This window comes from Mycobacterium sp. 360MFTsu5.1, assembly GCF_000383495.1.
Classification (GTDB): Bacteria; Actinomycetota; Actinomycetes; order Mycobacteriales; family Mycobacteriaceae; genus Mycobacterium; species Mycobacterium mucogenicum_B.
Genome location: NZ_KB911474.1, coordinates 1 through 55770 on the forward strand (window position 1 = coordinate 1; position 55770 = coordinate 55770).

57 protein-coding genes and 2 pseudogenes (1 of these 59 only partly in view) are annotated in these 55770 nt (G+C 66.9%); 21 read left to right on the forward strand and 38 right to left on the reverse strand.

The features are described 5' to 3' along the window. Positions 1 to 403, forward strand: a 403-nt coding sequence (locus H289_RS0125665) for a zinc-binding dehydrogenase (protein WP_020103719.1), incomplete at its 5' end; no start/stop codon positions are given. 24 nt (positions 404 to 427) lie between these two features. Here the strand turns inward: H289_RS0125665 and H289_RS31385 are convergent. From H289_RS31385 to H289_RS0125685, 5 genes and pseudogenes are all read right to left on the reverse strand, one after another. Beyond that, positions 428 to 1141, reverse strand: a pseudogene (locus H289_RS31385) (DNA-processing protein DprA); the annotation flags it as partial. A 314-nt stretch (positions 1142 to 1455) separates the two neighbouring features. After that, a complete protein-coding gene (locus H289_RS33190) occupies positions 1456 to 1710 on the reverse strand; it encodes a hypothetical protein (protein ID WP_155944266.1) in 255 nt (84 codons plus the stop codon). Beyond that, positions 1707 to 4784, reverse strand: coding sequence for an MMPL/RND family transporter (locus H289_RS0125675; RefSeq protein ID WP_020103721.1), 3078 nt, complete (start codon positions 4782 to 4784; stop codon positions 1707 to 1709). Before H289_RS0125675 ends, H289_RS33190 begins: the two co-directional genes overlap by 4 nt. Further along, the gene (locus H289_RS0125680; protein WP_020103722.1) at positions 4781 to 5218 is read right to left on the reverse strand and encodes a DUF6188 family protein; all 438 of its coding nucleotides are present in this window, start codon (positions 5216 to 5218) and stop codon (positions 4781 to 4783) included. Before H289_RS0125680 ends, H289_RS0125675 begins: the two co-directional genes overlap by 4 nt. Positions 5219 to 5272: 54 nt before the next feature. Continuing rightward, positions 5273 to 5881 carry a TetR/AcrR family transcriptional regulator gene (locus H289_RS0125685; RefSeq protein WP_020103723.1) on the reverse strand — a complete coding sequence of 203 codons (609 nt, stop codon included), beginning with the start codon at positions 5879 to 5881 and terminating at the stop codon, positions 5273 to 5275. A gap of 216 nt (positions 5882 to 6097) precedes the next feature. Between H289_RS0125685 and H289_RS31390 the strand changes: the two genes are divergently transcribed. Further along, positions 6098 to 6775: a TetR/AcrR family transcriptional regulator gene (locus tag H289_RS31390; protein ID WP_020103724.1), complete on the forward strand. Its 678-nt coding sequence runs from the start codon at positions 6098 to 6100 to the stop codon at positions 6773 to 6775. A gap of 34 nt (positions 6776 to 6809) precedes the next feature. Here H289_RS31390 and H289_RS33945 read toward each other — a convergent pair whose 3' ends face one another. Then, positions 6810 to 6932, reverse strand: coding sequence for a hypothetical protein (locus tag H289_RS33945; RefSeq protein WP_020103725.1), 123 nt, complete (start codon positions 6930 to 6932; stop codon positions 6810 to 6812). A 49-nt stretch (positions 6933 to 6981) separates the two neighbouring features. Here H289_RS33945 and H289_RS33820 point away from each other — a divergent pair, with 49 nt between their 5' ends. Next, a complete protein-coding gene (locus H289_RS33820; RefSeq protein ID WP_020103726.1) occupies positions 6982 to 7260 on the forward strand; it encodes a hypothetical protein in 279 nt (92 codons plus the stop codon). 67 nt (positions 7261 to 7327) lie between these two features. Here the strand turns inward: H289_RS33820 and H289_RS0125705 are convergent, their stop codons facing one another. From H289_RS0125705 to H289_RS0125735, 7 genes and pseudogenes are all read right to left on the reverse strand, one after another. Beyond that, complete coding sequence (locus H289_RS0125705) at positions 7328 to 7792, reverse strand: hypothetical protein (RefSeq protein WP_020103727.1); 465 nt, start codon at positions 7790 to 7792, stop codon at positions 7328 to 7330. After that, positions 7779 to 9917: a hypothetical protein gene (locus tag H289_RS0125710; RefSeq protein WP_020103728.1), complete on the reverse strand. Its 2139-nt coding sequence runs from the start codon at positions 9915 to 9917 to the stop codon at positions 7779 to 7781. Before H289_RS0125710 ends, H289_RS0125705 begins: the two co-directional genes overlap by 14 nt. Continuing rightward, the gene (locus H289_RS0125715; protein WP_155944267.1) at positions 9914 to 11788 is read right to left on the reverse strand and encodes a hypothetical protein; all 1875 of its coding nucleotides are present in this window, start codon (positions 11786 to 11788) and stop codon (positions 9914 to 9916) included. Before H289_RS0125715 ends, H289_RS0125710 begins: the two co-directional genes overlap by 4 nt. Continuing rightward, positions 11785 to 13227, reverse strand: coding sequence for a site-specific integrase (locus tag H289_RS33200; RefSeq protein ID WP_110789130.1), 1443 nt, complete (start codon positions 13225 to 13227; stop codon positions 11785 to 11787). Before H289_RS33200 ends, H289_RS0125715 begins: the two co-directional genes overlap by 4 nt. A 60-nt stretch (positions 13228 to 13287) precedes the next feature. Then, positions 13288 to 13773, reverse strand: a pseudogene (locus tag H289_RS31395) (DNA-processing protein DprA); the annotation flags it as partial. Beyond that, on the reverse strand, positions 13770 to 15278 hold the full coding sequence (locus H289_RS0125730; protein WP_020103732.1) for a YifB family Mg chelatase-like AAA ATPase: 1509 nt from the start codon (positions 15276 to 15278) through the stop codon (positions 13770 to 13772). The gene H289_RS0125730 and the pseudogene H289_RS31395, both read right to left, overlap by 4 nt. Continuing rightward, complete coding sequence (locus H289_RS0125735) at positions 15278 to 15634, reverse strand: YraN family protein (RefSeq protein WP_020103733.1); 357 nt, start codon at positions 15632 to 15634, stop codon at positions 15278 to 15280. The genes H289_RS0125730 and H289_RS0125735 overlap by 1 nt, the downstream gene beginning before the upstream one ends. Positions 15635 to 15879: 245 nt before the next feature. Between H289_RS0125735 and H289_RS33510 the strand changes: the two genes are divergently transcribed. Continuing rightward, positions 15880 to 16047, forward strand: coding sequence for a hypothetical protein (locus H289_RS33510; RefSeq protein WP_020103734.1), 168 nt, complete (start codon positions 15880 to 15882; stop codon positions 16045 to 16047). A gap of 57 nt (positions 16048 to 16104) precedes the next feature. On the opposite strand, the gene H289_RS0125745 is transcribed toward H289_RS33510, so the two are convergent. Genes H289_RS0125745 through H289_RS0125755 form a run of 3 tightly spaced genes read right to left on the reverse strand, consistent with a single transcriptional unit; the run spans position 16105 to position 19707 of the window. Continuing rightward, positions 16105 to 17667 (reverse strand): acetolactate synthase large subunit, encoded by a 1563-nt coding sequence (locus tag H289_RS0125745; protein ID WP_020103735.1) that lies wholly within the window; start codon positions 17665 to 17667, stop codon positions 16105 to 16107. A 40-nt stretch (positions 17668 to 17707) separates the two neighbouring features. Further along, positions 17708 to 18508, reverse strand: a complete 801-nt coding sequence (locus H289_RS0125750; RefSeq protein WP_020103736.1) for an acyl-CoA thioesterase — start codon at positions 18506 to 18508, stop codon at positions 17708 to 17710. After that, positions 18505 to 19707: a CoA transferase gene (locus tag H289_RS0125755; protein WP_020103737.1), complete on the reverse strand. Its 1203-nt coding sequence runs from the start codon at positions 19705 to 19707 to the stop codon at positions 18505 to 18507. Before H289_RS0125755 ends, H289_RS0125750 begins: the two co-directional genes overlap by 4 nt. Before the next feature lie 113 nt (positions 19708 to 19820). On the opposite strand from H289_RS0125755, the gene H289_RS0125760 reads away from it, so the two are divergent. Both H289_RS0125760 and H289_RS0125765 read left to right on the forward strand, forming a co-directional pair. Continuing rightward, positions 19821 to 20660, forward strand: a complete 840-nt coding sequence (locus H289_RS0125760; protein ID WP_020103738.1) for an alpha/beta fold hydrolase — start codon at positions 19821 to 19823, stop codon at positions 20658 to 20660. Between the two features lie 270 nt (positions 20661 to 20930). Then, positions 20931 to 22325 (forward strand): WS/DGAT/MGAT family O-acyltransferase, encoded by a 1395-nt coding sequence (locus H289_RS0125765; protein ID WP_020103739.1) that lies wholly within the window; start codon positions 20931 to 20933, stop codon positions 22323 to 22325. Between the two features lie 96 nt (positions 22326 to 22421). Here H289_RS0125765 and H289_RS0125770 read toward each other — a convergent pair whose 3' ends face one another. Further along, entirely contained in the window at positions 22422 to 23027 is a 606-nt protein-coding gene (locus tag H289_RS0125770; RefSeq protein ID WP_036421529.1) for a TetR/AcrR family transcriptional regulator, read from the reverse strand. A gap of 94 nt (positions 23028 to 23121) precedes the next feature. Here H289_RS0125770 and H289_RS0125775 point away from each other — a divergent pair, with 94 nt between their 5' ends. Continuing rightward, positions 23122 to 24279, forward strand: a complete 1158-nt coding sequence (locus H289_RS0125775; RefSeq protein ID WP_020103741.1) for a serine hydrolase domain-containing protein — start codon at positions 23122 to 23124, stop codon at positions 24277 to 24279. Positions 24280 to 24359: 80 nt separating this feature from the next. On the opposite strand, the gene H289_RS0125780 is transcribed toward H289_RS0125775, so the two are convergent. Together H289_RS0125780 and H289_RS0125785 are read right to left on the reverse strand one after the other, a co-directional pair. Beyond that, positions 24360 to 25160, reverse strand: a complete 801-nt coding sequence (locus tag H289_RS0125780) for a mycofactocin-coupled SDR family oxidoreductase (RefSeq protein WP_020103742.1) — start codon at positions 25158 to 25160, stop codon at positions 24360 to 24362. Beyond that, entirely contained in the window at positions 25160 to 26767 is a 1608-nt protein-coding gene (locus H289_RS0125785; protein WP_020103743.1) for a flavin-containing monooxygenase, read from the reverse strand. The genes H289_RS0125780 and H289_RS0125785 overlap by 1 nt, the downstream gene beginning before the upstream one ends. A 682-nt stretch (positions 26768 to 27449) precedes the next feature. Between H289_RS0125785 and H289_RS0125795 the strand changes: the two genes are divergently transcribed. From H289_RS0125795 to H289_RS0125820, 6 genes are all read left to right on the forward strand, one after another. Further along, on the forward strand, positions 27450 to 28631 hold the full coding sequence (locus tag H289_RS0125795; protein WP_020103745.1) for an acyl-CoA dehydrogenase family protein: 1182 nt from the start codon (positions 27450 to 27452) through the stop codon (positions 28629 to 28631). 1 nt (position 28632) lies between these two features. Beyond that, positions 28633 to 29541 (forward strand): biphenyl-2,3-diol 1,2-dioxygenase, encoded by a 909-nt coding sequence (bphC, locus tag H289_RS0125800; RefSeq protein WP_020103746.1) that lies wholly within the window; start codon positions 28633 to 28635, stop codon positions 29539 to 29541. Then, complete coding sequence (locus H289_RS0125805) at positions 29538 to 31001, forward strand: FAD-dependent oxidoreductase (RefSeq protein WP_036421551.1); 1464 nt, start codon at positions 29538 to 29540, stop codon at positions 30999 to 31001. The genes bphC and H289_RS0125805 overlap by 4 nt, the downstream gene beginning before the upstream one ends. A gap of 254 nt (positions 31002 to 31255) precedes the next feature. After that, positions 31256 to 32056, forward strand: a complete 801-nt coding sequence (locus tag H289_RS0125810) for an IclR family transcriptional regulator (protein WP_020103748.1) — start codon at positions 31256 to 31258, stop codon at positions 32054 to 32056. Positions 32057 to 32087: 31 nt separating this feature from the next. Further along, positions 32088 to 32996 carry a LipP1 family hormone-sensitive lipase gene (gene lipP1 / locus H289_RS0125815; RefSeq protein WP_020103749.1) on the forward strand — a complete coding sequence of 303 codons (909 nt, stop codon included), beginning with the start codon at positions 32088 to 32090 and terminating at the stop codon, positions 32994 to 32996. A 33-nt stretch (positions 32997 to 33029) separates the two neighbouring features. Continuing rightward, positions 33030 to 33884: an SDR family oxidoreductase gene (locus tag H289_RS0125820; RefSeq protein ID WP_155944268.1), complete on the forward strand. Its 855-nt coding sequence runs from the start codon at positions 33030 to 33032 to the stop codon at positions 33882 to 33884. Positions 33885 to 33896: 12 nt separating this feature from the next. Here the strand turns inward: H289_RS0125820 and H289_RS0125825 are convergent, their stop codons facing one another. Then, on the reverse strand, positions 33897 to 34823 hold the full coding sequence (locus tag H289_RS0125825; RefSeq protein ID WP_029105750.1) for an AraC family transcriptional regulator: 927 nt from the start codon (positions 34821 to 34823) through the stop codon (positions 33897 to 33899). A 96-nt stretch (positions 34824 to 34919) separates the two neighbouring features. On the opposite strand from H289_RS0125825, the gene H289_RS0125830 reads away from it, so the two are divergent. Then, positions 34920 to 35432: an anthrone oxygenase family protein gene (locus H289_RS0125830; protein ID WP_196810090.1), complete on the forward strand. Its 513-nt coding sequence runs from the start codon at positions 34920 to 34922 to the stop codon at positions 35430 to 35432. A gap of 6 nt (positions 35433 to 35438) precedes the next feature. Here the strand turns inward: H289_RS0125830 and H289_RS0125835 are convergent, their stop codons facing one another. Continuing rightward, positions 35439 to 36053, reverse strand: coding sequence for a TetR/AcrR family transcriptional regulator (locus H289_RS0125835; protein ID WP_020103753.1), 615 nt, complete (start codon positions 36051 to 36053; stop codon positions 35439 to 35441). 101 nt (positions 36054 to 36154) lie between these two features. Between H289_RS0125835 and H289_RS0125840 the strand changes: the two genes are divergently transcribed. Continuing rightward, positions 36155 to 37099 (forward strand): SMP-30/gluconolactonase/LRE family protein, encoded by a 945-nt coding sequence (locus tag H289_RS0125840; RefSeq protein WP_020103754.1) that lies wholly within the window; start codon positions 36155 to 36157, stop codon positions 37097 to 37099. Between the two features lie 84 nt (positions 37100 to 37183). Further along, positions 37184 to 37966 (forward strand): SDR family NAD(P)-dependent oxidoreductase, encoded by a 783-nt coding sequence (locus tag H289_RS0125845; protein ID WP_020103755.1) that lies wholly within the window; start codon positions 37184 to 37186, stop codon positions 37964 to 37966. Positions 37967 to 37990: 24 nt separating this feature from the next. Here H289_RS0125845 and H289_RS0125850 read toward each other — a convergent pair whose 3' ends face one another. From H289_RS0125850 to H289_RS0125860, 3 genes are read right to left on the reverse strand one after another with little or no spacing between them, the layout of a single operon-like run. After that, positions 37991 to 38791, reverse strand: a complete 801-nt coding sequence (locus H289_RS0125850; RefSeq protein WP_020103756.1) for an SDR family NAD(P)-dependent oxidoreductase — start codon at positions 38789 to 38791, stop codon at positions 37991 to 37993. 4 nt (positions 38792 to 38795) lie between these two features. Further along, the gene (locus tag H289_RS0125855; RefSeq protein WP_020103757.1) at positions 38796 to 39074 is read right to left on the reverse strand and encodes a hypothetical protein; all 279 of its coding nucleotides are present in this window, start codon (positions 39072 to 39074) and stop codon (positions 38796 to 38798) included. Continuing rightward, complete coding sequence (locus H289_RS0125860) at positions 39074 to 40207, reverse strand: 3-ketosteroid-9-alpha-monooxygenase, oxygenase component (RefSeq protein ID WP_020103758.1); 1134 nt, start codon at positions 40205 to 40207, stop codon at positions 39074 to 39076. The genes H289_RS0125855 and H289_RS0125860 overlap by 1 nt, the downstream gene beginning before the upstream one ends. A gap of 143 nt (positions 40208 to 40350) precedes the next feature. Between H289_RS0125860 and H289_RS0125865 the strand changes: the two genes are divergently transcribed. Continuing rightward, positions 40351 to 42057: a 3-ketosteroid-delta-1-dehydrogenase gene (locus H289_RS0125865; protein ID WP_020103759.1), complete on the forward strand. Its 1707-nt coding sequence runs from the start codon at positions 40351 to 40353 to the stop codon at positions 42055 to 42057. A gap of 3 nt (positions 42058 to 42060) precedes the next feature. Here the strand turns inward: H289_RS0125865 and H289_RS0125870 are convergent, their stop codons facing one another. Together H289_RS0125870 and H289_RS0125875 are read right to left on the reverse strand one after the other, a co-directional pair. After that, positions 42061 to 42447: a DUF2237 family protein gene (locus H289_RS0125870; protein ID WP_020103760.1), complete on the reverse strand. Its 387-nt coding sequence runs from the start codon at positions 42445 to 42447 to the stop codon at positions 42061 to 42063. A 3-nt stretch (positions 42448 to 42450) separates the two neighbouring features. Next, entirely contained in the window at positions 42451 to 42933 is a 483-nt protein-coding gene (locus H289_RS0125875; RefSeq protein WP_020103761.1) for a PTS sugar transporter subunit IIA, read from the reverse strand. 137 nt (positions 42934 to 43070) lie between these two features. On the opposite strand from H289_RS0125875, the gene H289_RS0125880 reads away from it, so the two are divergent. Then, complete coding sequence (locus H289_RS0125880; RefSeq protein ID WP_020103762.1) at positions 43071 to 44621, forward strand: PTS transporter subunit EIIC; 1551 nt, start codon at positions 43071 to 43073, stop codon at positions 44619 to 44621. Here H289_RS0125880 and H289_RS0125885 read toward each other — a convergent pair. Together H289_RS0125885 and H289_RS0125890 are read right to left on the reverse strand one after the other, a co-directional pair. Beyond that, positions 44618 to 45286, reverse strand: coding sequence for a PadR family transcriptional regulator (locus H289_RS0125885; RefSeq protein WP_020103763.1), 669 nt, complete (start codon positions 45284 to 45286; stop codon positions 44618 to 44620). The two genes, H289_RS0125880 and H289_RS0125885, sit on opposite strands and share 4 nt — an antisense overlap. A 60-nt stretch (positions 45287 to 45346) precedes the next feature. After that, positions 45347 to 45880 (reverse strand): TetR/AcrR family transcriptional regulator, encoded by a 534-nt coding sequence (locus H289_RS0125890; RefSeq protein ID WP_020103764.1) that lies wholly within the window; start codon positions 45878 to 45880, stop codon positions 45347 to 45349. 142 nt (positions 45881 to 46022) lie between these two features. Between H289_RS0125890 and H289_RS0125895 the strand changes: the two genes are divergently transcribed. After that, positions 46023 to 47237, forward strand: coding sequence for a cytochrome P450 (locus tag H289_RS0125895; protein WP_020103765.1), 1215 nt, complete (start codon positions 46023 to 46025; stop codon positions 47235 to 47237). 50 nt (positions 47238 to 47287) lie between these two features. Here H289_RS0125895 and H289_RS0125900 read toward each other — a convergent pair whose 3' ends face one another. The 4 genes from H289_RS0125900 to rplS form a co-directional block, all read right to left on the reverse strand. Next, entirely contained in the window at positions 47288 to 47593 is a 306-nt protein-coding gene (locus H289_RS0125900; RefSeq protein WP_003893809.1) for a DUF2469 domain-containing protein, read from the reverse strand. 92 nt (positions 47594 to 47685) lie between these two features. Further along, a complete protein-coding gene (locus H289_RS0125905) occupies positions 47686 to 48369 on the reverse strand; it encodes a ribonuclease HII (protein ID WP_051128607.1) in 684 nt (227 codons plus the stop codon). Between the two features lie 9 nt (positions 48370 to 48378). Then, a complete protein-coding gene (gene lepB, locus H289_RS0125910) occupies positions 48379 to 49248 on the reverse strand; it encodes a signal peptidase I (protein ID WP_020103767.1) in 870 nt (289 codons plus the stop codon). Between the two features lie 43 nt (positions 49249 to 49291). Continuing rightward, positions 49292 to 49633 carry a 50S ribosomal protein L19 gene (gene rplS / locus H289_RS0125915; protein ID WP_020103768.1) on the reverse strand — a complete coding sequence of 114 codons (342 nt, stop codon included), beginning with the start codon at positions 49631 to 49633 and terminating at the stop codon, positions 49292 to 49294. A gap of 316 nt (positions 49634 to 49949) precedes the next feature. Between rplS and H289_RS0125920 the strand changes: the two genes are divergently transcribed. Beyond that, positions 49950 to 50870 carry a serine hydrolase gene (locus H289_RS0125920; RefSeq protein WP_020103769.1) on the forward strand — a complete coding sequence of 307 codons (921 nt, stop codon included), beginning with the start codon at positions 49950 to 49952 and terminating at the stop codon, positions 50868 to 50870. A 19-nt stretch (positions 50871 to 50889) separates the two neighbouring features. Here H289_RS0125920 and trmD read toward each other — a convergent pair whose 3' ends face one another. The 6 genes from trmD to H289_RS0125950 all read right to left on the reverse strand — a co-directional run bounded on the left by trmD (position 50890) and on the right by H289_RS0125950 (position 55041). After that, on the reverse strand, positions 50890 to 51576 hold the full coding sequence (gene trmD, locus H289_RS0125925; protein WP_020103770.1) for a tRNA (guanosine(37)-N1)-methyltransferase TrmD: 687 nt from the start codon (positions 51574 to 51576) through the stop codon (positions 50890 to 50892). A 5-nt stretch (positions 51577 to 51581) separates the two neighbouring features. After that, positions 51582 to 52109 (reverse strand): ribosome maturation factor RimM, encoded by a 528-nt coding sequence (gene rimM, locus H289_RS0125930; RefSeq protein ID WP_020103771.1) that lies wholly within the window; start codon positions 52107 to 52109, stop codon positions 51582 to 51584. 2 nt (positions 52110 to 52111) lie between these two features. Then, positions 52112 to 52354: an RNA-binding protein gene (locus H289_RS0125935; RefSeq protein ID WP_003881089.1), complete on the reverse strand. Its 243-nt coding sequence runs from the start codon at positions 52352 to 52354 to the stop codon at positions 52112 to 52114. Continuing rightward, complete coding sequence (rpsP, locus tag H289_RS0125940; RefSeq protein WP_029105754.1) at positions 52351 to 52821, reverse strand: 30S ribosomal protein S16; 471 nt, start codon at positions 52819 to 52821, stop codon at positions 52351 to 52353. The genes H289_RS0125935 and rpsP overlap by 4 nt, the downstream gene beginning before the upstream one ends. A gap of 199 nt (positions 52822 to 53020) precedes the next feature. Continuing rightward, positions 53021 to 53452: a nuclear transport factor 2 family protein gene (locus H289_RS0125945; protein ID WP_029105755.1), complete on the reverse strand. Its 432-nt coding sequence runs from the start codon at positions 53450 to 53452 to the stop codon at positions 53021 to 53023. A gap of 182 nt (positions 53453 to 53634) precedes the next feature. Beyond that, positions 53635 to 55041, reverse strand: coding sequence for an HNH endonuclease signature motif containing protein (locus H289_RS0125950; RefSeq protein WP_020103774.1), 1407 nt, complete (start codon positions 55039 to 55041; stop codon positions 53635 to 53637). A gap of 186 nt (positions 55042 to 55227) precedes the next feature. On the opposite strand from H289_RS0125950, the gene H289_RS0125955 reads away from it, so the two are divergent. Further along, on the forward strand, positions 55228 to 55770 hold the 5' portion of the coding sequence (locus H289_RS0125955; RefSeq protein ID WP_020103775.1) for a D-alanyl-D-alanine carboxypeptidase family protein. It continues 336 nt past the right edge of the window; the window shows 543 of its 879 coding nt (coding positions 1–543); it begins with the start codon at positions 55228 to 55230; the stop codon falls past the right edge of the window.

The following is a 55770-nucleotide window of genomic DNA, read 5'->3' on the forward strand; positions in this document are numbered from 1 at the left end:
CAACGCCCGCGACCTCGACGCCGTCGAGACCATCCAGGACCTGACCGACGGCTTCGGCGCCGACGTCGTGATCGACGCGGTCGGCCGGCCCGAGACCTGGAAGCAGGCGTTCTACGCCCGCGATCTGGCCGGAACCGTTGTCCTGGTGGGTGTTCCGACACCCGACATGACCCTCGAGATGCCGCTGATCGACTTCTTCTCCCACGGCGGGTCGCTGAAGTCGTCGTGGTACGGCGACTGCCTGCCCGAGCGCGACTTCCCCACCCTCATCAGCCTGTACCTGCAGGGCCGGCTCCCGCTGGAGAAGTTCGTCACCGAACGCATCGGACTCGACCAGATCGAGGACGCCTTCCACAAGATGCACAGCGGCGAGGTGCTGCGCTCGGTGGTGGTCCTCAAGTGAGTGGTCACGGCCCAGGAGCACACCTCATCCCGCCCTCCTGATCCGCCACTGCCCGTCCTGTTTCTCCACCAGACCGCTGATCTCCAGCAGCGCCAGCGGCCCGAGCACACGTTCGGGTGGCAGGGCCGCACCGACCGAGATCTGCTCGAGGCTGCGGAAGCCCCGTGCCGGCAGCGCCTCGTACACCTGAAGCTGGTCCGGGGTCAGGTCATCGAGCGGTGTCTCTGGATGCTCGGGTTCATCGGCCAGTTCGCCTATCCGCCCGATCAATTCGACGACCTGCTCGGCCCGGTCGACCAGGGCCGCACCGTTGCGGATGAGGACGTGGCATCCCGCCGAAGCGGCCGACGTCACCGGGCCGGGCACCGCACACACCTTGCGGCCCATCGCGGTCGCCCACGCCGCGGTGTTGGCCGCCCCGCTGCGCAGCCCAGCTTCAACCACCACGGTGGCCCCGGATAGCGCCGCCGCCAATCGGTTTCGGGTCAGGAACCGGTATCTGGTCGGCCGCTCCCCCGGCGGATACTCGCTGAGCAGCAGCCCCGAGGTGGCCACCCGGTGCAGCAGCGCCGAATGCCCCGACGGGTACGGCACGTCGATACCCCCGGCAAGCACTGCCATGGTGACGCCGTCCGACGCCAACACCGCGCGGTGCGCCGCTCCGTCGATGCCATAAGTTCTATCGCTAGTAATAATTGTTGCACTGGAATCCCGTCGCTGTAAGCGAACTACCAGTTCGTAGACGTGGCTGCGTTGACTCGACCATACAACAGTTGTTCGGGTCCACCAGGGCATCAATGTAGACATCGCTGCAGCTGCGATGTGCCTAGTCGACATCGGTGAGGGTAGGCCGTGGGCAACTACGTTATCTGGGGTTGAATTCGGCCGTGTATTGCTGTTCCCGCTGAGGTGATGGTGGTGGGTTTGAGGTAGGCGGGAACAGCTGTGGTTGCGGGTGTTCCCGCTTTCGTTTGTCGATGTTGTGGTCGCTGGTGGGCGCAGGTTGTGTCGGCGTTGTCAGGTGGCGGATGGCGTGCCGGGGGTTGTGATGTTTAAAGCCGGTACATTTCGCGTTCCATGAGCGCTTCTCGGAAGAGTTTTTCGTGCTCGCCGTGGAAGTAGGGGTACTTGCCTTGTAGGAGGCGGGGCCAGTGGATCGGGCAGGGGCGGCGGCGCTTGGTGTTGTCCGGTGTGGTGGTGTTGGCGCCGGCTGGTGCGCGGGTGGGCTGGTCGGCGGCGACGCTGTCGATGGTTGGTTGGGTTTGGGTCGTGGCGGCTCGATGCCGGTGTGGGAGTAGCGTTTTCATGGCCGGGTCCGTGTGGGTTGTTTTTGGGGCCACCAGCTGGCTTCGCGCAGGAGGGTGGCGATGGCCGGAACGGTGAGTGTGCGCACGAGGAAGGTGTCCAGCAGTAGTCCGCAGCCGACGATGAGGCCGACTTGGATCATGATGGCGATGGAGCCGGCCATCAGTCCGAACATGCTGGCAGCGAAGATGAGTCCGGCGGAGGTGATGACCGAGCCGGTTTTGGCGACGGTGCGTAGGACTCCGACGCGGATGTTGTGTTCGGATTCTTCGCGTAGTCGTGATACCAGCAGCATGTTGTAGTCGGCGCCGACCGCGACGAGGATGATGAACGCCAATAGTGGTACGGGCCATGCGATTTGGTAACCGAGTATCCATTGGAAAACGACGACGCCGAAACCGATGGAGGCCAGGTAGTTCAGCACGACGGTGCCCAGGAGGTAGAGCGGGGCCAGCGCAGCGCGCAACAGCAGGACCAGGATGAGTCCGACGACGACGAGGGTGGCGACGGCCAGTTGGGTGAAGTCGGCTTGTAGTAGGTGCTGGATGTCGGCGTTGACGGCCGGGAATCCGGCCACGGAGATGGTGGCGTTGGTCAGGGAGGTGTTGGGGCGGGCGGCTTCGGCGACGGTGACCATGTGGTGGGCCAGTGCCATGGCGGCGCTGCTGTAGGGGTCGAGTGTGGATTCGATAATGAAGCGGGCGGTTTTTCCGTCGGGGGTGATGAATTGTTTGGCGACGTCAGCGAATTGGCGGTTGTCGAAGGCGGTTGGGGGTAGGTAGAAGCCGCTGGCGGTGTCAGAGTTGGCGCTGGCGCGTGCGGAGTTTTGTAGTTGTGCAGCGATCTGGCTCATCCCGGCGAGCAGTTGAATGTTGCTGTCGGCCAGGGCGTGCACGCCGGTTGCCAATGCTTGTGCTCCAGAGGCGAGTTGGCTGATGCCGTGTTGCAGGCGTGCGATGTTGGTCGCCACGTCGGCGGGGTCACCCAGAGTGCCCAGGGCATGTTGCAGGGTGGTGATTGAGGTTTGGACGTCGGCGAGGGTGGCGGTGACGGTGGCGTTGGTGGCGGGGTTGTAGTGGTCGCCCAGCTCAGCGATGCGGTCGAAGAATCCGTTGGTGCGCAGGGCGTCCAGGACGCGCATCTGGTCGCGGAGTTCGGTGCATTTTGGTGTGGTGACGCACCAGGGTGCGGTGTCGAGGATGTCGCGCAGTGGCGAAACGGCGGCGATGGCGTTGCGAGCCTGTTCGGCCTCGGGGCGTAGTCCGGGTCCGGCTTGGATGGCGTGATCGATGTCGGGGGCGGTGGCCGACAGTTGGTGCAGCAGCGGGGTGAATCGCTGGATTTGGCTGCTGGCGGTGTGCGCTTGGTTGAGCAGGCCGCTCAAGGGTGTCAGCGCGGTGCGCAGGGTGCGGTCGAGTTGTGCCAGGCCGTTGGCGAGTTGGTCAGCGCCGCCGGTGAGTTGGGCCAGGTCGTTCTTGCGGGCGTTGCCGTCGGCGGCGGCGGTGGCCATCTTGTCGCCGATTTGTTGGTTCTGCCAGGACAATTGGGCTTGTTCGAGTCGGGTGCCGCCGGGGCGGGTGACGCCAGATACTTTGCTCACGCCGGGCAGTTGGGCGATGCGGGAGGCGAGTTCGTCGAGGTCGGCGAGGCCTTTGCCGGTGCGCATGTCGGCGGGGTTTTCCACGACGAGGAATTGTGTGAAGACCATGTCGGTGGGGAAATGCCGGTTGAGCAGCTGGTAGCCCAGGTTGCTTGCGGTGTCGGCGGGTTGGCCTTTGCGGTCGTCGTAGCTGATCTTGATGGTGGTGGCTGCCGCGGCCAGGGCCAGCAGGATGATGAGGCTGACGGTGAGCAGCGGCACGGGTTTGCGCACGACGGCGACCGCGATGCGGTTCCAGTAGCGGCGGGTGCGGTCGGGCTGGGGGTCGCCGATGCCGCGGCGGGCGGCCAGCGCCAGTACCGGTGGCAGCAGGGTGACGGTGGCCAGAAATCCGACCATCACGGCCACGGCGCAGGCGGGGCCGAGCGCGGCGAACACGCTGAGTTTGGCGAAGGTCATGGCCAGGAAGGCCAGTGCGACGGTGGCCGCTGAGGCCAGGATGACTCGTCCGATGCTGGCGGTGGCGTCGATCGCGGCCTGCGGCGGGGCGATGTCGGCGCGTCGCTGTTCGTGATAGCGGCTGATCAGGAACACGGTGTAGTCGGTGCCGGCGCCGAGCAAGATCGCGGTCATGAACGCCACGGTGAATTCCGATACCGGTAAGCCGCATTCGCCGAGGGCGGAGAGCACCCCCCGCCCGACAGCCAAACTCAGCGCGATGACCAGCAGTGGCAGTAGCGCGGTGAATGCCGACCGGTAGACCAGCAGCAGGATCAGGGCGATGAGGCCGGCGGTGGCCATGGAGATGAACAGCAGATCGTGTTCGGCGCTGGCGATCTGATCGCTGAACGTGGCGGCGGGCCCGGTGACGTGCACGGTGGTGGTGCTGGCGGCGAAGACGCGGTGGGCGATGGCGCGCACGGCGCTGACCGATTCGGCGGCGGTCGGATCGCCGAGGGTGCCGGCGATGCCGACCGGCAGGTACCACGCGTGTCGGTCGGCGCTGATGGCGTGCGGTGCGGTGACCGGGTCGGCCAGCAGGTCCTGCACGAGCAGGACATGGCTGGGGTCGGCGCGCAGCTGCGAGACCAGCTGCGCGTATTTCTGGCGGGTTGGCGGGGTCAGGCCGGCGGGGTCCTCGAACGCGACGAACAGCACGGTCTTGGACCCCTGTTCGCCGAATGCTGCACTCATCCGGTCAACGGTCAGAAACGACGGCGCGTCGTGGGGCACCAAGTCCACCGACTGTTGGCGCACCACGGTTTCCAGTTGCGGAAAAAGCACCGCCAACAACACCGCGGCCCCGATCCACAGTCCGATCACCAGCGCCTTGTGGCGCAGGGTGAACGCCCCCAGGCGGGCCAGCGCGGGGCTGTATTCACTCGACGGCGCGGTCTCGGCGCGTGTGCGCCGGCGGCGCGGCGGTAGCCCGGGTGCGGCGGTGAGGGTCGGTCCCCCGCGCAGCGGATCGCTCACTGGCTGGCAGGGGCCGTGTCGTAGTCGGCGCTGTCCGCGGCGGGCACATCATGTCGGACCATCTGCACCCGGCCTCCGGGCATGCAGGCCATGTATCCGTGGCGCTTTCCGTACAGTTCCCATGCCGCCACGTGGGCGTCGGGCTCCACGTCGATCGAGTGACCGTCCGAGAACTGCAGGTGCAGGGCCCCATCGTCATCGCTGTGTGCTCGCACGCACACCGACCCGGCCAGGTCCAAAAGAGCGCGGTGCGCCGGCGCCACGTTCAGCGGGTCCAGCTCCACCACCTCGGCCGGGTACGGGCCCACCGGCGGCAACCCCAGACGGAGCCGCCGGGAGATGACCACCTCGTTGTAGTCCTCGAAGCTGAGCACCAGACCTTCATGCAGCGACACCCGCTGCAGGGTGCACCGTTCAATCCACTGATCGACCATGATCGCGTCCCCTGTCTCCGCACCAGCAAAACGATACTAAGCAGTATCGAAACGCTACACCGTGTAGCGATGTGGGGCAATGGTGGCGGGTTGGGCGCGCAGGATGAGAGCCATCGCCCGGTCGATGTTGTCCCGGGCGGCGGCGGCGGGCACCCGGCCGCTGATGAAGGCGGCCAGATTGGCCAACCACACGTCGCCGAGTAGGCAGGCCAGTTGCTGGTTGCGCGGCGACGGGGACGGGCCGCCCAGCGCGGCCGCTAGCAGCCTGTTGAGCACCGCCATTGTCCGCTCGACCTCGGCGGCCGCGGTGCTGTCGGCAACGACGAGCGCCCGGGTCAGCGCCTCGGTCAGCGGCAGATCACGCTGCCACTGCTCGTGCAGGCAGTTGCTGAGCGCGACAAGTCGCTGCTGGGGGCCGCCGGGCACCGCCGACCAGTCGCGCAGGGCCTGCACCTGCTCGACCTCGCGGGTTAGTGCGCAGACCAGCAAATAGGTCTTGGAGGGAAAGCGGCGGTAGATGGAGCTGACGGCGATGCCCGTGCGCTCGGCGACCGTGCGCATGTGTACTGCGTCGTAGCCGCCCATCGAGGCCACCGAGACGGCGGCATCGAGGATCGCGATGTCCCGGCCATCGCGAGCCGACAGGCCTGCCGCGCCTCTCATCGCTGCGTCCCGAGCCGGCGCCGATGCGGTGACAGCCATCCCCGGCAGATCGGGGTGCGCGGCGCCAAAAACGCTGATAGCCAGGTGTGATCAGGCAATCCCACATCTCCTGGTATAGGCGGTTTCGCTGCGCTACACGCGGTAGCATAGCTGTCCTGGGGTGTGGGCATCGACGATTCGCCACACCGGAGGCTGCGGACAATAAAGTGAGTGACTGTGAGTGAGTGGCCCGACTTCAGCGCCGACGGCTCTGATGATGACGATGATGTGGACCCGCGGCGTATCCGGTCACGCAACCGGCTCCTGGAGGCGGCCGCGGCCCTGCTGAATGCCGGCGGCGTTGAAGCGGTCACCGTCGACTCGGTCACCAAAGCCTCCAAGGTGGCCCGCACCACGCTGTATCGCCACTTCAAAACCTCCTCGCACCTGCTGGCCGCGACCTTCGAGCGGCTGCTGCCGCAGGTGACCCCTCCGGCACCACGCAGCGGACCGCTGCGCGAACAGCTCATCGAATTGCTCTCCCGGCAGGCAACGCTGTTCAACGACGCCCCGCTGCACATCACGACCCTGGCCTGGCTGGCACTGGGCCCGACCACCACCAAACCCGCCACCGAGGACCAATACCCGGCCGGCGCCGTCCGGGCCCTGGTCATCGACCAGTACCGCCAACCGTTCGACGCCCTGCTGCGCAGCGAGCAGGCCCGCGCCGAACTGGGCGACTTCGACCTGGAACGGGTGCTGTGCCAACTGGTCGGCCCCTTGGCCTTCGCCCGCATGACCGGCTTTCGCGTCATGGGTCACGACGACTGTGTCGCCATCGTCGATGACTTCCTGAGCGCCCACCGCCGCATCTCGCCAGCACCCACCGAAAGCGCCGACGCCACAGGTGCATGAGCCGCGCTGCGCGCGGTCACGCTCAGGTGGTGCCCTAGTGGCGGTCTTCGAGTTGCCCGTAGAGCAGTTCAATCATGGCTTGTTGTTGTGCCACGGTGGTTTTGAGTGTTCTGATCTCGTCTGATTGGGCGGTGATCTTGCGGCGCAGTGCGGCCACGATGCTGCTGTCGCGGCCAGGTTGCCGGCGTCACGGTGGTGGCGCTGGTGTGGGTGCGATGCGCGTCGATAACGGCCATCAGGTCGTCGTGCTTGTAGAAGACTGTGCCGCTGGCGATTTCAGGTACTCGCCGAATTCGGTGAACAGCAGTCGCACCGCGGCGGACCTGGTTGTCGTCGTCGGCACCCAAGCCCACGTCGACCCGGTCGGCGGCACCCCATCGAAGTCTGGGACACCGACGAACCATCCCTACGCGGCGTCGAAGGCATCGAACGAACGCGTCACCGACCTGCACGCACGCCTGACCGGATCACCTCAGTCACGCTGATCCAGCGCCGACCGCGGAGCGCCGCCGGGCGACCAAGCCCAACTTGTCGCCCAACGGTGATCCGGTGCTATTGCTTGCGTTCGCGCGACGAGGTTACGTTGCGCTTGGGGCGCCTCGCGGCCGATTGGAGCGGCGGTGTTCGACGTGACGCAATATCGGTCACCGGCCGGCTTTGCGTGCTCGTCGCTCGTTCCGTGGCCAGCAGCTGGATCACGTTGGCGTACAGCTTGATCTTCTGCTCCAGTTCGGCGCAGTGCGCTAGCAGCGCTCGATGTGCATCTTGCAGATCATCGAATGCGGCGGCGGTGCCCTGGAACGGAGCCGGCGTCCTACCCTCGTTGCGGACGCGCGCTTGAAACATCTCTTTGAGATCGACGTGCTGATGGGTGAGGTGCCACCGCGCCACACCGGCCTCGATGGCCAGCTGGGAGACGTTGAGCCGTCCGGTGGAGCGTAGCGGTTTGCCCGCCATCAAGCGGTCCATGGCGGCGAGGATCTTCTTGCGAACAGGGTCGGTTTCAGTGGCCTTCATCGTGCTCCCTGATGATCATGTCGATGCGAGCGAGTTCTCGTTGTTCTCGCTGATGCCGCAGTGGTGGGGCGGCACGATCGGCCACCGTTTCGGCAAGCCGATCTCGGTGTCGGCGGACTGTCTCCAGGTCACGATCGGTCCGGGCGATATTGCGGCAGCCGGGCCGGCAGTCGTCGACGTCGGGTGTCACCAGCGGATCGTCGCGAGCCCCCCGCAGCTGGCACGCGGCCTTCGTCGCGTCGAACACGCAGGTCATTCCCTCCCCGTGATAGATCTGCAGTAGAGGGTTGGCCAGCAGATCGCGAGCCTGCTTTTTGCTGGTCAGGGCATATCCGGCGAATCGACCGTTGGCGGCGCTCAGACGCTGGCGGTAAGTCTGTGAGGCCGGTCCGGATACGCGTTCCCCGTCGCTCAGGGCCTGTTCATCATCAGCGAATTGTTCCAACCGGGCAAGGTAGTCCTCGAATGCCAGCTCGTCGGGGAAGCCCGAGTCGTAGGCACCGGCGTAACCCTGAATCATGCGGGTATGCACGTGACCGTATTGGATCGATGCGGCGACCAGCCCGCGAGGCCGGCGGCGGATGAACCACGCGAGCGTTCGACGAAACCGGCTGATGGTCAGCTGGCCGTGTGGGTCCGACGGAATGGGGTCGATGCGGTGGTGAGCACACAGCTGGTCCACGAAATCGATGAACCGGTGCACGCTGTCGGTGGCGACCTGGGTGTTGAAGGCTAATCCCCCGGTACGGCGCTGCACGTAATTGCGGCTCAGGTCAATGCGGTTGGTGAACAGCAGGTCTTCGTCATGGAGCCGTTCAAGTACCTCGATCGCTCGCGCGACAGGCGCCACCACCACCCAAGGATCAGCCCGCGGCAGACCGGCGGGCACCTTGTTGCCGTGCTCGTCGACGGCATTTTTGAAGTACACGCCCGACATCAGGTACATATCGTTGGCATCGTCACGGTCGACGCAGCCACGACGCAGGTTCAACACCTCCGCGGGCCGAGCACCTGAGAGGTAGGCGACCACGATCAGGCCGGCGGTGTGCAAATGCCGCACGAGGTAGCGAGTCTGGTTGTAGGAAAAACGTCCGGGATGCCACGGCCGTCCCGCCACGGTGGCGGTGACCAGAGTGGACAGGTATGCGTCGTCATCGATCGGCAGACCGGAGGAGGCCAGCGCGGACTGGGCGGTCGCGTAGGACGCCCGTGGTAGCCGTGGGACCCCGATCAGCCTGCCGATAAACGGATAGTTGATTTCCCGCTCGCCGGCGTCGTTGATCCTGCCCGGCAACAAGCCTTGCTGTTGCCGAACCGATTCGGCGTAGTCGGTGACCAGTTTGATGGCCCCGCCTTGTGGCAATCGTGGCCGATCCGGTTCGTGCCCGGCCGTCACGTCCGGCCCGCGTGCATGCAGGAACACGAACTCCTCGCGGGCGGCGATGATGTCGTCGGCAAAATCTTCGACGAATCGCAGCGCCCACAGCAGCAGTGCTCCCATGGTGTCCTCATTGATACGTGGGGTGAGGTTCTCCATGTACGAGCGGACGTTGCCGAACAGCGCTCCGGCCGAATCACCGCCCCAGGGCGGCGTTTCGGGCAGCCGCATTGATTCCGGTAGCACCGAGCGGTACCCCCAGAGGCGGCGGACCTCGACGACGCATCGGTGCATCTGTCCCACGCTGTCCTGGTAGCGGCTCAGATATACCAAGTATTCGTCCAGCATCTCGGCTGTGACATCGCAGAACTGCCCAACACGGCGTTTGTGAAGCCAATTGAGGAAGATCCGCAGCGGATACCAGCACATCCTGACGGTGTACAACGACGGGCGAGTGGCCGTTGTGCGCCGCAATTGCATTGGCGGGTCGGTGTTGACCAGGACCCACACGTAGTGCTTTACCGCTTCTCGCAACGGTTTTGGTGCCAGTTTGAAGTTGATACTGATGATCTTCGAGCTCTCCTCGAAGATTCCTTGATCGAAGTGCCACACGTCGTCTGCGTACCGAGACAGCCCGGCCGGATCAGCATCTGGACGCAGCACCCGCCGCAAGAGCACGGTCGTGGATGGGTCAGGCCATTCCACGTGGTCGTCGTGCAACGCTGCGTGCCGCCGCTGCGTCGTCATCGCATGTCCAGTTCTCGGTTGAGGAAGCGGCCCACCATCTCTCGATGGGCATCGGTGGTTGCTGCTCGCACTGCACTGAGCTGCTCGTCGTCGAAGCCAGCGAGCAGATCGGATAACTGGGCATGCGGGAGTGCGAACCGGGTCGTCCAGGCCAACGGAGTCATGTGGTGGCGACGCTCAGCGAGACGGTCGAGCACCAACGTCTGCACCGGTAGGTGTCGAGGCAACCCGCGAGCGCACGGACAACTCAGGCACAGCATGAATGAGGCTCTACAGGGTTGGCCCGTGTCACCGTATGGCCCGTGCTGATTGTCAATGCACGCATTCATCACGGTGTCTAACTTGCCCTTCAGCATCCGGCGAACATCGGTGTGGGACAACGATAATTCCGACGCCAAAGTCGTCGGGTCGGCGTGCGCCTGAGCAACTTCGGCCGCCGAAAGCGCGGACATGAGGGGCAGTGCACGAGCCTTGGCCACCTGGTCCTGCAAGGCATCAGCGACAACGCGGCGGTACTCAACCAGGCTGCCGCGGTTTCGCCCCAGATAGTCATCGACGAGGGTCTGTTCGGTGTGTGCCACCGGTTTCTGGTGCAGCTCAAGGTATGTCATCCGCAATCGAACCAGCGACACTTCCAATGGTTTGGCAGGTGCGCCCTGGACCGCGTCACACAGCAGGCCCTGTTGGCGCGACCACGGCCTAACCCATCCCTCGGCCGAGCCGTGCGCACGAATACCGCGACCGTTGTGCCCATTTGCGCAGTAGGCAACCATCAGTCGGCCGCTGCCCTCGATCCGCCGGCTCGACGCGGTCAGCTCACACAGCAACATGTAGACGCCGAAGGCGGTGTGCAGTTCATCGCGGCGCGACATCGCGGTAGGGTCGTCAGGGATGCTGATCCAATCTGGAACGGCGGCAAGGGCCACATCCATGTCGGCGCGGCTGCCGCGGCGGGGCTTACGCATCTCGACAATCGCGGTCTTGGGTCCGCCTGCGTTGCCGTCGGCACGATGATGCCGTGCCGGACATTTCATGATGACGTACGGATTTTGGCCGGTCAGCACAGCCAGCAGCACTGCACCGGCGCTCACTTCCAGCGGACTCAGATGTGCCCAGCGAATGATGTCCCGGGTCCCGCCGAAACCACGCACCCACTTGGCCGTCAGCTGCGATTTGCTTGGGAAGTCGCCGCCACGGCGCGGCACGTCGGCATGACGTTCCACGTAGTCGAGCAACTCAAACCGGCGCGTTGGATCGTCGAGGTGACCCGACCGGTACTGCTCCAGCAGCACGCGGTTGCCTCGGATGCGTTGCGCGGCCCGCCGCAGGTCCGCGCGTGCAGCAGACGCTATCCGCAGGAACTCGGCACGGCTGTAGCTCTCGTGGCGCTTACCTGAACGCCGCGGCCGCGGGTGGGGCTCGGCGAGTTTGGCCACCATGGCCGGTTCCCACGAATCAAGCTGGCGTAGAATCATTTTCACTCCGCGCAGCTCCTCGGTGAGCTTCGCTGGCGCACCCGCGGCGCGACGCGCGGCCAAGAAGCCATCGATGTGGCGCGGAAGTAGGTCCGCCTTGCGGGCGGGTGGACGCGGCAAACCCGCGAGGTACCGCGTGAACAGACGCATCGATCGGAACGCGTCCCCGATCGACGACATTGACCGTAGACCGCTGCCAGGTCCGGTGCGTTTGGCGAACGCCTCGGCAAACATGCGCTGCAGCTCTGGGCTCACCGTCAACAGCGAACAGTCGAAGTCTTTCGGCTGGCTATTACCGTCCTCAAAGCAACGTACCGTGGTTCCGTCGGTGAGAACACCGCGCAGTGTCGCAGAGCCAGATTCAGGAAGCCGCGCGGCACGACCACGACGATTCATCGGCGCGCCACCGGATCTCCGAGAACCATCGAGTGATTGTCGAAAAGCTCGGCCAGCAATCCCGACACCGGCAATCCCTGTGTCTGGGCCAGCAACACCTCCACGTCGAGCGCTCGGAACGGTTCCAGGTATACGTCCCTGGTGGTTTCGACTCGACGGTGTCCCAACATCGTCTGCACCAGATGCCAGGTGTCACCGAATTGGACTCGGAAGTCGCGTGCCTCCACGTCCGAAAGGTGGCCCAGTCGCGACGAATAGACCAATTTGCCTACCGAGAACCACCGCAGGGCGAAAGAGTGTCGCAGCATGTGCGGTGTGCAGGTGAAGTTCTCCACACCCTGCGCTGCGATACGGTCGTTGGCCTCAGCGAAGGTGTGGTGCCATCCGTGTGGGTCGCGCGGGAGGCCATTTTCGTTCAGCCACAACCACAGTGGCTCAAGACCAGCTGGAGTGCGGCGAAATAGTCTGCGGCGCAACGCCAGACTAGTGATATTCCAGGCGCGATCGATGAATCCGCCGTTGCCGTCGGGCAGTCGCACCGATCCGGGACGCTTCGCGTCACCCACCTCGATCGTATCGCTCAGTTCCGCATAGCGGCCGCTGTCTTGGGCGCCGCGGATAGCTCGGGCACGGGCACCCTCCGCGTACGCATACATCCCGGCAAGCACGTGCCGCGGCATCCAATACGGGTGCCCATAGCCACCTTTGGCGCATTTGTCGGCCAGGTGACACTTGTAGAAAGGCCGGTCCGCACCGAGCGTTGGAAGTTCATCGATCGTGACCGAGGCCCATTCCGACAGCCGCAACCCTGTTCCATAAAGTCCGTCAAAAAATGCGACATCGCGCTGCTCATTTCGAGTACGGCACGAGCGGTCCCTGCGCCCGTGGAGATCGCGGCCACGCAACCCAACGTCGCGCCATCGATCTACCGCGGCAGGATCGAGCCATCGAACTCTGGCCGACCGCTTGGACGGCGGCGAAGCGACGTATAGGAAGACGTCGACGACATCTGCAAACCTCTCCGCTGTCCACGAATAGAACTTTTTGCACGCTGCAATATCCTTCGAAAAAGCAGAAGCACCAACGAGACTCGGGTTGTTCGGGTCGGTGCGCCTCCAGAACTCGAAATCCTCTGCGTCTTCCTCGGTCGCTTCAGACCACACGCGTCCGCTGGTCTGCAAGAAGTTCAGCCACAAACACAGCGACTGTGCGTAGTCACGGTTTGTGTTACTCGCTAGCGTTCGCATGCGAGCTGAAGACAGGAAGGCATTGACTCGTACGTCGACAAACCCATCGTTGCGTATGAGGAAGCGCTGTCCGTCAACGGCCCGCCAACGCGCCAACACGTCTCCGATATCAGGAATCGGACCCGTGACCTCCGTCGGCCAATCTGCGGCGAGCACATCAATGTCGTAGCGCACAACCGACCATGTCTGCATGTTGGCTCCCAGCCCGAGGGTGGCAGGAGCATAACAACAACAAGCCAATGGCTATAGAACGAAGACGCCACCAGAGACCACCGCGGCGTCACGTTCGACGAGGCCCGCTGCAATCTCGGCAGCGACATGTTCGCCGTACGCCGTGCACGCCCTGGTGCCGACGATCGCGGCAGCGCGTTCGGCGATCTCATCGAGGCGGGCCGGGCCGAGCGCCCACAACACCATGGGCGGGTAACCCGATGGCCGCTCCCACACCGCCTTGTTCGCGAACGCGACGAACGACAGGTACGGCCACTCATCGTCGTCGGGCGTGATCAACCGCCCACCGCGGCGATCGAGAATCTCCAAATCCCGCGCCGCGCAATCAACCTCACGGCGCGCGGCGACGCTGCCGGTGAGGTCCGAATCCTCGCGGCCGCGCCGGATCATGTCTGCCACCTCGACCGGCCCGTGATCGGCCACCAATACCGTCAACCTCGGGCACGGCGGTTCAGCCACCCGCGACAGATACGCCCACGCCCGCAGTTCCTGCTCGTCGGCACTCATCGGACATCTCCCTCGCGGAAACCCAATGCCGTGCTGACGTCCTCGAGGTTGGGCGCATCGCGGCCCGCCAGATCGGCCAGGGACCACGCGACGCGCAACGTGCGGTCAACGCCGCGGATACTCAACCGGCCGGAATCGAGGGATTTGCGCAGCGGCTCCATGGCGTCCCGGCTCAGCCGGAATCTGCGGCGCAGCAGGGGCCCTGGTACCTCGGCGTTGGTCCGGACTCCGACGTCCTGCCATCGCTCGGCGGCGGCCGCACGGGCGGCGGCGACGCGGGCACGGACAGCACTGGTGGATTCGGCGGCGTGGTCACCGAAGGCGCCGGCGAGTACAGGGTGCATATCGACACGCAGATCGACGCGGTCCATCAGCGGCCCGGAGAGCTTGCCCAGATACCGACGCCGGTCGGCTGACGGGCACACACAGTCCCGCGGGTTCGGCGGAGCGCACGGGCACGGATTCGCCGCGAGGACCAACTGGAAGCGAGCGGGATAGCACGCCACGCCGTCACGACGTGCCAGCCGAATCTTGCCTTCCTCCAACGGGGTCCGCAGGGCTTCGAGCACGCTGGTCCCGATCTCGGCGCACTCGTCGAGGAACAGGACGCCGCGATGCGACCGGCTGATGGCGCCGGGGCGTGCCATCCCGGAGCCACCGCCGACGAGTGCCGAGACACTGGACGTGTGATGCGGCGCCACGAACGGCGGGCGGGTGATCAGCGGCGTATCACCGGTGAGCAGCCCGACCACCGAATGGATGGCGGTGACCTCCAGCGCTTCCTCCTCGGTCAGGTCGGGCAGCAGCCCCGGGAGCCGTTGGGCCAGCATCGTCTTGCCGATCCCCGGCGGCCCCGTGAGCATCAGGTGGTGGGCGCCGGCGGCGGCGATCTCCACTGCCCATCGAGCTTGGGTCTGACCGACCACGTCGGCCAGGTCGACGCCGTCGTCGGCGGCCGGCGCCGTCGTGTCGACCCGCCCGTCCAGCGGCGCCTTCCCATTGAGCCACGCCTGCATCTGTCCGAGCGTGCGAACGCCCCATACCTCGATGCCGTCGACGAGACTGGCTTCGGCCAGATTCTCGGCAGGCACGACCACCGACGGCCACCCTTCCCGCTTGGCAGCCATGACGGCAGGCAGCACGCCCTTGACCGGACGCACCCGACCGTCGAGTGCCAGTTCGCCCAGCAGGACCGTCTTGTCCAGCCGTCCCCAGTGCGTCTTCAGATGCGCCGACAGCACCGACGCGGCGATCGCCAGGTCATACATCGACCCACCTTTCGGCAGCGTGGCCGGCGACAGCCCGAGAGTCAGCCGCGACATCGGCCAGCTGTTGCCGCAGTTGGTGATCGCGGCCCTGACCCGGTCCCGCGACTCCTGCAGCGCCGCATCGGGTAGGCCGACCAGATGCACCCCCGGCAGCCCCGAGGTGATGTCCGCCTCAATCTCCACCATGACGCCGTCGAGGCCGCGGATGGCCACCGAGTAGGCCCGTCCCAGCGCCATCAGCCGATACCTCTCAGATGCACCAGCTCCGGCTCCCGGCCACCGAGCCGGACGCCGACCACATCGATCCGCACATCGGGCCAGTGCGCGTTCTGCTCAGCCAGCCACACGCTGGCCAACCGACGCAGCCGACGGGCCTTCTCGGGCGTCACCGCTTCCTCGACACCGCCGAACTCCGTGGTGGTGCGGGTCTTCACCTCGACGAAGACCACCGCACTGTGGTCCCTTTCGGTGGCGATGACGTCGAGTTCACCCCACCGGCAGCGCCAGTTCCGGGTCAGGACCGTCATTCCCAGCGAGACCAGATGGTCGACCGCGAGCTGTTCACCGAGCGCTCCGATCTCGGCGCGGGTCATGCGTGGTGGTGTGTTCATGCCGTCACCGTGGCCGGAGCCACCGACAGATCACGAGACGAAGAACCCCGGATCCGGCGTCCGGAAGACAGTTATGCACAGTGCGCGATTCATCCACAGGACCGGCCGACAGACTGATTACTGCCGAAGAACGATCAATTGCTGCCAACGCCCAACTACAGAAATACTGCCGGCCCTCCACCCGTTGAACCGAGCATCAAAGCTTCAGATACAAGGAGTTGGGGACAATGAAGAAGCTCGGAATCGCCGCACTGGTGGCAAACGGATTGGCAGCAGCGGTGCTGGGACTGGCCGCGCCGGCGTCGGCGGACATCTCCCACCACGACTGGGTCAACGACATTCACCCGCGCGCCGAGGCGCCGCAGGTGGACAACAGCGTGCACCAGAGCCGCTGACCGTCAACAGGATTCGGGGCCCCTCACCGAGGGGCCCCGAATTTTTTTGCCCGGCACCTACAGCAGCGCCGGCACCGCCGCGTCGATCAGGTACGGCCCCGGTGTGGCGTAGCCCACGCGGAGCAGGTCGGCCAACTCCGCCGTTGTCGTCGCCTTCGCGGACGGCACGCCCATGGCCGACGCCAGCGCCGCGAAATCCGTCGTCGGGCCCGAGAGATCAAGCATCGCCGCGGCTTTCGGCCCACTGGCCTCGGCCCCGACGCGCTGCAGCTCCATGCGCAGGATCGCGTAGGCGGCATTGTTGAGGATCACCGTCACCACGTCGAGCTGCTCGTGCGCCATGGTCCACAACGCCGAAATCGTGTACATCGCACTGCCATCGGACTGCAGACACAGCACCGGACGGTCCGGGCGGGCCACCGCGGCACCGACCGCACTCGGCAATCCGAACCCGATGGCGCCGCCGGTCAACGTCAACAGGTCGTGCCGCGGCGCGCTCATCGTCGCCTGCGGCAGCAGGAACCCGCTGGTGTTGGACTCGTCCACGATGATCGCGTCGTCGGGCAGCGTCGCGGCCACCACCTCGACCCAGTTCTGCGTCGTCAGAGCCGAGTCTGTCGGCAGCTCCGGCACTTTCAGCTCGGTCAGCACCGGCTCGGTACCCGGCGCCACCGCATCGGCCAGTTCTTCCAGACGCGCGACGATGTCGCTGCCCACGGTGTGTATCTGGCAGCCGCCCGGCACCAGGTCACTCGCCTTGCCGGGGTAGGCGAAGAACGACACCGGGGACCGGGCGCCGGCCAGCACAAGGTGCTCGGCGCCGGTGAGCTGGAACTGAGCGGCTTCGGCGAGATACGCCAGGCGTTCGAAGTTGGGCCGGCCGGCGCCGCGTTCGAGCCGGGCCGGGAAGGTCTCGATCAATACCTTGGTTCCGGTGGCCTCGGCGATCCGGCTCGCGGCACGAAGGCCGCGCTCCCGGCAGGCCGCGCTGCCCAGCAGCAGGACGGTGCCGGCGCCGAAGACTTCGGGACCGGCGTCGAGCAGCTCGTGTTCGTCAGGGTCGACGCCGGCGCGGTAGTCGAACGACGCCGCGCTCGTGGTCGGCTCCCCCGCCGCCGGCTCGGCGCCCTCGGTCCACGACACATCCGCCGGCAGGATCAGCGTGGCCACCTGTCCCTGCTGCGCGGCCTCGATCGCGGCCACCGCGTCGTTGGCGATGTCGGCCAATTTCTCGCACCGGCGCACCCATCCCGACACCGTGCCCGCCATCGCGTCGATGTCGGATTCCAGTGGTGCGTCGTACTTCTTGTGGCCGAGCGCATGGTCGCCGACGACGTTGACCATCGGCGAATAGGCCCGGCGGGCGTTGTGCAGGTTGGCGATGCCGTTGCCGAGTCCGGGGCCCAGATGCAGCAGGGTGGCCGCCGGCTTCTCGGCCATGCGGGCATAACCGTCGGCGGCACCGGTGACCACACCCTCGAAAAGGCAGAGCACACCACGCATCTCGGGCACGGAGTCCAGTGCCGCGACGAAGTGCATCTCGCTGGTTCCGGGATTACCGAAGCAGACGTCGACGCCGGCGTCGACCAGTGTGCGGATCAGTGCCTGTGCGCCGTTCATCGTTCTCCTAGGGTTCTTCACCAGCCTGCCGACGACGGTACTACCGGTCCGCGATCAGACCTTCCTGCACCATTGTCGCGACCCTGGTTCCGTCTGCGCCGACCAGACTCCCGGTGATCACACCGCGGCCCCGGCCCGCGGCCGGCGAACGCGATTCCAGCAGATTCCAGTGATCGGCCCGGATCGGGTGGTGAAACCAGATCGAGAAATCGGTGGTGCCGCTGCGGTGGGTGCGTGCCTGCATGGAGTGTCCGTGCACCTGCAGCGCCGGGTCGATCCCGTAGAGGTCGGTGATGTAGCAGGCAATCATCATGTGCGGCAACTGTTCCGGTGGCATCGCCACCGTGGCCCGCCACCACATGCGCCGGACGAACTCGCCCGACGACCGGTCGTCGACGATCCGGATGTCGATCTCGTCCAGCGGCACCGCGGGCGCCGGCCCCGGCGGCCCGGTCAACGGCAGCAGCTCGGGATCCTCTGGCAGTGACCGTGTTTCATCGTGTTCGGGGCCGGCCAGGTCCATCGAGAAGGACACGGTCGCGACGGTCAGCAGCCGCCCGGCCTGGCAGGCCTCGACCCGCCGCGCCGCCGCGGTCCGTCCGTCGTACACCCGGACCACCGTGTAGTCCGTGGTCGCGCCGGCCTCTCCCCCACGCAGGTACTGCAGGTGCATGGCCGTCGGGCGCATCTCCGGGCTCACCGTCTGACATGCGGCGGACAGACTCTGCGCCATCAGCAGGCCGCCGAAGGCCCGCTTGCCGTTGGGTCCCCCGGCCGCCCCAAGCCAGGACTCGGGCCCGGCACCGGGCGACACCACCAACAAGTCGGGCAGCACGGTCATGCCACGGTCCCCGCTTCCGTCAGCCCGGCGACATCGGCTGCGGTGAGCCCGAGCCGCTCGGTCAGCACGGCGGTGGTGTCGTCGCCGAGCGCCGGCGCCGGCCGCGCGGGCGGATACTCACCGTCGATCCGCAGCGGCAGGCCCGGTGCCAGGTGGCGGCCGATGCGCGGCTGGTCGAGTTCGGTGAACAGCGGGTTGTCGGTCACCTTGGGACTCGCGGCCACCTCGCTGAAGTCGCGGTAGCGCTCCCACAGGATCGACGTCGCACCCAACGCCGCCGTGATCTGCTCGGCGGTGTGCGCACAGAACCAGACGGTGAACAGACCGGTGAGCGCGTCGCGGTGCAGATACCGCTGCCCCTCATCGGTGAAGTCCGCACCGAGCGATTCCGACAGCGCGGCAACGGCTTTCGTCGTACCGGTGACCTCGACCAGATCCCGGAAATGGCGTCCGGTCAGCGCGACGATCATGAACGCGGCGCCGTCGGCACTGACGAACTGCTGCCCGTACTGGCCGAAGATCGAGTTGCCGATGCGTTCACGGCCGACCCCGTTGACCATCACCTCGGTCAGGAAGCTGAGATTCCCGGCGGTGGCCAGGGCCACGTTCTCCAGTGGGATGCTGACCTGATGGCCCTCGCCGCTGCTGTCGCGGTGGCGGAGCGCCGCCGTCACCGCCAGCGCCAGGTACAGGCCGCACGACACGTCCCAGGCCGCCAGCACGTGGTTCACCGGAGTCTGCAACTCGGACGGACCGGTGACCAGCGGAAAGCCCAGCCCGGCGTTGACGGTGTAGTCCACGGCCGTACCACCGTCGGCCCGGCCGGACACCTCGGCGTGGATCAGGTCGGACCGCAGCGCGGAGAGGTTCTCGTACGAATGCCATTGCCGGCCCGCCACATTGGTGATGAAGACCCCGGCGTCGACGATCAGCCGGGTCACCAGGTCCTGACCTTCCGGTGAGCGCATGTCCACCGCGACGGATCGCTTGCCCTTGTTCAGGCCCGCCCAGTAGATGCTCTCGCCGTCATCGGTCACCGGCCAGCGGTGGTAGTCGGCGGCGCCGCCGATGGGATCGATCCGGATGACCTCGGCACCGAGCTGCGCCAGCGTCATCCCCGCCAGGGGCACTGCGACGAAACTGGAGATTTCGACGATGCGCACGCCCGCCAGTGGACGCGCAGACTCCGGCACGGTCATCTGGACACCATAAAGGCCGCTCGCAGCACAACGGGGCGCCCCCGGGCGCGACGCGTCCCGCCGGACGGGAGGTGGTGGCGACCGCGTGACATCCGCACCGTAATTTGGAACGTATGAGTGAGCTGAAGGAAGTCCAGACCGAGCGCGGAACGCTGCGTTATTACGACGAGGGCAGCGGCCCTGTAGTGCTGTTTCTGCACGGTTCGGGCCCGGGCGTGACGGGCTGGCGGAACTTCCGCGGCGTCCTGCCGACGTTCGCGGCACACTTCCGCTGCCTGATCCTCGAGTTCCCCGGCTTCGGCGTCAGCGACGACTTCGGTGGCCACCCGATGATCGACGCCCAGTCCGCGGTCGTGCCCTTCCTCGACGCGCTCGGGGTCGAGAAGGTGGACATCGTCGGTAACTCGATGGGCGGCGGCGTCGGCATCAACTTCGCCATCAACAACCCCGACCGCATCGGCAAGCTGGTCACCATCGGCGGTATCGGCACCAACATCTTCAGCCCCGGCCCGAGCGAGGGCATCCGGCTGCTGCAGGAGTTCACCGAGGACCCGACCCGGCAGCGGCTGATCGACTGGCTCAACTCGATGGTGTACGACGAGAAGATCGTCACCGAAGAGCTGATCGAAGAGCGCTTGAAGCTGGCCTCCGATCCCGAGACGCTCGAGTCGGCCCGCCGGATGTACGGCAAGGCCGCCTTCAAGATGATGATGAAGTTCATGCGGTCGGCCGATGCGCCGCCGCAGCCCTGGGCTCAGATGCACAAGGTGAAGGCGCCGACGCTGTTGACGTGGGGCCGCGACGACCGCGTCAGCCCGCTGGACATGGCGCTCATCCCGATGCGCACCATCTCCAACGCCGAGCTGCACGTGTTCCCGAACTGCGGGCACTGGGCGATGATCGAGGCCAAGGAGGCATTCGAGAGCACGGTGCTGGGCTTCCTGCAGCGCTGATCGTCTGCACGGGCGGCCGCGTACCGCACACCGATCCCATGGTGTGCGGTACGCGGCCGCCCGTTGTCATCTGGTCGCCGGAATATATTGTCCGGCTTATCAATTGACCGGAATGGAACATCGACCGTCGACGCCTGACCATCGGGTCACGTTGCGCGCCAAGACGATTGCCGAGCTACGGCGCGCGGAGACAACCGTCACACTCCGAAGTTCGTACCAATCCGCCGATTTCAAGCGAGGCGCACCCGCGCGCATTCTAGGATCAGCCCCATGAATCGCTTGTCCGGTGCCGACGCCACCTTCTGGTTCGCGGAGACCAACAGCTGGCATATGCATGTCGCCGCGTCGTCGATCTACGACCCCACCGACGCACCGGATTTCAGCTTCGAGTCCGTGAAGGCGCTCATCGCGGCGCGTTTGCCGGAGATGCCGCAACTGCGGTGGCGGGTGACCGGCGCGCCGCTCGGCCTCGACCGGCCGTGGTTCGTCGAAGACGAGGAACTCGATCTCGACTTCCACGTCCGCCACATCGCGGTCCCCGCACCCGGCGGCCGCCGCGAACTCGACCAGTTGGTGGGACGGCTGATGTCCTACAAGCTGGACCGGTCCCGGCCGCTGTGGGAACTCTGGTTCATCGAGGGCGTCGAGGGCGGCCGCGTCGCCGTGCTGATGAAGATGCACCACGCCATCATCGACGGCGTCTCGGGAGCCGGGCTCGGGGAGATTCTCCTCGATTTCACGCCCACCCCGCGACCGCCGGCGGCCGAGCCGAGCGGATCACTGGTCGGCGTCAAAGCGCCCGGCATCGAATTGCAGGCCCTGGGCGGTCTGATCAACATCGGCATCAAGACGCCCTACCGCGTCGTGCGTTTCCTGGAACAGACCGTGCGCCAGCAGATTGCGGCACTCAGCGTCGCCAACAAGCCACCCGGCTACTTCGACGCACCGCCCACCCGGTTCAATGGCCCGATCTCACCGCACCGGCGGGTCAGCAATTCCGGCGTGTCCCTGGAGCGTGTGAAAGCGGTGAAGGAAGCATTCGGCGTGAAGGTGAACGACGTCGTGCTGGCGCTCGTCTCGAGTGCCATGCGCACATATCTGGAGGACCGGGGCGAGCTGCCCGACAAGTCGCTCATCGCGCAGGTCCCGGTGTCGACCCGCACCGAGAGTTCCAGCGATCAGGTCGGCAACCAGGTGAGCGCGATGTCGGTGTCGCTGGCATCCGACATCGTCGACCCCGCCGAACGCATCAAGGCCACTTACGCCAGCTCCCAGAGCGCCAAGGAAATGGCGAAAGCCCTTACCGCACACCAGATCATGGGGCTGACCGACACCACCCCACCCGGCCTGGTGGCCCTGGCCGCCCGGGCGTACACGGCGAGCAAGCTCGGCGGCACCCTCAAGCCGATGAACCTCGTCGTGTCCAACGTGCCCGGGCCGCCCGTGCCGCTGTACATGGACGGCGCCGTCCTCGAACAGATGATGCCGATGGGTCCCCTGGTGATGGACGTCGGACTCAACGTCACCTGCTTCAGCTACCGCGACCGCATCGATTTCGGCTTCGTCACGACGCCCGAGATGGCGAACGACATCGACGCCATGGCCGACGCCATCGAGCCGGCACTGGTAGAACTCGAGATCGCGGCCGGGCTCGTCGAACCATGACCGCGCACAGTCATAAGCGAGGCTGGGCACTTCGCGGGTGGGCATCCGAGTCAGCGGGCGACGTCGACGAATTCATCCGCCGACGGTCCTGAAGTCCTATTCCGAACGCCGGTCGATCATTTCGATCAGCGCCTCGATCGCGCGATCCACGCGACGTCGGTCACCCGTCAGCAGAAGATCGACCTGAAGACCACGCACCTGCGCCAGCACCAGGGTCGCAAGGGTGTCCGCCTCTTTGGGCGAACAGCCGGTCCGCACCAGCTGTGCCGCAATGATATTGAGCCAATCATGGATGCTCGCCTGCGCCAGGTCAGCAACGCGGCCACCCTCTCGGGTTGCCCGACCCACCACCTCGAAGAGAAGAACGAACTGCCGCTGCTCAGCCGGGTCGCAAAGCCGTTTCCACGTCGTGCGCAACAGCCGCGACGCCGTCTGGTCAGGATGCATCTGGTCATCACCGGACAGCTGATCGACGAAGTCCGCCCTGATCTTTGCGATGACCTGTAGCAGTAGGTCTTCCTTTGACACGAAGTGCCGCAGCAACGTGGCATGCGTGATCCCCAGGGCGCGTGCCATATCACGCAGCGACAGGTCACTGATTCCGTTATCGAGCACGTACTCGGTGGCGGCGGCCAGTAGTTCAGGCCGCCGATGCTGGTAACGGAGCGTACGTCCGTCCACTCGACCTTCGCTCGCCTGCATTCCGGGCCCCACTTTCAGATAGGCGTACCAACTGGTTGTACTAACCAGTTGGTACGCCTATATTAGGCGCACCGCCGCAAAATGAGAGGTTGACATGGCCGACCACACTCCGTCCTCGTTCGTTGAACTGGGCTTGTTCACCGGAATTCCACAACACGAGAACTTTTCCCGGATCCCCGAACTGCTTCCCACCAGCAAGATGTCCCCCTCCTCGACCCCACACGACTGGCCCGTCGGCGATCCCCTCGAATTGCCGAAGTCGTACGCGCTCAACGGAGAATGCAAGTCGACAGAGGACTTCCTGGCCCAAACGGACACCGCCGCACTCTTGGTTCTGCGCGACGGCGCCATCTCCCACGAGTGGTACGGGCTGACCGGCGGTCCGAACGTTCCGTGGATTTCGATGTCTGTGGCCAAGAGCGTCATCTCGGCACTTGTCGGCATAGCGGTCGAGGACGGGCACATTGCGGGTATCGATCGGCCCATCAGCGACTACATTCGCGTCGCCCCGGGCTCTGCGTATGACGGCGTCTCGATCAAGGATGTGCTCCAGATGTCTTCGGGTGCGCGGTGGAACGAGGACTATAACGACGCGGGGTCCGACATCTTCCGGTTGGCGGCCGCGATGGGCGAAGGTGGAACGCTCGAGGAGTTCGTCGCAACCATGGTCCGCGACATCGAACCGGGGCACGTCTGCCGCTACAACTCCGGCGATACGCAGGCTCTCGGAGCGCTGCTCGTCGGTGCGACGGGCCGTTCCATCACCGACTATATGCAGGAGAAGCTCGTCGAGCCCTTGGGCATCAGCTCACCCGCGTACTGGTTGGTCGACTCGACCGGCATGGAGGTTGCATTCGGCGGCCTCGTCATGACTGCGCGCGACTACGCGAAATTCGGTGAGCTGTATCGCAATGGCGGCCGCTGGCGGGGTCAGCAATTGGTTCCTCAGTCATGGGTGGACGCGTCGCTGGCGGCTGATGCCGAACATCTTCTACCGGGGCGTCCGATCATCGGCAGCCATCCGCTCGACCTGGGTTACGGCTACCAATGGTGGCTGCCCGCCGTGGATTCGGGAGAGTTCAGCGCCATCGGCGTGTACAACCAGTTCATCTACGTCGACCCAGGCAAGAAGACGGTGATCGTGAAACTGTCGGCGAACCGCAGGTACGGCACCAGCGACGACGAAATCACCAACCGCGAACTCGAGACGGTCGCCTTCCTCCGCACGCTGGTCGGTGAACCAGCCCGCTGAGCCGCACCGCGCGCCGGACCAGGAGTGGCCGATCATCGTTGCATCGCAGCAGAGTTCGTTTTCTGCACGTCCGAGGCGGGTCAGGCCTTCTGCGTCAGCCCCGCGTCGACGACCAGTTGAGTGCCGGTGATGTAGCGGGCCTCGTCGGACGCCAGGAACACCACCGCGTTGCTGATGTCCTCGGGCTCCACCCACGGCACCGGCAACAGGTTGCGTGCGGCAAGCACTTCCGCGACGTCGTCGGCGGTCGGGTTCTCCAGATCGGGCCGGATGCGCTTGAAGGTCTCCGGGTTCAGCACCATCGGGGTGCCGACCGCGCCGGGGTGCACGGTGTTGACCCGAATCCGCTTGGGCCCCAGCTCGTTCGCCAGAGTGCGGGCCAGACCCACCACCGCATGCTTGGTGGAGGTGTACGCGGCGGTGTTCGCGGAGCCGCGAAGTCCGTTGGTGGAGCTGATGATCACCACGGATCCGCCGGCCGGGCCGAAATGCGGAACGGCGGCCTTCACCGTGTGCCACACCCCGGTGAGGTTCACGCCGATGACGCGTTGCCAGTCCTCGGTGGTGACCTCCCACGACGGCGCCGACGCCGAATGGATGCCGGCGTTGGCGACCACGACGTCCAGCCGGCCGAACTCCCAGGCCCCTTCGTCGACCGCGGCTTGCACCTCGTCGAACGACGACACGTCGGCCACAGCGGTGAAACAACGCTGACCGCGCTGCTTCACGGCATCGGCAAGATCGGCCAAATCGGCTGCCGCACTGGCGACGTCGAGAGCGATGATGTCGGCGCCCTCGTCGGCGAACCGCTCACAGTGGGTCCGGCCGGTGCCGCGGGCGGCACCGGTGACGAGGGCGACCTTGTTCAGCAGCCCTGACATCAGCCGGCCTTGGTCAGTTCGAATCCCTTGTACCCGGCGGCCGCAACCTCGGCGCAGATGTCGTTGTAGGCGGCGAAGCCACCGATGAACAACATGAAAACCCGTGGCTTACCGGGCACATTCGCGCCCATGTACCAGGAGTTCGCCTTCGGGAACAGCGTCTGGTCGGCGCGGCGCACCAGTTCGGCGCCCCAGGCGTCGACCGCGTCCGTGGTCGCCTCGATGGCCGCATACCCGTTCTTGCCGACGTACTCGATCGCGTCGGCGATCCAGTTCACGTGCGCCTCGGCGTGCAGCACCATGTTGGCCAGCACGGCCGGCGCGCCGGGTCCGTTCACCAGGAACATGTTCGGGAAGCCGTCGACGCCCAGGCCCAGGTAGCTACGCGGTCCGTCCACCCAGTTCTGCTTGAGCTTCTCACCACCGCGGCCGGTGATGTCGATGCGTCCCAGAGCGCCGGTGAGCGCGTCGAATCCGGTGGCGAAGATGATGGCGTCCAGGTCGAACCGGGCCTCAGTGGTGGTGATGCCGGTGGCGTCGATCTGCTCGATCGGCGTCTTCTTCACGCTGACCAGCTTCACGTGTGGCTGGTTGAACGTCTGGAAGTAGTTGGTATCGGTGCAGATCCGCTTGGCGCCGATCGGGTGGTCGTTCGGGATCAGCAGGTCGGCGACCTCGGGATCGTCGATGACCGCGCGCACCTTCTCGTCGTAGAACTTCTTGGCCTCGGCGTTGGCCACCGGGTCGACCATCTGGTCCAGGAAGGTCTTGCTGAACAGCACGCCGCCCAGCTGCCAACGCTTTTCGAACTCCGCACGGCGCTCTTCGTCCGACAGCTCCATGGTGAGCTTGGGGTGCGCCAGGTGCGGTGAGCCGCCGCCGCTGCGCCACGACAGCTCGCGGCGCTGGTCGTAGCTGGCCTTGACCTCGGCTTCCCGCTCGGCCGTCAGCGGCTCGTTGCCGGCCGGCACGGAGAAGTTCGGAGTGCGTTGGAAGACAACGAGTTCGGCGGCCTGCGCGGCCACAATCGGCGTGGTCTGGATGCCCGACGAACCGGTGCCGATGAGGCCGACGCGCTTGCCGGTGAAGTCGACGCCCTCGTGCGGCCAGTTCGCGGTGTGGTAGGTCTCGCCGGCGAAGGTCTCGACGCCGGGGATGTTCGGCAGCAGCGGATCGGACAGCGCGCCGGTGGCCATGACGCAGAACTGCGCGTCCACCGTCTCACCGGTGTCGGTGGTGACGGTCCAGCGCAGCGTCTCCTCGTCGAGCGTCGCCGACACCACGCGGGTGTTCAGCCGGATGTCGCGGCGCAAGTCGAACCGGTCGGCGACATGGTTGATGTACGTGAGGATTTCGGCCTGGGTGGCGTACTTCTCGGTCCAGGTCCACTCCTGCTGCAGGTCCTTGTCGAACGAGTAGCAGTAGTCGATGCTCTCGACGTCGCACCGGGCGCCGGGGTACCGGTTGTAGAACCACGTGCCACCCACATCTGAGGCCGCCTCGAACACGACGACCGAATGGCCTTCCGACCGCAGCTTGTGCAGTGCGTAAAGACCGGCGAACCCGGCACCGACTACTACGACGTCAACCTGTCCAGCGCTGCTCATAGTGCGAAGTTAGCCGCCCTCGGAATGTCCCAGTACGAGGCGTCCCGGTGAACGGACGACCCGCCGGATCGCGTCCCGACCATCGGACCGGACACCCAAGGCGCAATGGCGCCGACGTTCACGGCACAGTCGGGTCGGACTCCGCCGGGCCGGGACTCGGATCTCCCGGAACGGGCGTGGCGCCCGATGCGACCGTTCCAGAGCCCGGTCCCCACTCGCCGTGCCCGTACGGGCCAGGTCCGAGACAGTCCGGATCCACACCGTGGGGTCCCCAACAGCCGGGCGGCTCGGCGACCATCGACTCGAACCCACCCGGCGCGCCTGAAATCTGGGTCACGGGCACAACCACGGCGCCGGCGATCGCCAGTACGGCGGCAACGGACACGGTCGGTCCGATCACCTGCTTCCAACGGCACGTCCATCCGTACATCGCGCTGCCTCGCCTCTGTCCGGTCGTCAACCTTCGGGCTCGATGATCCGCCGTCTCGGGCCGGGGAGGTAGAGCCCATCGGTCCGGCGACGAGAGCCTTAGGTCCCGTCGTGCGGTGAGCCAGGAATGCGATGCGCCAACCAGATCCACGTCGCTGAAGGATTTTCGCCCGCTGACCGGGAACAGCCTCCCGGTGCGCCGCGGGTGCGGTAAACCATTAATTAGCCCATCACAGGAGTTAGGAAAACGACCATGACCCAGCGGGTTATCGACAAACTCGGTGACATCGCCGACCAGCTTCGCGAACAAGCCTGGGAGGCAGAGAAGTTGGGCCAGCTGCCCGACGAGACCGTGAAGCTGATGAAGGCCGCCGGCAACATCAAGCTGCTGCAGCCCAAGGAATATGACGGCCTGGAGGTGCATCCGCGCGAGTTCGCCGAGACCGTGATGGCGACCGCCGCCCTGGACCCGGCCGCCGGCTGGATCAACGGCGTCGTCGGTGTGCACCCGTACCAGCTCGCCTACGCCGATCCGAAGGTCGCCGCCGAGATCTGGGGATCGGACACCGACACCTGGGTCGCGTCGCCGTATGCCCCGCAAGGCGTGGCCCGGCCCGTCGATGGTGGCTACATCTTCAACGGCCGCTGGCAGTTCAGCTCGGGCACCGACCACTGTGAGTGGATCTTCCTGGGCGCCATGCTCGGTGACGCCGAGGGCAAGCCCCTCATGCCGCCGCAGATGCTGCACATGATCCTGCCCCGCAGCGACTATGAAATCGTCCAGAACTCCTGGAACGTGGTGGGCCTGCGCGGTACCGGTTCCAAGGACGTCATCGTCAAGGACGCCTTCGTCCCCACCTACCGCACCATGGACGCCACCAAGGTGATGGACGGCCGGGCCCAGATCGAGGCCGGCATGACCTCCCCGCTGTACCTGATGCCGTGGTCGACGATGTTCCCGCTCGGCATCTCGTCGGCCGTCATCGGCATCGCCGAGGGCGCCCTGGCCGCCGCGCTCGACTACCAGCGTGAGCGCGTCAACTCCAGTGGTGTGGCCATCAAGGACGACCCGTACGTCATGTACGCCATCGGTGAGGCCGCCGCCGACATCAACGCCGCCCGCCAGGAACTGCTGGCCAACGTCGACCGGATCTACGACATGGTCGCCGCCGGCAAGGAGGTGTCGTTCGAGGACCGCGCCGCCGGCCGGCGCACCCAGATCCGGTCGGTGTGGCGCGCGGTGTCCGCCGTCGACGAGATCTTCGCCCGTTGCGGCGGCAACGCCACCCGCATGGACAAGCCGCTGCAGCGCTACTGGCGCGACGCGCATGTCGGCCAGGCCCACGCCATCCACGTGCCCGGCACCACCTACCACGCATCGGCGCTGAGCAGCCTGGGTGTGGATCCGCAGGGCCCGCTGCGAGGCATGATCTGACGTGAGTGACCTGAAGAGCCTGGGCTATGTGAAGGTCCAGACCGCCGACATCGAACGCTGGCGCCAATTCGCCTTCGACGTACTGGGTTTCGCGAAGGGCAGCGGTCCCGATCCCGATGCGCTGTACCTGCGGATGGACGAGCGCACCGCCCGCATCATCGTGGTGCCGGGCGATGCCGACCGCATCGTCACCGTGGGCTGGGAGGTCCGTGACGGCGCCGCCCTGCGCCGGGTGCAGGCCACCCTCGACGGCGCCGGGGTGCCGTGGAAGCAACTGTCGCTGGACGAGGCCGACGCCCGTCGCGTCGACGAGGTCATCTCCTTCGTCGACCCGGCCGGCAACGACGTCGAGGTGTTCCACGGTGCGGTGCTCGATCACACCCCCGTCGTCACACCGTTCGGCGCCCGCTTCGTCACCGAGGGCCTCGGCCTCGGCCACGTGGTGCTGCCTGCACAGGATGCCAAGGGACTGTTCACGTTCTACACCGAGGTGCTGGGCTTCCTGCCCCGCGGGGCCTTCCGGGTGCCCGCTCCCCCGGAGTTCGGCCCCCTGCGCGTGCAGTTCCTGGGCATCAACGAGCGGCACCACAGCCTGGCGATCTGCCCGGCCGCGACGCTGCGTGACCCGAAGCTGATCCACCTCATGGTCGAGGTCGACACGCTCGACGCCGTCGGGCAGGCACTCGACCGCGTGAACCGCGACGGCTTTCAGCTGTCTTCCACGCTGGGCCGGCACACCAACGACAAGATGGTGTCGTTCTACGTGCGTTCGCCCGGTGACTGGGACATCGAGTTCGGCACCGAGGGCATGAAGGTCGACGAACGGCATTACACCGCAGAGGAAATCACTGCCGACAGCTACTGGGGCCATGAGTGGATGGGCGTTCCGCCGCGGGCGATGCTGCCATGAGTGCCGATCTCGAACCGGTCCCGGCATCGGCGATCACCGCCTGGGATGACGAGGCGGACGTCGTGGTCGTCGGCTACGGCATCGCGGGTGCGGCCGCAGCGGTGGAGGCCTCGGCGGCGGGCGCCGACGTCCTGGTCGTCGAACGCACCGGCGGCTGGGGCGGCGCCGCCGCCATGGCCGGTGGATTCATCTACCTCGGCGGTGGCACCGATCTCCAAAAGGCCTGCGGTTTCGACGATTCCGTGGAGAACATGGCCGCCTTCCTGAAGGTGGCCATGGGTCCCGGCGCGGACGCCGAACGGATCGACGACTACTGCGCGGGCAGTGTCGCCCACTACGACTGGCTCGTGAGCTGCGGTGTGCCGTTCAAGCCGGTGTTCTGGGGTGAGCCGGGCTGGGAGCCACCGAGCGACGAGGGCCTGATGTTCACGGGTGGCGAAAATGCCTTCCCGTACAACACGATTGCCGCTCCCGCACCGCGCGGCCACGTGCCGCAGATGACCGACAAGGTCGCAGGTGAGCGCAGTGGCGGCTACATGCTGATGAAGCCGCTGGTGGAAACCGCCACCGCGCAGGGCGTCCGGTCGGTGTACGACACCGAGGTGCAGTCGCTGATCACCGAGGCCGACGGCCGGGTGGTCGGCATCGTGGCACGCCGCTACAGCGACACCGTGGCGATCAAGGCGCGCCGCGGCGTGGTGCTGGCCTCGGGCAGCTTCGCCTACAGCGACGCGATGGTCGCCCAGTACGCACCCCGCATCGCGGGCCGGCCGGCGGCGAGTATCGAGCAGCACGACGGCCGGGCGATCCGGATGGCCCAGACGCTCGGCGCCGACCTGGCACACATGGACGCCACCGAGGTGGCGTTCTTCTGCGACCCGCAGCAGTTGGTCCGCGGCATCCTGGTCAACGGCTTCGGCCAGCGCTACATCGCCGAGGACACCTACGCGGGACGCATCGGCCAGCAGACGCTGTATTACCAGGACAACACCGCCTACCTGATCATCGACGGCGACGCGATGGAAGAGGCCATTGCCGCGACCTCGGCGACACCGTTCCTGCGCCGCCCGGCCACCTGGGTATGCGAGACGGTCGCCGAGCTCGAAGCCGAGATCGGCCTGCCCGCGGGGGTCCTGCAGCACACCGTCGCCTATTACAACGAGCACGCCGCGAACGGCGCGGACCCGCTGCTGCACAAGAAGCCGCAGTGGCTGCGTCCGATCGGGTCCCCCGTCGGCGCGATCGACCTGCGTAACAGCACCGGTGGGTTCACCCTCGGCGGCCTGCTGACCACGTTGGACGGCCGTGTGGTGCACGTCAGCGGCGAGCCGATTCCGGGTCTGTTCGCGGCCGGCCGGAGCGCGGCAGGCCTGTCTGCCTGGGGTTATGCCAGCGGGGTGTCCCTGGGCGACGGCAGCTTCTATGGTCGCCGCGCCGGGAGGTCCGCCGCGCAGAGCTGAAACCTCAGGTTCCGCGTGTCGTCACCGCGCGTGTCGCCGCCGCGGTAACCACCGTGATCGTGTCCCAAATCTGGGCCATGAGCTGCAAAATTGATAGACGAGGCGTCCCTTGCCAAACCGGCTCGGGGCGCCTCGTCGTGCATATATTCTGCCGCGCTCCAGCGAAATGTGTGACAAGCCCCACCGCCGTGTGATACAAACAGTCATATTCCTAATAGGAATATCCCACGGAGCAACGGAGCTTGGAGGCCGACATGACAGCAGCAGTCGAATCCACCACCCCCAGCGCGGTCATCGACCGGGTCTCGCTGGTCCTCGACGCGTTCGACGGCCCCGGCCGCCTGACCCTGGCGCAGATCGTGCGCCGCACGGGTCTGCCCCGTTCCTCTGCCCACCGGATGCTGGAGCGCCTCGTGCAGCTGCGCTGGCTGCGCCGCAACGGCCGCGACTACGAACTGGGGATGCGCCTGGTGGAGCTCGGCTCGCTCGCCGTGCACCAGGACCGCATGCACCGGGCCGCCGGCCCGCTGCTGCACGAACTGCACCGCGCCACCGGCCTCGTCGTGCATCTCGCCGTGCTCGACGGCGGTGACGTCGTCTACCTGGAGAAGGTCGGCAACGGCATGATGACCGTGCTGCCGTCGCGGGTGGGTGGCCGCCAGCCGGCGCACTGTACCGCCGTCGGCAAGGCGATCCTGGCCTACAACCAGGACGCCGAGGTCGACCTCATGAGCCGCAAGACCAAGTACTCGATTGCCAACCGCGCCCAGCTCGCCACCGAACTGGCCAAGGTGCGCGCCCACGGCGTCGCCTTCGAGCGCGAAGAATCGGTGCCCGGATTCGGTTGTGTCGCAGCGCCGATCGGTCGCCAGGGTGAGGCCGTCGCCGCCGTCTCGGTGTGTGGTCCAATGAACCGCATGGCCTTCGAACAGCTGACCGCGCCCGTGCGCATGACCGCCATGGGCATCTGGCGCAACGCCGAGGATTCCCGAGTCGCGCCGACGCTGCAGCCGATGCGGCCGCTGCGCATGGGCCCGGCGCTGCAGTACGCATGAGCCGCCAGCGAGTAGCGCTAGCGGATCGCGCATGAGCCTGGACCCCCAGATCGCCGGCCTCCTCGAGGCACTCAACAGCGGCTTCCCCGACCTGCCGAACATGACCGGGGCGCAGGCGCGCGCCGCCATTCGCGCGCGGTTCGTGGCACCTGCCGAACCCGAGGCGGTCGCCTCCGTCACCAACACAGAGGTCGACGGCATCGGAGTCCGCATCTACCGCCCCGCGACTGACGGCCCGCTGCCGATCTTCGTGTTCGCGCACGGCGGCGGCTTCGTCTTCTGCGACCTGGACTCGCACGACGGGCTGTGCCGCAGCTTCGCGAATTCGATTCCCGCCGTGGTGGTTTCGGTGGACTACCGGCTGGCACCCGAACATCAGTGGCCGGCCGCCGCCGAAGACGTCTACACCGTGACCCAGTGGGCCGCCGCCCATGCCGCCGAACTCGGCGGCGACCCGGCAAAGCTCGTGGTCGGCGGCGACAGCGCCGGCGGCAATCTCTCCGCGGTCACCGCGCTGATGACCCGCGACCGCGGCGGCGCGCCGCTGGCCGCGCAGGTCCTGCTCTACCCGGTGCTGACCGCCGACTTCACCTACGGCTCGTACCACGAGTTCCGCACCGGCTACTACAACACCACCGCCGCCATGCAGTGGTACTGGGACCAGTACGTGCCCAACACCACCGACCGCGAAAACCCCTATGCGGCACCACTGTCCGCGTCCGTCGAAGGCGTCGCCCCGGCCGTGCTCGTGGTCACCGGCTATGACCCGATGCGCGACGAGGCCCTCGCCTACGCCGAGGCACTGCGCGCGGCCGACGTACCGGTGACCGAGCTGTACTACGGAGCCATCCACGGTTTCCTGACCATGCCGGTGCTCGACATCGCGCATCGTGCCCGTCGCGACGTCGCCGACGCACTGACCAAGTTGCTCGCCGACTAGACGGCGATTCCCCCACCAATCGAGGAGATCATCATCGGCACCTACGCTGTGACCGGTTCGGCATCCGGCATGGGATACCAGGCGGCCAAACAGCTACGCGCTCAGGGCCATACGGTGATCGGTGTCGACCTCAAGGACGCCGACGTCATCGCGGACCTGTCGACCGCCGACGGCCGACGTACCGCCGCCACCCGGGTGCTGGAACTGTCCGAAGGCACGCTCGACGGTGCCGTGCTCGCAGCCGGGATCGGACCCGGGGCCGGCGCCGATCGCGCGCGCCTGATCGCCCAGATCAACTACCTCGGCGCCGTCGACCTGCTGACGGCCTGGCAGCCGGCCCTGGCGGCCGCGGGCAACGCGAAAGTCGTTGCACTGGGCAGCAACTCCAGCACGACGGTGCCCGCGGTCCCCCACCGCGCCATCCGCGCGCTGCTGGCCGGCGACGCCGACCGCGCGGCCCGCGCCGTGCGGTTCTTCGGCGGCGGCGCCTCCGCGCTCATGTACGCCGCGTCCAAGATCGCTGTGGCCCGCTGGGTCCGGCAGACCGCGGTGACGGCCGACTGGGCGGGCCGCGGCATCCGGCTGAACGTCCTGGCTCCCGGCGCCATCATGACCCCACTGCTGCAGGCACAGCTCGATTCGCCGCGTGAAGGCAAGGCCGTTCGTGCCTTCCCGATCCCGACCGGCAACTTCGGCGATCCCGTGCACCTCGCCAACTGGATCCTCTTCATGCTGTCGGACTCCGCCGACTTCCTCTGCGGCAGCGTCATTTTCGTCGACGGCGGCACCGATGCCTACTTCCGGCCCGACGGCTGGCCCAAGGGTGTTCCTCTGCGCGGCATTCCGCGGTACGTGTGGCGGCACCGCCGCTTCGCCAAGACCCGCTGACCGCCCGCCGGACTACCCCTGGGCGCGGATTGCCTTGGGGCTCATGCCGTAACGGCGCTTGATCGCGGTGCTCAGCGCGAATGCGGTGCCATAGCCCACGCGGCCGGCGACGGCTTCGATGGTGGCATCGGAGCCGCGTAGCAGGTCGACGGCCAGCGCCAGGCGAATCTCGGTCAGCAGTGCCATCGGTGGCTCGCCGACGAGTTGGGTGAAGCGCCGCGCCAGTGCCGCCCGGGACAGCCCGACCTCGGCGGCCAGCGACCCCACGGTCCAGGGATGTGCCGGGTTGTTCTCGATGAGCCGAAGTGCCGTGCCCACCTGAGGATCTCGATACGCGCGGTACCAGGCCGGCGCCTCGGCACGGGAGAACCAGCTGCGCAACGCGGCAATGGTGAGCAGATCGAGCATTCGGTCGAGCACCGCACCTTGGGCCGGCTCATCGCGCGACATCTCGTCGAGCAGCAGATCGACCAGCATGGTGTTGAGCTCGCCCCGCCGGACCACCACAAGCGGCGGCAACGCGGTCAGTAGCCGCCGGCAGACCGCCCCCACTTCTTCGTAGGTGCCGGTGATCAACAAGGTCTGCGCATCGGGGCGGGTGCCCCAGCTGCGGATGCCCAGACTCAGTGCCTCACACAGTGGTTCCCCGTCGATGGTCGTGGTGACCTGCCCCGGGTGCACGACGACTTCGGGTGCGGTGGCCGCGTCATCGGCGACGGTGTAGCAGTCGGGTCCGCGGAAGATCGCGATGTCGCCCGCCTCGAGTCGGTTGCCGGCGGCCCCATCCGGCAGAACGGTCGCCGACCCGCGGGCGACCACCACGATGGTGAGCGGAGCCTGGTCCTGCACGCGCAGCGACCACGGCGGGTCGAGCAACGACCGCATCAGAAATGCGCCACGGGCACGTGGCCCCTCCAATAACCCGGCCAGGGCGTCCACGCATCCACGGTAGACGACCGCCGATGTAGACGCTCACGTATGGAAGCGAGCCTTTTGACGATGGAACGTCCAACCGCCAGTCAATACCGTCAGCTCATGACCTTCACCAAGCTCCCCCAGCCGCTCGGCACGACGGCGCTCATCGTCGCCCTGTTGTCCTCCGGGCTGCTCGCCGGCCTGTACTACGCGTATGCCGTGTCGGTGATGCCCGCACTCGGTGCCTTCGACGACCGCACCTTCATCGACGTCATGAACAAGATCAACGTCGTCATCGTCAATCCGCCGTTCCTGCTGACCTTCCTCGGATCGGTCGGCTTCACCGCGCTGGCCGGGGCGTTCTACCTCAAGCCCGGCGCCCGGCCCGTACTGATCTGGATCGGCATCGGCCTGGCCCTCAACCTCGCCAGCCTCGCCGTCACGTCGGCGGTCAACGTGCCGCTCAACGACAAGCTCGCCACCGCGGCCGCTTCGAGTAGTCCCGCCGATCTCGCGTCGCTGCGCCAGCAGTTCGAGACGTCGTGGGTGCGCTGGAACATGATTCGCGCACTGGCCAACACCGCGGCCACCGGCGTCCTGGCCTGGGCTCTCGCCGTGCCGGTCCGCGGTTGACCCGGGCTACTGCCCCGCGGCCAGGATGCTGATCGCGATGTCGGTGGCCGGGCCGATGACGGTCTCGATGTCGAGGTCGTCTTCGGCGGTCTGCGCGGCGAGTTCGCGCACGCCGGCGAGCAGCATCACGGCTTTGGGCTTGGTGACGGGCGGCAGCCCGGCCCGCTGAAATCCTGGGTTGGTGGCGAGTTCGCTTAGCAGAGCGGCGAGTTCGGCGAAGTTTCGCCGCTGGATCGGACGGGCGGCGGCCCCCAACGCGGGCAGGTCGCGAATCCAGCTCAGTGAAATCGCCGGCCGTGCTGTGAGATGCGCGATGTAGGCAGTGAACATCTGGCGAATCTGATTGTGCCAGTGCGCATCTGAGTCGACGGCCGCCCGGATGTCGGCGACCAGATCGTCGGTCACCGAGGCCAGCAACGCGAGGTAGCACTCCTGCTTGTTCGCGAAGTGCAGGTAGAAGGTGGTCTTCGAGGCCTGCGCCACCCGCACGATGTCGACGACGGACGTCGCGGCGTAGCCGCGTTCGGCAATCAACGCCGCGAGGGCGTCGACGAACCGCTGACGGGCCACGTCGGGCGACTCGCCGGCCGGTTCGCTGCTCTCGACCTCCGTGTTGCGCATCCCAGTACGTTATCGTACTGTCCCATGACGTGCGAGTACGACGACGTACTCGCACATGGATCGGGCGCGGGACGCCGGGTGACTGGGTGCGGAGGAAGACGATGATTCGTGAGGTACGACGCCGCAGACGCGCCGCCGTCGCCCGCCTGGCATCGACCGCGGCGCTGGCGCTGCTGGCCGTCATCGGCACACCGCCGGCACCCGCGTCCGCCGTGGCGATCACCCGCTGCCCGTGGCGGGCCACCACCGTCGCGAGCGGACTGGGCTCGCTGGAGAACCTCGCATTCGACGGTGCCGGCACCATGCTCGTCTCACGCACCGTCGGCACTTCGGGCCAGCTGTACCGCCTCACGCCCGACGGCAAGGGCAGCACCCTCGTACCGAATGTTGCTGCGCCGGGCAGCATCACCGTCGCCGACGGGGCGGCGTACTTCACCACCGGCAACAACTTTCTCTCCGGCGTCTTCGGCAGCAAGGACGGCAGCATCGCCCGTGTGGACCTCGGCACCGGCGCCCTGACGACGATCGCGACCAAGCTCACGATGCCCAACGGCATGGTCCGGTTACCCGACGGCTCATTCGTCGTCTCTCGCAACATCGGCTGGACCACCGGACTGACCAGGATCAGCGCCGACGGCACCCGTGAAACCCGCCTCGCACCGTCGGTGACCATGGCCAATGGCCTGACATACGACGCCGCGCACAACGCCGTCATCGCGTCGATGGACCTGCACCCCGTCAGCACCCTGGCCATCGTGGACGTCAACGATCCCACCCACATCCGCACCGTCAACCTGGGCCTGTTCGGCCTGTTCGGGTTCCCCGACGACCTCACGGTCGGCCCGGACGGCCTCATCTACCTGGCGATGGACGGCGGCGACGTCGTCCGCATCGACCCCGACCACCACGCCGCATGCATTCTGGCCTCGGGGATGTTCGGCAGCACCTCGGTGCGCTTCGGCGCGGGCACCGGCTGGGACCTCCTCGCGCTGTACAGCACCGACCTCTTCGGCACCGTCCACAAACTCACGCCGCCCGCAGGTTGAGAAGGCATCCCGGTGACCGGGCACCGGCCGTCCCGCCGGGCACGGGTGCCGCAAGAATCCTTCGGCAACGAAAGGACTTGCAGCATGGATAGATTCAGCGACCGCCGGGTCATCGTGACCGGCGCCGGGTCAGGCATCGGCCAGGCCACCGTGGCCCGCCTGCTCGACGAGGGCGGCACCATCGTCGCGTGCGACATCTCCGCCGAAGGGCTGGCCCGCACCCGGGAAGCCGCCGAAAAAGCCGGCACCGCAGCGCGTCTGACCACCACGGTCCTCGACATCTCGTCCGAAGAGGACGTCACCAAGGGCGTCGACGCCGCGATCGCCGGCATGGGCGGCCTGGACGTGCTGGTCAACGTGGCCGCGATCGAAACCTGCTCGCACACCCACGAAACCACCCTGGCCGACTGGAACCGCATCATCGCGGTCAACCTCACCGGCACTTTCCTGATGACCCGCCAGGCCCTGCCGGCCCTGCTGGAATCGGGCCGCGGCGTGGTCATCAACTTCACCTCGACCTCGGCGAGCTACGCCCACCCGTACATGTCGGCCTACTCGGCCAGCAAGGGCGGCATCCTGAGCTTCACCCATTCGCTGGCGCTCGAGTACGCCAAGAAGGGGCTGCGCGCCGTGAACATCCAGCCCGGCGGTGTCTCGACCCCGCTGGCCAACGGCACGTTCGCCAAGATGCCCGAAGGCACCGACTACGGGCTGTGGACCAAGCAGGTCCCGATGCTCAACACCGGCAACGACGCGAACCTGGGTGATCCCAGCGCGGTCGCCGCAGTGGTCGCCATGGCGGCTTCCGATGACGGCGCGTTCCTCACCGGCACCGAGATCCGCATCGACGGCGGCGCGCACTGCTGAGGCGCAACGAACTTCCGCGGGTGCTCAGCGGACGACCACGTCGCTGGGCACCCGCGGATCACCAAGCATCGCCCGGTGCGACGGCGGCGTGCGGCCGTCGACATCGGTGATGCCGTAGCGCTGGGCTTCTTCCGCGGCGATCACGGTCTGCCCGCTGATGCCGTCCAGGTCCGGGTCCAGGTACAGCGCGTTGATCACATGCCCGATGAACTCCGGCGTCTCGAAGTTGCCCGCGGCCTTGGCCAGCGTCTCGGCGTCGAACGCCTGCTTGAACTTGTCGGTGAGCAGGATGCCCATCCAGATCGACAACGTCGACACCCCCGTGCCGTGGAAGTCGACGGCCATGTCGGCGGCCATCTTGTCCACACCGGCCTTCTGCGCACCGTAGGCGGGGCCGTGCATGTAACACACCGCACCCGGCGACGACGTGAACGCGATCAGGCCGCGGCCCTGTGCCACCAGTAGCGGTGCGGCGTGCCACGACGCCACATAGGCCGACCGCAGGCCGACGTCGAGCACGTCACCGAGGCCGATCGGCTTCTCCCAGAACGGCTTCGGATCGACGAGGTTGTCATGTACCACGGCGGCGTTGTTGACCAGCAGATCGAGCCGTCCGGCCTCGTCGGCCACCCGGGCGAACAACGCGGCCACGGCGTCGTCATCGCGGTGATCCACCGGAACGGCGATGCCGCCGTCGCCGGGATCGGTGACGGTCCGACCCGTCAGGTAGACCGTCCAGCCGTCGGCCACCAACGCCGCCGCAATGCCCTTGCCGGCGCCCCGGCTGGCTCCGGTGACGACCGCGACCCGCTTGTCTGAGCTCATGCGGCTATGGTGCCACGCCCAGTTCGTCCTGAACGACGTGCACGACACCGGCCGCCACCGCATCCGCGATGGACTCCTTCAGCTGGCCGCACGCCAGGAAGATCCGCCCCGGCAGGCACTCGGCCCGCTTGCGCTCCTCGCACCGCGCGGCCGACTCGCGCGTCCACTGCACGCTGGTCTGCTGCCAGCTGCCCTTGCGCGCCAACACCTCTGCGCCACAGGCACGGCAGGCCACCGGCACCATCGGCATGTCGGCCAGCCGGATGTCGGGCCGCGCGGTCATCAGACCGACTCCGCGGCCCGTGCGGCTGCGATGTTGGCTTCCATCTCCTTGGTCCACGCCTCACGCGGGACGGTGGTGTCCAGTTCGTATTCGAAGCGGTCGGTCATCTCCGGCACCACATCCGCGACGTCGACGTAGAACTGCTCGTACCACCGGCGCAGCTGGTAGACGGGGCCGTCCTCCTCGACCAGGAGCGGGTTGTCGATGCGGGCCTTGTTCTTCCAGATCTGCACGTCCTGCTCGAAGCCCTGTTTCACCCAGTCACCGAGCGCGTGCGCCGTCGCCACGGCAGCCTCCTCGGGCAGGCCCGCCATCTTCTTCACGATGATTCCGTACTGCAGCACAAACGAATTCGCGTCGATCGGGTAATGGCAGTTGATCAGGATGGTGTTGTGATCGGCGTCCGGGTAGTGGTACGTCAGGTCGTCGATCATGAAGGACGGCCCGTAGTACGACGCCACCGATGTCGAGCCGAGCATCTTCGCCCCCTCGGTGCCCTGCATGTCCTCGCGGCCGCCGCCGTTCATGTACTGCGTCGCGACCTGGCCTTCGAAGATGTTCTTGAAGTGCGACGGCACCGCGCCGTGGATGTAGAAGAAGTGCGCCATGTCGACGACGTTGTCGATGATCTCGCGGCAGTTGACGTTGACAACCGTTGTGTACCAATGCCAATCGGTCCACTCGTCGCTGCCCGCCTGCTCGATGCGCGGGATGTAGTTCTCCGCCGGCGGCGCGCTGCCCTCGGGGTCGTTCCAGATGAACAGCATGCCGTCCTGCTCGAGGGTCTCCCACTTCGCGGTACGCGCGAGGCGCGGCGTGCGCTTGGCGTACGGCACGAGCTTGCACTTGCCGTCGCCACCCCAGCGCCAGTCGTGGAACGGGCAGGCGATCTCGTTGCCCTTGACGGTGCCCTGGCTCAGGTCACCGCCCATGTGCCGGCAGTAGCTGTCCAGCACGTTGAGCCGGCCGTCCGCACCGCGGAACACGACGAGCTTCTGCCCGAAGGCCGTGATCGAGTGCGGTTTGCCGTCACCGAGGTCCTTGGTCAGGCCAAGGCAGTGCCAGCCACGGGCGAACCGGGTTGGCGCTTCACCGGCTTCGATCTGGCGAACATCGACATCCTCCAGCGACATCTGATGACCATCCTCACATTGAAAACTGGGCTGCAGTTTGATGTTTCAGGTCTAACAGCAACGGGGCGGGCGATGCACGTGTTCTCCCGCTGGCAGGGACGCCCGAGGCCGGAAATCCGTCTCTCGCAATACGCTTGGCGGCCGTGACGACATCTGCCGCGGCCACGATTCCGGCCGGCCTCGACATCACCGACACCACCGTCGATCTGCTGGTGATCGGTTCCGGCACCGGCCTGGCCGCCGCGCTGAGCGGTCATGAATCCGGGCTGAACGTCCTCGTGGTCGAGAAGGCCTCCGACATCGGCGGATCCACCGCCCGCTCCGGTGGTGCCCTCTGGCTGCCGACCACTGGACTGCTGACCGACAAGGGCACCGCCGACACCGCCGATCGCGCCGCGACCTACCTCGACGCCGTCGTCGACGGGACCGCGCCGGCGGCCCGCTCGGCCGGCTTCCTCCAGCACGTCAACGCCACCGTCGACATGCTGGCCCGGACCACCCCGATGCGACTGTTCTGGGCCCGCGAGTACTCCGACTACCACCCTGAGCGACCCGGCGGCCGCGCCACCGGGCGCACCTGCGAATGCCGCCCGCTCAACGCCCGTGTACTGGGCACCTACCGGGACCGGCTGCGCGGCGGCGTCATGGAGGTCAAGGTCCCGATGCCGACCACCGGCGCGGACTACAAGTGGATGAACCTGATGGCGCGGGTGCCGCGAAAAGGCTTGCCGCTCATCGCAAAACGGCTCGCGCAGGGCGTCGGCGGCAAGCTGCTCGGGCGCGAGTACATCGCCGGCGGCCAGGCCCTGGCGGCCGGGCTGTTCGCCGGTGTGCTGCAGGCCGGCATCCCGATCTGGACCGACACGTCGCTGGTCCGGCTGACCGGCGACGGTCAACGGGTCACCGGTGCGGTGCTGTCGCACGGCGGCCGTGAGGTCACCGTCACCGCCACGCGCGGTGTGGTGCTGGCGGCCGGTGGCTTCGACCACGACATGGCGATGCGCCACAAGTACCAGTCCGATTCGCTCGGCGACCACGAGAGCCTCGGCGCCGATTCCAACACCGGTGAGGCCATCCGGGCCGCCACCGATCTGGGCGCCGCCACGGCGTTGATGGACCAGGCCTGGTGGTTCCCCGCGGTCGCGTCCGCCAACGGCCGCCCGCCCGCCGTGCTGCTGGCCGAGCGCTCGCTGCCCGGCTCGCTCATCGTCGATCACGACGGCAAGCGCTTCGCCAACGAGTCGACCGACTACATGTCGTTCGGCCAGCGCGTGCTCGAGCTCGAGCGGGCCGGCACCCCCGTCGAGTCGATGTGGATCGTGTTCGACCAGAAGTACCGCAACAGCTACGTCTTCGCCGCCGGCTCGTTCCCGCGGATGCCGCTGCCCAAGTCCTGGTACCGGGCCGGCATCGCCGCCAAGGCCACCAACTTCGCCGATCTGGCGGCGCAGATGGGTGTCCCGGTCGCCGATTTCGAGCAGACCATGACGCGGTTCAACGAGAGCGCGGCCGCCGGCATCGATCCTGATTTCGCCCGCGGCCTCAGTGCCTACGACCGCTACTACGGCGATCCGACGGTGACGCCGAACCCGAACCTGCGCCCGCTGGTCAAGGGCCCGTTCTACGCGGTGAAGATGACGCTGAGCGACCTCGGCACCTGCGGCGGCGTCGTGGCCGACGAGCGTGGCCGGGTGCGCCGCGAGGATGGCGGCGTCATCGAAGGGCTGTACGCGCTGGGGAACACCGCGGCCAACGCCTTCGGCGCGGTGTACCCGGGCGCGGGCGCGACGATCGCGCAGGGCCTGGTGTACGGCTACATCGCGGGCCGCGATGCCGCCGGGAAGTTGTAGAGCTCAGAGGCTCCCGAGATCGTCGGGCACGTCGACGGCGTACGCCTGGAGGACCTCGAGCGGCACGACCTCGAGGGTCCGCTCGTGCGTCGAGGCGAGCACCACCGGTGCCGCGTATCCGTCGTTGTGCGCCCGCAGCCAGTTCACCGCGGTCACGCACCAGCGGTCGCCCGGCGACAGGCCCGGAAAGCGGTATTCCGGCATCGGCGTGGACAAGTCGTTGCCGATCGAGCGCTGGTGCGCCAGGAACTCGCCGGTCACGACGGCGCAGATGGTGTGCCGGCCGGCGTCCTCGGGCCCGGTCGAGCAGCAGCCGTCACGGTAGAAGCCGGTCAGCGGTTCGGTGCCACACGGTTCCAGCGGAGCACCGAGCACATTGCGATCTGCCACCGGTCAATCCTGCCTTAGCTTGTTCGCAGTGAAAAGGCTTGCCCCGCACTCGATGTCCGCACCCGAGGTCACCGCGGCCGACAACGTCACGTTCTCCGGCACGCGTTCGTCCATGACCACCACGGCGACAATCGGATTGAGCCCCTTGGCCTCGACCGCGGGCACGTCATAACCGATGACGACCTGACCCGCCGTGACGTCGTCACCCTGACTGACATGAGCCGTGAAACCGTCACCGTTCAGCGTGACGGTGTCCAGACCGAGGTGCACGAGAACACCGACGCCGTCCGCGGTCAGGACGACGTAGGCATGCGGCATCAGTTTCAGGAGCCTGCCGCTGACCGGGGCGACCGCCTCGATCACGCCGCGCGGCGGGTCGATCGCGGCGCCGTAGCCGACCATGCCCGCCGAGAACACGGGGTCCGGGACGTCCTCGAGCCGAACCGCACGCCCAGCGACCGGGGCGAGAACCGACGTCTGACTCACTGGCGTATCTCCTCTGTTCGTGCGCTCCAACAATACGAGCGCCACCGAACGCGCTCTCACTGACGCATCTTCTCGTCTAAGCTTCCGCAAAGCTTGCGCGCCGAGTGGCGTTTTTGCGGCACAGAAGGGTCTCGCACATGAACGGCACCGCGAAAATCTCAGGAGCACAGGAAAAGTCGGAACTGCGCATCCCCGGCTTCGCTCAGCTGCAACGGCTCGGCAAGAGCCTCATGTTGCCGATCGCGGTGCTGCCCGCGGCGGGAATCCTGCTCCGGCTGGGGCAGGACGACCTGCTGGGCAAGATCAAGGCGCCCGTCATCGGGCCGTTCGTCCACGCGATGAGCGCGGCCGGCGACGCGATATTCACCAATCTCCCACTGTTGTTCGCCGTCGGTGTGGCCATCGGTTTCGCCCGGAAGGCGGACGGCTCGACAGCACTGGCCGCCGTCGTCGGCTACCTCGTGGTGCAGTCGGTGTTCAAGACCATGTCACCCGTCGTGCTCGCCGGCGAGGTCGACAAGGCGGGCAGCCAAGCCCAGATCAACTACAGCGTGTTCGCGGGAATCGTGGTCGGCCTGCTCACCGCGTGGCTCTTCGACCGCTACCACACCATCCAATTGCCCGCGTACCTAGGATTTTTCGGGGGCCGGCGGTTCGTCCCCATCGTGGTGTCGGTCACCTGCCTGTTCCTCGCGTTCGCGATGAGCTACTGCTACCCGCTCTTCGACGCGGGCCTGACAGGCCTGGGCAAGTTCATCGGCGGTTCGGGTGCCTTCGGCGCCTTCGTGTACGGATTCGCCAACCGCATGCTGATCCCGTTGGGCCTGCATCACATCCCGAATTCCTACGTGTGGTTCCTCTACGGCGACTACCAGACTCCCGACGGCCACGTCGCCACCGGTGAACTCACGCGCTTCGCCTCGGGCGACCCGACCGCGGGCATCCTCACGTCGGGGTTCTATCCGGTGCTCATGTTCGGTCTGCCGGCCGCCGCCCTGGCGATGATCCACGTGGCGAACAAGAAGCAGCGGAAGGTCGCCGTCGGCATCCTGTCGGCGGCCGCGTTGACGGCGCTGCTGACCGGGGTCACCGAACCGCTCGAATTCTCGTTCATGTTCGTGGCGTTCCCGCTGTACGTCATCCACGCGGTGCTGACCGGGCTGTCGTTGGCCGTCGCGTACCTGCTCGACATCCACCTCGGCTTCTCCTTCTCCGCGGGGCTGGCCGACCTCCTCCTCTACGGCACCGCCCCCGCCGCGAAGAACATCCCGCTGCTCATCGGCATGGGCGTCGTCTTCTTCGTCGTCTACTACGTGCTGTTCCGGTTCGCCATCACCAAGTGGAATCTGCGGACCCCGGGGCGGGAGCCGGAGACCGAATTCGAAGCCGAGGAGCAGGCGAATCTCGGCGAAGGCGCGGACTCCACGACGGCGGTGGCCGCCGGCGGCGCAGCGGCGGAGAGCAGGCCGGAGCAGGTGATCGCGGCGTTCGGCGGCCGGGACAACCTCGTCGCCGTCGACGCGTGCATCACGCGCCTGCGCATCGAGGTCGCCGACAAGAGCAAGGTCGATCAGGACCGGCTGAAGAGTCTCGGTGCCGCGGGCGTCATCGAGGTCGGCAACAGCGTCCAAGCGGTGTTCGGCACCGACTCCGAAGCCCTCAAGAACGACATCACCGACATCCTCTAGACGTCGTGGCGGCCCTGAACCTCGCGCTCGACCTCACGCCACAGGCCCGGCATCGAACGCGGCATGCCCGCAACGCCTTTCGCCGCGGTCTGTAGCACCGCGTCGGCGTCGTCGATGTCCTTCATCAGTTCGAGCGCCAGTTCCCGCTCGGCGGCGTAGTACTTGGCCGCCCAGCGCAACGCGATCACCGAATACGCCCACACCGGCTGGGCCTTGGCCCCATCGGAGTCCTCGGCGGCCTGCCGCTCCATGGCCTCGCAGTAGGCGACGTGCTGCTCGAGCAGCTCCCGCAGCCGGGTCGGGTTGCTCAGGTGGCCGAACGTAACCCGCAGCAGCACACTGTGTTTGAGCACCGGCGGGTCGACGGGAGCGTTGTTGGTCCAGTCGGTCACGGCAGCCATGCCGGACTCGGTGATCTTGTACAGACGGCGCGTGCGCAGGCCCTCGTCCTGCTCCACGCGGGACTCGAGATAGCCAAGTCCCTCAAGCTTTTTCAGCTCGGTGTAGATCTGGCTGTACGACGGGCTCCAGTAGTAGAAACCGACGCTCCAGTCGATCCACTTCTTGATGTCGTAGCCGCTGAGTTCCTCTTCGTACGACAACATGCCCAGCAGCGTCCAACTCGTCGCCGCCAGCGACGGTTTGCTCTGCGGCTTGCTTGCCATCTGCTTAGCCTAACAATCTATTGCCGCAAAGGCCCCAGTCATGACCGCCTGTCGGGACAGTCATTGCCGGGCCACCGGCGGGGCTACGGCGGCCACATACCGGCGTACCACCAGCTCTTCGGCTTTTTCGTCGGCCAATGGCCAACACAGCAACGACAGCACGACCCGCACGATCCAGTCCGCGAGAAGCGGATCCGTGATCCCTGTCAGCTCGGCTGCCGCCTGTGAGAGCCGGGGTGAGTCGAAGTCGATGAGGGCGCCGGCACGCACGACACCCGAGGCCAGCGGGTCGGCCCGGACCACCCGCAGGGACGTCAGCACGGCCGCCGCGATCCGCTCGGGCCCGGTGTGCCCGGCCACCGCCTGCGCGATCTCCTGCCCGACCCGCATGACCGCGCGCGCCAGCACGCCGTCGCGCAGCGCCTGTTTACCGCCGACGTGCCGGTACACCGTGGCGCGCGAACAGCCCACGCTCGCGGCGACCTCGTCGATGTTCAACCGGTCCAGGCCCCGGGCCGCGGCGCTGGCCGCGGCGGCGGCATAGATGCGTTCGGCGCCCGCATCGCGGCGATCGGCGCCGATCAACCAGTCCATCTGCCTGATACTAATCCATCAATCTGTCTCACGGCGAGACGAAAATTCTGAATCCGTCTGCATCACCGCAGCTCGCGGACCGTGCGTGAGACAGCCGAATTTCGGCCTTGACATGCTGTTATGTGAGCCCAAAACTCAAGGCGTGCAACTGGTTTCAGATCTGCTCAGCCCGTCCACGCTGGACGATCCGTACGACTGTTATGCGCAGCTTCGCCTGGCCGGTCCGGTGCACCGCGTGCCCGGCACCGACTTCTACCTGGCCACCACCTGGGATGCCGTGCAGGAGGCCGTCAGCCGCCCGGAGGACTTCTCCTCCAACCTGACCGCCACGCTCGTGAATGCCGGAGCCAAGACGGGGGCGGTTCGGCCGGGGACCTTCGACATGGGAGCCGTCGACACCGCCGGGCATGTCCTCGCGACCGGCGACGACCCGCGGCATGCGCACGAACGCAAACTGGTGCTACCGGCCCTGGTGGCCAAGAGAATTCGGGCGCTCGAGCCGGCGATCACCGACATCGCCCGGCAGCTGTGGCACGACGCGGCGGCGGACGGCAGCATCGAATGGATGTCCGCCATCGGCGACCGCCTGCCGATGACGTTGGTGGCCAGGCTCATCGGGCTGCCCGACGACGATGTGCCGCAGCTGGTGCAGTGGGGCTACGGCAGCACCGAACTGCTCAGCGGCGTCTTCGACCTCGACCACATCGGCACCGCGGTCGAGACGTCGGCACAACTTGCCGGCTACCTGTACGCGAAATTCGCTGAGGCACAAGCGAATCCGGGCGACAACCTGCTCGGTGACCTCGCCCGCCCGGTGGCCGAGAACACCGTCACGGCCGAGGTGGCGGTGCTGATGCTGCTTCAGCTGGTCGGCGCCGGCGGCGAATCCACCGCCGGGCTGATGGGCAACGCCGCGCGGCTACTCGCCACCCACCCCGACGTCCAGGAACAGGTACGGAACGACCCGCAGCTGGTGCCCGCGCTGCTGGAGGAGACGCTGCGGCTGGAGTCACCGTTTCGCAACCATCACCGGCACATCCGGCAGGACACCACGCTGGCGGGCGTTCCGCTGCCCAAAGACGGTCACCTGCTGCTGCTCTGGGGGTCGGCCAACCGCGATCCGGCGGCCTTCGATGACCCCGACCTACTGCAATTGGGCCGGCCGAACCTGCGGAATCATCTGGCGTTCGGGAAGGGCCTGCATTTCTGCGTCGGCGCGGCACTGGCCCGCACCGAGGCCCGCATCGGGATCACCACACTGCTCGAGGCCACCAACTGGTTCGAGCTCGCCGACGCCGAATGGGTGCCGAGCCTCATGGTGCGCCGGCACCTGCGACTGGAGCTGCACTACCGCTGACCGTCGCCGGTGGCGCCACCGGCGAACAGCTCGCCAAGGGTCGGCACGGGCTATTCGGGCAGGCGCAGCTCGGGCTTCTCGACCTCTTCGATGTTGACATCTTTGAAGGTGATCACCCGGACCTGCTTGACGAACCGCGCCGGCCGGTACATGTCCCAGACCCAGGCGTCGGCCAGACGCAGTTCGAAGTAGACCTCACCGTCGGCGTTGCGCGGGATCAGCTCGACGCTGTTGGCCAGGTAGAAGCGCCGCTCCGTCTCGACGACATAACTGAACTGCCCGACGATGTCCTTGTACTCGCGGTACAGCGAGAGCTCCATCTCGGTTTCATACTTCTCGAGATCCTCGGCACTCATCGGCACAGACTCATCAGTTCAGCGGTCCTTCGGTTTACTCGGTGTTGCAGGGCCATGTCTTGTTCGGATCGGCGGCCGGTTCCCATTTTCCCCTACCCAGATCGGCAGCGCTGCCCTATCGCCGGGTTGGCAGCGAGCTTGCGCACATTGGCGAACGAGAACCGGTGTTCGGGACAGGGCCCCAGTTCGGCCAGCGCCGCGGTGTGGGCCGCGGTGCTGTACCCCTTGTGTACCGCAAACCCGTAGCCCGGATGCACGGTGTCCATCTCGACCATCAGGCGGTCGCGGCTGACCTTGGCCAGCACGCTCGCCGCCGCGATGCAGGCGGCTGCGGCATCCCCGCTGACCACCGGCAGCGACGGCACCGACAGGCCCGGCACCCGGAACCCGTCGGAGAGCACGTAACCCGGCCGCACGGACAGGCCCGCGACCGCGCGGCGCATGCCTTCGATGTTGGCGATGTGCACCCCGCGCCGGTCGACCTCGACCGACGGGATGAACACCACGTGATACGCGAGCGCGTAACGCCGGATCAACGGGAACAGCCGTTCCCGCTCAGCTTCGTTCAACTTCTTCGAATCATCAAGGGCCGCGAGGCTTTCCAGCCGGTTCGGACCCAGCACACAGGCCGCCACGACGAGCGGGCCGGCGCAGGCCCCACGGCCGACCTCGTCAACCCCGGCCACCGGCCCCAGCCCGCCGCGGTAGAGCGCGGACTCCAGGGTGCGCAGGCCCGCGGACTTGCGGATCACCGTCCGGGGCGGCCAAACGGGCACCGAAGAACCTTATTGACCGGTCTGCGGATTGACCGTGACCACACCGCCCCAGCGCGACGGCGGCCAGGCGATGAACCGGGCTTTGCCGATCACATTGGCGACGGGCACGGTGCCCGCGGTCGGGTCACCGGTGCACATCAGCGCATTGATCGCATCCGTCGGTGTGTTCGTGCAGTGCGCGCGCGAGTCGGCCGAGTGGGTGCGGTTGTCCCCCATCACCCAGAGCCGACCGTCCGGCACCTTCACCGGGCCGAACTCATTGCCCAGGCAGGGGTCTGTCGCCGGGTCGACCATCATGGTCGCCGGGTCCAGGTACGGCTCCTTGAGCTTCTTGCCGTCGACCGTCAGCCCCGTCGAGTTGCGGCACTGCACGGTCTGGCCACCCACGGCGATGACGCGCTTCACCAGATCGTTCTCGTCCGGCGGCACGAAGCCGACGACCGAGAGCGCGTTCTGAATCCAGCGCATGGTCGGGTTGTCCGAACGAATCGACTTGTAGCTGATGTTCCAGTTCGGCGGGCCCTTGAAGACCACCACGTCGCCCGGCTCGGGCGAGCTGAACCGGTAGGTCAGCTTGTCCACCATGATGCGGTCGCCGACGCAGCCGCTGCAGCCATGCAGCGTGGGCTCCATGGACTCCGACGGAATCAGGTACGGCCGTGCGACGAACGTCAGCACGAGGTAGTACAGCAGCACCGCAGTGACGACGAGGACGACGCCCTCACGCAGCGCGGCCAGCTTCGACTTCGGCTTCTCGTCGGCTTCTTCGGCCTTGCCGACCTCGTCTGCCTTCGTGACCGAGTCAGCGGTCGCTGCCGTGTCGGCGTCGTCCGTCGTCGGACTGTCCGGAGTGGTGCTGTCTTCGCTTGGGCCGGTCACGGCACCAGGCTAATCAGCTCGGCGGAAAGGTCGCCGAACAAGCTCAGCGCTTTTCCTTGATCTTGGCCTTCTTGCCACGGAGCTCGCGCAGGTAGTACAGCTTGGCGCGACGGACGTCACCGCGGGTGACGACGTCGATGTGGTCGATGTTCGGCGAGTGCACCGGGAAGGTCCGCTCGACGCCGACGCCGTAGCTCTCCTTGCGGACGGTGAAGGTCTCACCGATGCCGCCACCCTGACGACGGATCACGACGCCCTTGAACACCTGGATGCGGTGCTTGTTGCCCTCGATGACCTTGACGTGCACATTGAGGGTGTCGCCGGGGTTGAAGGCCGGGATGTCGTCGCGCAGCGACGCCTGGTCGACGAAGTCCAGCGTTTTCATCGGTGACACTTCCTTGCTAACTCGCGGGCTACAGCCGCCGGACGCCATGCGGCGCGACGGAAAAGCCATTCTCTTTACGGACGTTGGTCGGATGCCGTAGCGGGCGGGGACACATCCGAAACAGACGCCGACCCCGCGCCCAGCGCAGACAACTGCTCAATTGTGCCAGACAGCCGCCGGGTGACGAAATCGTGACCCCAACGGGGCCGGTGCAGCCGACATCACACCCGGCACCGTCACAGACGTCACACCCAACACACAATTACCCGTTACGCTGATCAATCAGATTTTTATCCACCGTGATCTGAGGAGACCCATGCGCCCGCAGCACGTCAAGCTGCTGACCATCACCGCTGCCGCGGCAACGGTGATGCTCACAGCTGGTTGCGAGGCCAAGGTCTATGGGGCCGCGCCGCCGAACAAGATTGCGCTGACCGTCGTACCGGTCGTGACCGCGCTGGAGATGCCGGAGGCCCCGGCCGCCGAGCCCGCCGCGGCCCTGACGGGCCTCGATGCCCGCGAACGCAGCGCCACCAACGACGCCGCGGCAGCCGGCGCGACGATCAGCGCCGCGGTCCTCGATCGGAACACGGGCCAGCTGATCGCCACCGGCAACGGTTCCGCCATGCCCATCGCGTCGGTGGCCAAGCTCTTCATCGCCGACGACCTGCTGCTGCAGGAGGCCAAGGGCCAGATCGAGCTCACCGCGGCCGACCGGCAGTCGCTGGACACCATGCTGCGCTCGTCCGACGACTCCGCGGCGGAGATCTTCTGGAACCGCAGCGGCGGCAACAGCGTCGTCAGCCGCGTCGCGGCCCGCTACGGGCTGACCGGGACAACCGTGCCCTACGACGGCAAGTGGTGGAACACCATGAGCACCACCACCGACCTGGTGCACTACTACGACCAGTTGCTGAACGGCACCGGCGGGCTGCCGCCGGAGCGGGCCAGCATCATCCTGGCCAATCTGGCCGCCTCCACGCCGACCGGCGCCGACGGCTACCCACAGCGCTTCGGCATCCCGGACGGCCTCTACGGCGAACCGGTTGCGGTGAAGCAGGGCTGGATGCCCGAGTGGGGCGGCAACAACTGGATGCACATGTCCACCGGCGTGATCGGCGCCGACCGGCGCTACGTCATGGCGATCGGCTCGCTGCAGCCCACCGATGACGCCACGGCACGCACAACCATCACCAATGCGGTCAAGACGATGTTCCCGGGCGGGCGGATCAGCTAGCCGGGACGAGCGAAGCGGTCTAGCGCAACAGGTCAGGTCTTCTTTCGCGCGTCCGCTGCAGACCCTGTTCGCGGCGCCAGGCAGCAACCTTGGCGTGATCACCCGACAGCAGCACCGGCGGCACCTCGAGGTCACGCCATACCGGCGGCCGCGTGTAACTCGGCCCCTCCAGCACTCCCCCGACGTGCGCCGAGTGCGAATCATCTTGGTGCGACGCCGGATTGCCCAGGACGTCGGGCAGCAAGCGGACCACGGCCTCGATCATGACTAGTGCCGCGGACTCACCGCCGGGCAGCACGTAGTCACCGATCGACACCTCCTCGACCCGCATGCGCCGGGCGGCGTCGTCGGCGACGCGCTGGTCGATGCCTTCGTAACGGCCGCACGCGAACACCAGGTGCTTCTCGCCGGTCCAGCGGTGCGCGTGTTCCTGTGTGAACAGCCGGCCCGCCGGCGTCGGGACCACCAAAACGGTTTCCGGCGTACAGATTTCGTCGAGAGCGGCACCCCAGATCGGCGCCTTCATCACCATGCCGGGCCCGCCGCCGTACGGCGAATCGTCGACCGACTTGTGGACGTCATGCGTCCAGTTCCGCAGGTCGTGCACACCGAGTTGGACGGTGCCGTTGGCGATCGCCTTGCCCGGTAGGGACTGCTGCAGCGCATCGAGATACGCCGGGAAGATGGTGACGACGTCAATCCGCATGGGCGTCAGTCCAACTCGAGCAGGCCGTCAGGCGGATCGATCTCCACCAGACCGTCGGCCAGCGACACCGTCGGCACCATGCGGGTGACGAACGGCACCAGTACCTCGGCACCGGATTCGGTTCGGATGGACAGCAATTCGCCGCCCGGGGTGTGCAGCACCTCGGTCACGACACCCACGTCGACGCCGTCGACGGTGCGGACCTTGAGGCCCTCGAGCTGGTGATCGTAGAACTCGTCGGGCTCGTCGATGGGCGGCAGGCTGGCGGAGTCCACCAGAAACAGCGTGCCGCGCAACGCATCTGCCGCGTTGCGATCGGTCACGCCATCGAGGCGGACCAGCAAGCGGCCGCCGTGCTCGCGCATCGATTCGACGACGAAGGTGCGTTCGGGACCGGGATTTCGGGCTCCCGGGCGGCCACGCAGCGACGATCCCGGCGAGAAACGCTCGCCGGGATCATCGGTACGTACTTCGACGACAACCTCGCCGCTGATGCCGTGCGCCTTGACGACGCGGCCGACCACGAGGTCCATATTTACTGGTCGGTGTCCACCACGTCGACGCGGATGCCCCGGCCGCCGATGCCGGCGACCAGCGTCCGCAGCGCGGTGGCCGTGCGGCCGCCGCGCCCGATGACCTTGCCCAGGTCATCGGGGTGCACGTGCACCTCGACGGTACGACCGCGGCGGCTGGTCACCATGTCGACCCGGACATCGTCGGGGTTGTCGACGATTCCGCGGACCAGGTGCTCTACGGCGTCGACGACGACGCTGCTCATTCGGCGGGCGCTTCGGCCTCGGCCTCAGTGGCCTCGGCAGCCTCGGTCTCGGCGGCAGCCTCAGCCGCTTCTTCCTTCTTGTCCTTGCGCTTCTTCAGCGTCACGGCCTCGCCACCGGGGGCGGCGTCGGCGTTGGCCAGCGCGGCGTTGAACAGGTCCAGCTTGGACGGCTTGGGCTCCTTGACCTTCAGGGTGCCCTCGGCGCCCGGCAGGCCCTTGAACTTCTGCCAGTCACCCGTGATCTTCAGCAGGGCGGCGACCGGCTCGGTCGGCTGTGCGCCGACGCCCAGCCAGTACTGCGCGCGCTCCGAATCGATCTCGATCAGGCTCGGCTCTTCCTTCGGGTGGTACCGGCCGATGACCTCGATGGCGCGGCCGTCGCGGCGGGTGCGCGCGTCGGCGACGATGATGCGGTACTGGGGGTTGCGGATCTTGCCAAGCCGGGTGAGCTTGATCTTGACAGCCATGTTCTGCACTTCTCCTGATGATTGCCACGCTGCAATTCAGCGACTCAGGCGGATTGCCCGGTCCGGTCTTGCCTCACGTGTGTGACCGCCGCGCGGCGCATTGAACGAGTCGCGGACAGACAGCCGACCATTCTGCCAGAGCAGCTGCGACCGGCCCAAATCCCGAGGACGCGCTAAACCACACGTCGCCGGAGGCGACTCAGACCACCCGGTCGAAGCACTTCGTCTCGACGCGGCGCGTCATGCGCCACCCCTCGGCGGTACGGACGAACTCGTCCTCGTACCAGAGGCCGCAGAACAGCACCTGGGGCTGCGCATCGGCGTCCGCCGCGGGCAGCACCATCGGGTTGAAACAGATGGTGCGTGACTTCGCGGTGTCACCGGTGATGGTGACGTCGAAGTTGCCGAGCATGTGCGCGTAGGCCGGGAAGTTCGGCAGCACCTGCGCCAGCCATTCCTTGACCTCGGGGAAATGCCCGTCGATGCCGCCCATCGCGCGGTAGTCGATGTAGGCATCGGGCGTGAAAACCTGTGCCAGATCATCGAATCGGCGGGTATCGATGGCCGTCGAGTACGCGACCAACAGTTGTTGGATTTCCAGACGGTCCGAGATCTCTTCGAGGCTCAGCATGGTCCGATTGAACACCACCGGACAGCTGTCCGGATGGTGGGCCGGAGCTTGACGGAGTGGCGGCCGTCGGACCCGTTCGCGTCGCAGGCCCATCGAACATGCTCCAGCCGCTCCGGTACGCAAACTGAATCAGACATGAGGACCTCACGCGGCGGTCCTCATTACCCCGTCGCGCAGTCCAATCACGTCGCCGGACTGTCACTTTCACCGTCACCGCCCTCGCCCTCGGCCGGGTAGAGCGTGGGGTGGTGGTAGTGGTTGGTTCGGGGTTGGCCGATGTCCAGTAGTGGTGGTGGGGTCCAGTGAGCGCGGCCGTTTTTCATGGTGGTGGTCCAGCCACCGTCGGTGGCCAGGCGGTTGTCGGGTCCGCAGGCCAACGTGAGGTCGGTGATGTTCGTCTGGCCGCCGTCGCGCCAGTCGGCGACCGCGTGATGGGCTTGGCAGTCGGCGGCGGGCCGTGTGCAGTCCGGGCGGGTGCAGCCTTTATCGCGGGCGAACAGGGCCAAGCGTTGACCGGTGGTGGCGGTGCGCCGCGCCCGACCCAGATACAGCGGAACATCACCATGGTTGTCGAAGACGGTGAGGTAGCAGGACGCCCCGGCGCGGGCGGCCAGGTTCACCAGATCCTTGACTGGCAGCGGCGATCCGGTATGGGTGTCGGCGACCCCGGCCCGGTCTTCTAACTGCTCGAGCGTGCAGGTCGCCACGATGGTGACCGGAAATCCGTTGTGCTCACCCAAATCGATGGACAGCAGCAACCGGCCCATCGTTTCCCAGGCATCGTGGTGACGCTGAGCCAAGGTGCGGTGGTCGTTATCGATCTGCTCTTGGGTGGGGGTGCCGCAGGTGCACGGGTGTTCGTCGGCGGGGTTGCACATACCGGGGGCGGCGTACTTGACCATCAACGCTTCGTAGACCGCGCGGGCTGTCGGGGTGAGTCGGCCCCGCAGTTCACTGCTGCCATCGGGACGCTGTTTACCGACCACGATGCCCCGCTCGCGGTCGGGGTCAGGGTCGCGGTCATCAGGTTCGGGACCGTCCTGATCCAACTCGTAGAGTTTGCGTTTGACCACCGACCGCAACCCCTCGGGGGTCAGGTGGCGGGCGGCGGCCACCAGAGCGCATTCAGCCTCATCGACAGCGGCCAGGCCCGCCCAGGCGGGCAGTTTGACGAAAAACGACTCGATGACATCGACATGATCACCATTGATCACCCCCGCAGCCACCGCGTCCGCGACATGCGGCCGCAGCGGCGGCAGCACTTCCCCGGTCAGCGACCGCCGCGGGCCCAGAAGTTCGGCGTGCCGGACCCGGCGACGAGCCTCCTCGCTGCTGAGCCGGTCCCGGGCACGCACCACGTCGGCCCAGTTTTTCGCCCCGATCTCGTTGGCGGTGGTTTGGGCCTGCAACGCGGCCACCACGGCATGATCAACGGCTTCGGCGGCGCACCGCATCTGCTCACGGTGCGACTGCAGCGCCAACAACTCCGGCACCGACAGGGTGCTGTAATCCAGGGCGGCGGCCCGGACCAGTGCCGAATCGAGGTCGTCGTAGACCTCCTCCACGAGCGTGGCCGTGCCGATACCCATATTTCGAACACTAGTTCGAACGACCGACATTTCGCTGTGACGAATGAGGCCCTAGTCACCCACCGTGACCAGCGCAAACAAAGTGACCAGAGTTTTCCAAGATTGTCGGTCGCGCCGAACAGGAGCCACTGGTGCGACGACGTCCAGACGGCACCACCCAGGTTCGGCCAGTAGGCTGCTGGCTCCATGGGAAGGTTCGCAACCGCCGTCATGGCGACCCTGACGCTCGTGTTCCTCGTCGCGCCGCCGGTTGCGGCCGCTGACCCCGACATCCAACCGGTCGGCACCGTGCAGATCCCGGCCGGGCCGGCACCGGCCTGGATCGTCGCCGACATGGACTCGGGCCAGATCCTCGCCGGTCAGGACATCGACCTGCGGCATCCGCCCGCCAGCACCATCAAGACGCTGCTGGCGCTGACGGCACTCAGTGAACTGCCGAACCTGGACGCGACCGTGGCCGGCACCGTCGCCGACACCCAGGTGGAGTGCAACTGCGCCGGCATCGTTCCCGGCCACGTCTACACCGCCCGTCAGCTGCTGGACGCGGTGCTGCTCGCCTCGGGCAACGACGCCGCCAACGCCCTGGCCGACATGATCGGCGGCTACGACGTCGCCGTCGCCAAGATGAACGCCAAGGCCGCCGCCATCGGCGCCGTCGACACCCACGCCGCCACCCCGTCGGGCCTCGACGGCGCGGGCGGTTCCGGCTGGACCACACCCCGCGACCTG

Bases quoted from the DNA above. Each gene is read 5' to 3' on its own strand.
- H289_RS33190 (WP_155944266.1), bottom strand. From the start codon at position 1,710: ATGAAAACGCTACTCCCACACCGGCATCGAGCCGCCACGACCCAAACC.
- H289_RS0125680 (WP_020103722.1), bottom strand. From the start codon at position 5,218: ATGGTCGATCAGTGGATTGAACGGTGCACCCTGCAGCGGGTGTCGCTG.
- H289_RS0125685 (WP_020103723.1), bottom strand. From the start codon at position 5,881: ATGAGAGGCGCGGCAGGCCTGTCGGCTCGCGATGGCCGGGACATCGCG.
- H289_RS0125705 (WP_020103727.1), bottom strand. From the start codon at position 7,792: ATGAAGGCCACTGAAACCGACCCTGTTCGCAAGAAGATCCTCGCCGCC.
- H289_RS0125710 (WP_020103728.1), bottom strand. From the start codon at position 9,917: ATGACGACGCAGCGGCGGCACGCAGCGTTGCACGACGACCACGTGGAA.
- H289_RS0125715 (WP_155944267.1), bottom strand. From the start codon at position 11,788: ATGAATCGTCGTGGTCGTGCCGCGCGGCTTCCTGAATCTGGCTCTGCG.
- H289_RS33200 (WP_110789130.1), bottom strand. From the start codon at position 13,227: ATGCAGACATGGTCGGTTGTGCGCTACGACATTGATGTGCTCGCCGCA.
- H289_RS0125730 (WP_020103732.1), bottom strand. From the start codon at position 15,278: ATGGCGCTGGGACGGGCCTACTCGGTGGCCATCCGCGGCCTCGACGGC.
- H289_RS0125735 (WP_020103733.1), bottom strand. From the start codon at position 15,634: ATGACCCGCGCCGAGATCGGAGCGCTCGGTGAACAGCTCGCGGTCGAC.
- H289_RS33510 (WP_020103734.1), top strand. From the start codon at position 15,880: ATGAAGAAGCTCGGAATCGCCGCACTGGTGGCAAACGGATTGGCAGCA.
- H289_RS0125745 (WP_020103735.1), bottom strand. From the start codon at position 17,667: ATGAACGGCGCACAGGCACTGATCCGCACACTGGTCGACGCCGGCGTC.
- H289_RS0125750 (WP_020103736.1), bottom strand. From the start codon at position 18,508: ATGACCGTGCTGCCCGACTTGTTGGTGGTGTCGCCCGGTGCCGGGCCC.
- H289_RS0125755 (WP_020103737.1), bottom strand. From the start codon at position 19,707: ATGACCGTGCCGGAGTCTGCGCGTCCACTGGCGGGCGTGCGCATCGTC.
- H289_RS0125760 (WP_020103738.1), top strand. From the start codon at position 19,821: ATGAGTGAGCTGAAGGAAGTCCAGACCGAGCGCGGAACGCTGCGTTAT.
- H289_RS0125765 (WP_020103739.1), top strand. From the start codon at position 20,931: ATGAATCGCTTGTCCGGTGCCGACGCCACCTTCTGGTTCGCGGAGACC.
- H289_RS0125770 (WP_036421529.1), bottom strand. From the start codon at position 23,027: ATGCAGGCGAGCGAAGGTCGAGTGGACGGACGTACGCTCCGTTACCAG.
- H289_RS0125775 (WP_020103741.1), top strand. From the start codon at position 23,122: ATGGCCGACCACACTCCGTCCTCGTTCGTTGAACTGGGCTTGTTCACC.
- H289_RS0125780 (WP_020103742.1), bottom strand. From the start codon at position 25,160: ATGTCAGGGCTGCTGAACAAGGTCGCCCTCGTCACCGGTGCCGCCCGC.
- H289_RS0125785 (WP_020103743.1), bottom strand. From the start codon at position 26,767: ATGAGCAGCGCTGGACAGGTTGACGTCGTAGTAGTCGGTGCCGGGTTC.
- H289_RS0125795 (WP_020103745.1), top strand. From the start codon at position 27,450: ATGACCCAGCGGGTTATCGACAAACTCGGTGACATCGCCGACCAGCTT.
- H289_RS0125805 (WP_036421551.1), top strand. From the start codon at position 29,538: ATGAGTGCCGATCTCGAACCGGTCCCGGCATCGGCGATCACCGCCTGG.
- H289_RS0125810 (WP_020103748.1), top strand. From the start codon at position 31,256: ATGACAGCAGCAGTCGAATCCACCACCCCCAGCGCGGTCATCGACCGG.
- lipP1 (WP_020103749.1), top strand. From the start codon at position 32,088: ATGAGCCTGGACCCCCAGATCGCCGGCCTCCTCGAGGCACTCAACAGC.
- H289_RS0125830 (WP_196810090.1), top strand. From the start codon at position 34,920: ATGACCTTCACCAAGCTCCCCCAGCCGCTCGGCACGACGGCGCTCATC.
- H289_RS0125835 (WP_020103753.1), bottom strand. From the start codon at position 36,053: ATGCGCAACACGGAGGTCGAGAGCAGCGAACCGGCCGGCGAGTCGCCC.
- H289_RS0125840 (WP_020103754.1), top strand. From the start codon at position 36,155: ATGATTCGTGAGGTACGACGCCGCAGACGCGCCGCCGTCGCCCGCCTG.
- H289_RS0125845 (WP_020103755.1), top strand. From the start codon at position 37,184: ATGGATAGATTCAGCGACCGCCGGGTCATCGTGACCGGCGCCGGGTCA.
- H289_RS0125850 (WP_020103756.1), bottom strand. From the start codon at position 38,791: ATGAGCTCAGACAAGCGGGTCGCGGTCGTCACCGGAGCCAGCCGGGGC.
- H289_RS0125855 (WP_020103757.1), bottom strand. From the start codon at position 39,074: ATGACCGCGCGGCCCGACATCCGGCTGGCCGACATGCCGATGGTGCCG.
- H289_RS0125860 (WP_020103758.1), bottom strand. From the start codon at position 40,207: ATGTCGCTGGAGGATGTCGATGTTCGCCAGATCGAAGCCGGTGAAGCG.
- H289_RS0125880 (WP_020103762.1), top strand. From the start codon at position 43,071: ATGAACGGCACCGCGAAAATCTCAGGAGCACAGGAAAAGTCGGAACTG.
- H289_RS0125885 (WP_020103763.1), bottom strand. From the start codon at position 45,286: ATGGCAAGCAAGCCGCAGAGCAAACCGTCGCTGGCGGCGACGAGTTGG.
- H289_RS0125890 (WP_020103764.1), bottom strand. From the start codon at position 45,880: ATGGACTGGTTGATCGGCGCCGATCGCCGCGATGCGGGCGCCGAACGC.
- H289_RS0125900 (WP_003893809.1), bottom strand. From the start codon at position 47,593: ATGAGTGCCGAGGATCTCGAGAAGTATGAAACCGAGATGGAGCTCTCG.
- rplS (WP_020103768.1), bottom strand. From the start codon at position 49,633: ATGAAAACGCTGGACTTCGTCGACCAGGCGTCGCTGCGCGACGACATC.
- H289_RS0125920 (WP_020103769.1), top strand. From the start codon at position 49,950: ATGCGCCCGCAGCACGTCAAGCTGCTGACCATCACCGCTGCCGCGGCA.
- trmD (WP_020103770.1), bottom strand. From the start codon at position 51,576: ATGCGGATTGACGTCGTCACCATCTTCCCGGCGTATCTCGATGCGCTG.
- rimM (WP_020103771.1), bottom strand. From the start codon at position 52,109: ATGGACCTCGTGGTCGGCCGCGTCGTCAAGGCGCACGGCATCAGCGGC.
- H289_RS0125935 (WP_003881089.1), bottom strand. From the start codon at position 52,354: ATGAGCAGCGTCGTCGTCGACGCCGTAGAGCACCTGGTCCGCGGAATC.
- rpsP (WP_029105754.1), bottom strand. From the start codon at position 52,821: ATGGCTGTCAAGATCAAGCTCACCCGGCTTGGCAAGATCCGCAACCCC.
- H289_RS0125945 (WP_029105755.1), bottom strand. From the start codon at position 53,452: ATGCTGAGCCTCGAAGAGATCTCGGACCGTCTGGAAATCCAACAACTG.
- H289_RS0125950 (WP_020103774.1), bottom strand. From the start codon at position 55,041: ATGGGTATCGGCACGGCCACGCTCGTGGAGGAGGTCTACGACGACCTC.